Origin of the sequence: Paenibacillus sp. cl123 (assembly GCF_900101595.1) — a bacterium.
Lineage (GTDB): Bacteria > Bacillota > Bacilli > Paenibacillales > NBRC-103111 > Paenibacillus_G.
This window is the reverse complement of record NZ_FMYY01000004.1, coordinates 173,015-230,685: the sequence shown is the minus strand read 5'-3', so window position 1 is coordinate 230,685 and position 57,671 is coordinate 173,015. Positions and strand designations below refer to the sequence as shown.

Below are 57,671 nucleotides of genomic sequence, written 5' to 3'. Positions count from 1 at the left end.
TCAATCTGTTGCTGCTCATCAGGGCCATCCTCCTTGTGAGTTGCGGAATAAGTTCCTGTCAGATTCGCCTCGGTATGGGCATGCCTGCACATCCGGATGTGCGTCAAAGCGCTGTCAATTTGCAGCAGGCGCTCATTGAGCAACTGCTCGGCCTCTGCCAAAACAGGCTTCTCCCGGTGGTGTGCGAACCAATGCTCCAGCTTCCTCCGCTCCTCTGTCAGCGCATCCTTAAGCTGTATCGAAGGCGGCCTTGACCGCTGGCAGCTCATATTCATCATGGACATCAGATTAGCTCCTTTCATCGTGAAAACCGGATAAGGAAGCATCCGTTTGTCGCTGCCTGCTCTGTTCCCGCCTCCGATGCGGATGCTTATGAGCAATATTACCCGGACCGGCAAGAGCCTGACGCAAGCTTTTGCGAGTCGGCACGAAGCCGATGTCCATTGCCGCTGCGCGGGCGGAAGCGGCTTTTCGCCCGAAACGCACGCGGGGCATAGCCAAGGACATGTCTGCCCGCGCTATGCCCCGCGGCGATTCCGCCGGCCGAGTTACTTCTCCTCCAGCGGCACGAAGCCGCCGTCTTGGATCGCGCGGCTGCCTTCACCGCTCTGAAGCCACGCCAGCAGACGCCCGGCCGGTCCGCTTGCAGGCTCATCCTCCCTCGTAACGGCGTACAGGAGAGCCGTATAAGGATATTGCCCGTTTCGGATATTGGCCTGGCTTGGCTCGATGCCGTCAACCGCCACAAACTTTACTTCTTCCCGTCTGTACATGCTGCTGGCGAAATAGTAGAACGAAAAGCCGATGGCCTGCCTGGAGTTGCGGTAATCGGCCACCGCGTCGATTAAGCCGCCCATTCCTCCGGCCTTCCGTTCGGTAGGCGGTTCTGCCAGCGTCAGTCCTTTCATCACCTTGGTCTCCATATAAGTCTGGCTGCCGGAATTGGCTTCGCGCTGGAAGGCGATGATCTGCTGGTCTTCGCCGCCTGCCTGCCGCCAGTTCGTGATCCGGCCGGCATAGATGTCCCGGATCTGCTCGGTGCTCAGCCGGTCGATAGGATTCGATCGGTGTAACAGGAAGATGAACGCATCCTTGCCGATCGGCGTCAGCTTCAGCTTAACTCCCTGCTCCTGGGCCAGCCTTTCTTCCTCCCCCGATGGCCCGGCAACCAGAATCAGATCGGCCTTTTTCCCGATAAGATTCTCATAAGCCTGATGGGTCGTATTGAAACGGATGCCTTCCCTCTCCGCATAGGGCCGGTTCACTCCGGTCAGCCGGGTCAGCATGATCTGGGCAAAAGGGATGGCTGCCGTCGCTCCATCGATCTTCGGGAACTGCTGCAGCGTCATGCTCGCTTGCCGCGGCATCAGCAAGGATAGGATCAGCACGCAAGCGGCTGCGGCGGGAATTGACGCGCAGCCGGCGAACAGCCGCCCGATAGTCAGCCTTGCTCCAAAGCGTTGTACGATCCAGATGCCCAGCCAAGCGCCGCAGGTGGGAACCAGGGAGAGGAGCAGGCCGATGAGCTTGACCGCATTCGTATCCGCGATGTAGCTGCTCAGCAATTCCTTCACCGGCGCCGCCCAATAGATGTAGACCGCGAACGGCAGCCAGGTCAAGCTGTCCAGCTCCGATGTCGACCCGCGAAGGGAGAGATAGAGGGACAGCCAGATCACGCAAGCGATCACGGCAACGGATGAGACGGCGGCAACCCAGACCCATACGGCTCCCCTGTTCCGCCAGGCAAGCAGCATGCCCGCGCCGGTGAACACAAGGCCGGCCATCGACACGTAGAGGAAGGAAGCCGCAATCACGCTGGCATCGCTCCAGGTTGTCTTCAGCAGAAACTCTTCGCGCGGCGAGAGGAACAATACGCCCAGGAAGTTGAACATCACATACAAAATGAGTATAAGAATTCCCCATGCGAAAGCAACCAGGATATTGCCCCGAACAGGCCGTCCCGGAGAAGTTTCTTTTGTATCTTTCACTTGAGCATCGTTCACCTGCTTCGCCCCCGGTGCATATGGTTGATCTGCCGTTATGCCGGCCATAAAGTGCCAGGTTTTGGCAAACTACGGATATTGTATCACGATCCTTCTGTGCGCGAAACCGTCAAACAAGCTTGCTTGCGGCCGAACAGCGATGTGATTCAGAGATCATTCAGCCGTTTAATGGACAACGTACATGCATCATGAACCTGAGGAGTGGACGAGCTTGATTCAAAGCCGATTTTTGCAGGTATGCCTTGGCATCATAGCGGTGCTGCTTATTATTTTCCTTACTTCCAAGATCAGCTTCATATTCAAGCCCTTATTCACGACGGTCAACCTGCTGATCGTTCCGTTTATGCTGTCGGGCTTTTTCTTTTATTTGCTGCGGCCGCTCGTCCTGTTTTTTGAGAAGCAGCGGATGCACAAAGCATTGTCCATTCTTTTAATTTACTTCGTATTGGCCGGCTCGGTCGTCCTCTTCTTCATCCTGATCTGGCCGACGCTGCAAACACAGGTCCAGAACTTCGCCGAGAGCGCGCCGGAGCTGATCGAGGACTTCGGCGTACAGATCGACAACCTTCAGAAAAACCGGCTGATCTCCATGCTTACCCCCGGTCAGAGCGATCTGTCGGCCAAGCTGTCCGAATACTTGAACATGCTGATCACCGCCGCGTCCGATTATGTGACCCGAGTGGTCGGGGTGGTGACCAGCTTCGTCATCGTGGTCGCGACGGTTCCGATCATTTTGTACTACATGCTGAAGGACGGAGAGCATATCCCTTCTTCCATCCTGCATCTCATCCCCCGCCGGTACCGCCGGGACGGCCGCGAGGTGCTGCTGGAGATCGATTCGGCCTTAAGCGGATTCATCATCGGTCGGGTCATTATTACCGGACTGCTCGGCGTCCTGCTGTACATCGGCTACTTGATCATCGGCCTGCCGTACTCTCTGCTGCTGGCGCTTATCGCCACCGTGCTTAATATCATCCCGTACATCGGCCCGCTGCTCGGCGCGATACCGCCGCTGATCGTAGCTTTCACCGTTTCCCCGATGATGGTCTTCTGGGTGCTGGTCGCTACGCTGATCGCGCAGCAGATCGAGGACAATCTGCTCTCTCCGCAAATTTACGGCAAGCGGCTGGATATTCATCCGCTGACGACGGTCATTCTCGTGCTCGTCGCCGGCGGAGTTGCGGGATTGCTTGGCGTTATTCTGGCGATACCCGCTTATATGGTCGTGAAAATTATTTTCGCCCGCATCTATAACCTTTTTCTCGCCGACAAGGTAGAAGAACTGGTCGAATGAGTCACAGGACTTCCTCCGCCCGCGAACGACAAATAAGCTGCGGATCATAATGATCGGCAGCTTATTTGTCGCTCGGTGGAACAGAGGCAAGCAGGTCGGGCCTGCTCCTCCACCATCCCTTCCTTCCCCCCCGTTCAAAGCACTTTGCCTGTGACTTTCAGCTCGACCTTTGCCGTTACCCGGAATTCCAGCTCGGGATACATTTGCAGCCATTTTTCATATTTGGGGCCATCCCCCATGGTCCGGGACACGTAACGTAATCCTAATCCGATCGGGTCAACCTCATGCTCCTTGAGCTTGTTCAACAGAAGCTTCATCCGCTGCTCCACATCTTCCTTCAACAGCTTGTTATAATAGTGGATCGTATCGGGATCGATATCCCGCTTGTCAAAATGCTCTTCCTCCAGTATGCCTTCGATTTTGAGCTCGTAATTCACATAAGGCCTTGCCTGCTGTCCTGTAACAATCCGATAGCTGGCGCTTGACCGCTCCACATTCATAGAGAATACCACCGGTTGGGTTATCGCGAGGTCGGATTTCAGATTTCGTTCTGTCAGCAGCTTAAGCAATCTTGTTTCCGGCGGCGACAGCTTCAGCACTCCCTTGCCCTTGCCGAACAGCATCGACTTGTCGATCACAAGATCATCCCGCTTCGCTTCTACGACAGGCATGATGGGATCAAGCCCCTCCTCGGTCAGACGACGCTCCAGGTCGAATAGATACGTACGGATAATATAGGGAGATTCCGTCCCTTCATGGCCAAGCGCCAGGAACAGCGAATTCGCGGGTATGCGTTCGCCCTTCGGCTTGACCTGCAGCACGGCCTCGGCAGTCGGCGATCCGACTGATACCAGACCTACCTGCTGGATATCTCTTCGGCGGGCCGCCCAATCAATAATCGACGATATGTTTTCTTTCGCCACCTCCTCACCGATCACAATCGCTTTGGTATGGCTGTAGTCCAGCTCCTTGTCCACTTTCGATTTCATCCTGCGCAGCGCTTCAGCGATGCTTTTGGATTCCTGCTCCAACACGGCGAACTGCTGCGTCCCTCCCTTGGGATCGCCTTGGGGCATGGCGATTTTCAATAAAACCTTATAACCGCCTGCTGCGCTTTGGGATTTATCGAAGCCGATAGCTACCGCGAATAAACGTTTGTCGATATCCTTGAAGCCGCAGCCTCCCAGCAGCACAAGGAGAATTAGAGCGATCGCTGCTTTTTGCATAACTGGTTATACCTCCGCACGGCGTATAGAAATATAGCGATATAGAAAAACTCTGCAAGAAACCGGAGCTGCAGAAAGTAAATCCCCGCCTGTTGGAACGAAATTTCGTTAAGCTGCTTCAGCCAAACCGTTGCGGCGGCAAACAAGACGACGATGACGACTCCTGCCCGCTCCGGTCCGAACCTTTTGGACCTTGCATGCGTAAAGCTTTTGAACATCTCCACGCCCACATGCCAGTTAATAATCGCATTCATCAGCGACATCATCAGATACATCAAATAGAAAACGAACAGCACCCTTTCTACTACGAAAAACTCGATATGAATCGAATCGGCCGTGGTGAACCAGGGATAACTATGCTTGGCCACCCCGATCGTACCATGGTAAGCAATAGGGATCAGAAAGGTAGTGAGCAGCACGCCGAAGCTGAAGATCGGGAACATCCACAGATGGCGGAGCGGAAGCGGCTTCAATACCCGGTTCAGCAAGATAATGCTTTCATAACCGGTAAAGATGAATACAGCTCCGCTAACCGACGTAAAATTCGGCCGGTTCCACACATGAGTGAACATGGAAATCACGGCGTCCCAGCCGAATTGCGAGCTGAGCAGCGACTTGATGAAGAAATAAATGACCATCGGCAGGCTGAGCAGCAAAATAGCTTCCAGCGCAAATAACACCGTGCGCGACGAAGTCAGCGCCGCGCCGCAAACCATCACCAGAAAGCCCGTCAAAATCAGATACTGAGGCACATCCGGACTAATAAACCGCTGCGTAATATCAACGAAGGACAGCAGTGTTATAACCCCTCCGGCACACCAAAATGCCATGTTTACGCCGAGCAGCGCATTCTTCAACCAAGCAGGGAACACCCGGGTATACAGCTCGGGCAAGCCCACCCCGGGTATTTTCAGGATAGTGCCCGTTACGACATACAGCATGACCGTTCCTACAACTATTGCCACGAAAATGGACATCAAAGCCCCGCCAAAGCGATGATCGATCAGTGTTCGCGGCACGAAATTGATAATATTGATCAGCCCGTTAAGGACGAACAAATACACGAAATATTTGCTGCTAAGCAAGGGTTTCATCCCCTCTTCGGTTTCCGTGCGGAAGGATGGTGAAGTAAGGCACCCCAAAGCTTCTCAGGCTCGAGAGATACATGATCAGGGCAATGACGCCGAGCACAATCCCGACCAGCCCGAGGAAGCTTGCCAGCAGCACAAAGCCGTATTTGATCACGCGGATGGAGAAGTTCATCATGTTTATCGGAATGATGAAATTGGAGATGGCGACCGCCGATACAAGAATGATCATAATATTGCCCACAAGCCCCGCTTCCGTAGCGGCTTGGCCTAATATCAAGCCCCCTACGGTTGTCGCCGTCGGGCCGATCGTTTTGGGCAGCCGCAAGCTGGCCTCCACGAGAAATTCCATCATGATCAGCATGAACAGCACCTCGACGAAAGACGGATACGGAACGGAAGCGCGGCTGCCGGCAATAAGCAGGGTAATCTGGACCTTCAGAATTTCCGGATTGAAGGACGTGAATGCCACATAAAACGCAGGAATGGTCAAGGCTATCAGCAACCCCATCAAGCGGAGCACCTTCAGGAAAATACCGACCATCGGCAACTGAAATTTATCGTCCATCGCCGCGAAAAAATCATAAAAGATGGAAGGCAGGATAATAGCAAATCCCGACGTATCCAGCAGAAGAGCAATTTTGCCCTCGGCTATGTTTTTGACGGTCCGATCCGGACGCTCTGTGATGAGCATCGTCGGAAACAGGTTGAATTTGGCCGGTGTCAAGTATTGCATCAGCTCACCACTTGATTGGAGCATATCAATATCCAACTCGGCCAGACGCGACTTCAGCTCGGCCAATATTTTCTTGCTTGCTCTGCTGCTATCATAGGCGATGGCAATTTTTGTCCGGCTCGTGGTCCCGATCGTATGCATCTCAAGCTTCAAATCTTCGGACGGATACCGGCGGCGCAGCAAATTTATATTCGTTTCCAAATTTTCGTTAAACGAATCGGATGGACCTTGGACAACGCTCTCCACCTTGGCATCCTTAATGCCGCCGGTCTCTACCTTTTTCGCGTCGAACAGCAGTATATCCGATCCGATGAAAAGCACGACGAATCCGCCCAGAAGCGCCTCGATCGCTTCACTCGGATGCTCCGCGCGCTTGGAACCGGGGAATGAAGTGATGTACATATGAAACCTGCGTTCATTGCTTATCTCGTTCCACGGCTTGATTAAGGATTGCTTGATCGTGATAGAGTCGCACATACTGGCCAGGTAGAGCACATCAATCGAGCAGGACTCGGTCGCTATCGTTCGGCTTTCCAGATCCCCGTTGTCTACCAGCCTCTTCAGTATCCATTCCTTGTCTGATCTTAACGGATGATCGCTCATCGGACACCCACCTCCCTTCCTTATAAGTATTCCCATTCATTGCCTAATCACTCGCTTCGAGAGGAAAAAGAAAGAGGACCCCGCTCCATGAGCAAGGTCCTGCTTTTCGTCTATATCTAAGATTTCGCCGCCTCGGGCAGCCTGAGCGCCTGACCGCAACGCGGACAATAACGCGTGTCCCTCGGACATTGGGTCCCGCATGATTCACAGCTGAGTAGACGTCCACTCTGCTCGTCCCCTTCCTCAGGGGGCGCGGCGGCCGAGCCAAGCGCGGGATTCAGCGAGGTCAGCACGCGAAGCTCTTCCGCCGAGCCGGACCGGATCAGCCTCAGCAGCAAGGCGATGCCTGCGCCGCCCGCAGCCGCCATCCCGGCCAACCGCAGCAGTCCGCTGGCGAAATGATAATCCCACAGCGCATGCAGGAGGACGCTGGCGAGCAGCAGCCCCGCCATGTTCCACAGCCCTGCCGCCCGGCTGACTGCCGCCTGTCCGTTCATGATGCCGCGTCTGGAGCCAAACCATAAGCCAACTGCCGCTATCGCCGTCCAAGTGCCATGGCCGAACGGGGAGAGCAATGCTCTCAGCCATAAGACGGCCAGCATACTCCCTGCGGCTCCGGCTTCCCAGAAGGTCCATCCGTAGACCAGACTTTCGACGGCCGCGAATCCCATCCCAGCTGCGGCACCGAATACGATCGCGTCCATCTTGAAGCGATGCGTCCGCCCTCTGAGGAACAGCCAGCAGATCAGCAGCTTCGATGCTTCTTCGATCAGAGCTACGGTCAGAGGAACATGGAGTTGGGCGAATAGTTGGGGATCATACGCTTCTCCTTCGCCGAACAGCCATCGCCTTTCGAGGAAAAATGCAAGCGGAACGGCGACGGCAGCCGAAGCTGCGAAGGCCCCGATCAGACGGGTCAGGCGAAAGCCAAGCAGTTGCGAGCTTCTGGCATAAGCCACAAAGGTGACCGGACCCGCCAGCGCTCCGGCTGCAAGCGCAGCATACACCCAGAAAGCGCCCTCCAGCCAGATGGCTAGCACGGTCGCCAGCAGGAACAGTCCTCCTGCCGCGAGCAAGACGTCCACCCAGAGCTGCCGGTTCGGCTGCAGCCGTTCGGATAGCGATCGCGACCGGGCAGGCGAAGCAGGCTCATCCTCCTGTTCCGCCTTCCCCCACAATCGCTCTGCCGCTTCCGCAAGCTCCGGTCTGCGTAGGCCCAGCGCCGTAAGGAACTGCCGCTTCACCGGTCCATACTGCATCAGGATGAAGCCAAACTCTTCTTTGCCTATGGACAGCAGCAGCCCATCCTCCAGCGCTCTGACGGTCGCCGTGTGCGAAGAGCCGGTCAGCAGCGCAATCTCGCCTACATAATCCCCTTGTCTAAGCACAGCAATGCGCTTGCCGCCCGAGCACACCTCGAAGCTGCCCGAGCCCACCGTATAGAAGCAGTCCGCCTGCGCTCCCTCATGCACAATGAGCTCTCCCTTGGCCGCCTGAACCAAAATGGTGATCTCGGCAAGACCGCGCAGCTCCGAATCGGGGATGGAAGACCAGATCGACGCCTTGCTCAGCAAGCCGTGAATCGTCCGGATACGAGCGGAATAGGTCAAACTCTCATGAAACATCGGACTGGAGGCCGACAGCTTGCGGAAGGCCTCCCGGTCCAAACGAAGAGCCAGCACCTCGCCCGAGGCCTGGACTGTCGCCGTTCTCCGCTCGGATGAGAGGAGCGCGATCTCGCCGATCAGCGCTCCCGGTCCGAGCGCGGCAAGCTGCACCTGACTGCCGACCAAGGAGCGTGCGGTCACCTTGACCTCTCCGGAGATCAGAAAGAAACAATCGTCTCCGACCGCTCCTTCCCGAATCAGCAGCTCGCCGTCAGCATAGCGCATCCATTCCATCGTTGCGGCGGCCGATGCCAGCTCAAGGTCCGGTACGCCGTGCAGCAGCGTATGCCCCTTCAATATCTCCACAAAATTGTCCATCCTCATGACCTCTCCATACGGAAAAAGGAATTCGCCATGGCAGATTCCGGGACCGTTCTCCTATAATGATACGATTATCGCATATTTCCGATGATACTGCTGCGGCTATCCTGCATTTTTTTGATGAAATTCGTCATCACATCGAATGCTTCGTTGCGCTTGTTCGTCAAGCTCTGCAATCTGAGCATGTCCATCTGCTGCGAGTTTGCTATCGCATCGATCTTGCTCTTCAGAGAAGCTGCCAAGGTGTCAAATTCCGCTGATGTGAAGCTCTGCTTGGCGGCGGCTTCTTGATCAAACTCTTTCAGGCTTTCTTTTATCGGGGCCGGCAGCGCATAAGGCGCTTGGCCCGTTCTCTGCTTGTAGATTTCGGACAATATCATGTTCATCGCTAAAATTTGATTATTGCGCTGCTGGACCGCCGCTAATTGGTCATTGAGCTGGTTTTCCAGAAGCGACGCGCGGTTGCTCTGCACCGTCATAAGCATTGTCTCAATATCCATAGAGGATAAATTATTAAGATTCAAGCCGTTCACGCTGCCGATCGAGTTGTTCGTCGCGCCCTGCCCCAGCGCTTGCTTCACCGAGCTGTGAGCCGCATCGTTCAGCATGATGCCTCCTCCTGCTACGACGCCTATCAGCAGCGCTCCTGCTGCTGTCGCTATTGACCTTCTGTTCATCTCCATACCCCCGGGTAAGATCTTAAAGTTCGCTCCTGTAACTACAGAACTTAGGATACCATACTCCCCTCCGCATTACTGTAGCCTCTGCCACATTTTGCGCAATTGGGTTCGGGATAAGCAGTAAAAGCCATCACATCCGCTCCGGCGCCGCGCTCCGTCACTCCAGCCCTCTCTGCGGGACGAAGAAGGCCTGCTCTACATCGTTTGCAGACAGAGGCTTGCTGAAGTAATACCCCTGAATCTCCTTGCAATCGTTGACCATCAAAATATCCAGCTGCTCCTTCGTTTCGATGCCTTCGGCGATGACCTCCATATCCAGATGCTGGGCCATCGAGATGATCGTGGCCACGATCGCTTTATCATTGTTGTTTCCGGTAATATCCTGAATAAAGGAACGGTCTATCTTCAGCCTATGGATAGGGAACATCTTCAGATAGCTGAGCGAGCTGTAGCCTGTGCCGAAGTCATCCAGGCTGATTCGAATCCCGATACTCGTTAGCTCGTTCAGAATCTGGATAGACACCGACGGGTCCATCATCATGCTCTCCGTAATCTCCAGCTCCAGAAAACGCGGCTCCAGGCCCGTTTCCTCGAGAATCTGACGGATATAATTGACCAAGTTGATCTGATGAAACTGCTGCGAGGATAAATTCACGGATACGGGAATCAGCGGCCCTCCCGCCGCATGCCATTCCCTCATCTGGCGGCACGCCTCGCGCAGCACCCAGGTGCCGATTTCATTGATCAGCCCGGTCTCCTCCGCAATCGGAACGAACATGCCGGGGGAGATCGTCCCCCTGTCGGGATGCTGCCAGCGAACCAATGCTTCCACGCCGACCATGCGGCCGTCCCGGGCCCGAATCTGAGGCTGATATTGCAGGAACAGCTGCCCGCGCTCCAGCGCCTTTCTCAGCTCCGACTCCAGCTCGATCTTCTCCTGCAGCTTTTCATTCAACTCCAGATTGTAGAACTGGTAGCCGTTTTTGCCTTTTTTCTTCACTTCATACATGGCCGTATCAGCGTTTTTCAACAGCTGCTCCGCGCTTTGCCCGTGACCGGGGTAGATGGCGATTCCTATGCTGGCCGTTACGTAAAAATCGCTTTCCTTCAGCCGGTAAGGCTGCTGAAGATCCGCGATCACCCGCTTCGCCAGATTAGCCGCCTCTTCTTCCCGGGCTCCCGCGAAGAGCAAGGTGAACTCGTCCCCGCCCATCCGTGCCAAAATGACATCATGACCGCTAACGCTTCGGCTGATTCTGCCGCTCATCTCGCGCAAAAATATATCTCCGTATGTATGACCGAGGGAATCGTTAATATTTTTGAACCGGTCAAAATCCATCACCATGACGGCGAAGCTTCCTCCATGCTCATGTACGCGCTGCAGCGTCTGCTCCAGCGCTTCATTGAACCTCCGCCTGTTCGGCAGTCCAGTCAATTCATCGTGGAAAGCGAGATGGCGGACCTTCTCCTTGGCTCTCTTCTCTTCGGAGATATCCCGAATGATGATGTAATACCCGACCAGCTTGTCCGCTATCTCCAGCGGCACATTCATCACATGGAGATCGATAAGCTCCCCGGCCGGCGTCTTCAGCTTGGTCTCATAGCTATGCTTCTCGCCGCCTGCCGAGAGGCCGTGCATTTCCCGTACCCGCCCCTGCTCTTCCTCGGGGATGAGATCGATCAAGTCGGTGAAGGGTCTGTGAATATACTTCGTGCCGTCCACGCCGATGATGCGCGATGCGGCCGGATTGATGGCAAGGACGCGATAGTCCAGATCGACCGTGATGATGCCGTCCTTGTTGTTCTCGTACAAAGATTTGTACATGTTCTCGTTCTCGATGATGACCGATTGCTGCCGTTCAAACCGTCTGGACAAATAAATGCCTATCAAAGAAAAACCGAGGGCCACGGAAGTGCCGGTCGCAATGACATAGGCCAGCGATCTCGTATCCAGCAGCATGCCCGAAGCGAGTCCCGACTTGCCTCCCAGGTGAAAGTGGGCTGCAGACATCCCGGTATAGTGCATCCCGGCTATAGCCGCTCCCATGATCAAGCCGCTGCCGAGCTTCATCCAGCGTTCTCCCCGGCCGTTTTCTCTCCGGAAGTAGAATGACAAGGCCAATGCGGCGAGCGATGCCGTCACCGCAATGATAACCGATAGCGTCACAATCCACGGATCGTAGCTGATATCGACTATCATGGCAGCCATGCCTATGTAATGCATAGCGACAATACCGCTGGCAAGGAGCAGGCTGCCCCCGATCCATTGCAGAACAGACACCTGAATTCTGCCTACGATATGCAAGGCGATCCAGGAAGCGGCCACGGCTGCAAGCACTGACAGGACAACCAGCATAATATCGTAAGCGATCGGAGTAGGCAGAGAGAAAGCCAGCATGCCGACGAAGTGCATCGACCAGATGCCGAGACCCATAGCAGCCGCCCCAAAAGAAAGCCACGCCCACCGGTTTCTGCCGCGGACTTGTCCGAGTCTGCCCACCAGATCCAGGACGGTATAGGATGTAAGGACCGCAACTATATACGAAAATAAAATAAGCTCCAAGTCGTAGGAGCCGTGAACATGTTCCATGGCTTTCCCTCTCTTCGTTGTTCTGCTATTCTATCATATTCCATTAGGCCTATAATTCATAGGCCCAATGTCTCCGTTTCTATTATATCGGCTATTTCTGAACCATTTTTGAAACAATGACAAGTGAAAGGAAAAATTATGCCCGGAGCATGATCTGGCTAGGCTCGGATGTCAGGCTTTGTCGAACTTTCGGGACGGCAAGCCCGGATTATCACCCGGTCCTGAGTTGTTGGGAAAGCATAGGATTTTTAATCGAGGGGTAGTTTAATCCGGCAAGTAGGCTGTTGCGAGGTTTGGCTTGTTCATGAAGGCGCGAGGATGATCCTTTGCCGCCTCCGCCTTCATGATGAGCCAATCAATCGTAGGAACAGGCTTGATTTCCGCTTACTTCCTCTTCCTCAAGTAGAGCATGATCCCGACTCCCAGCCCGGCGGCTATCAAGACAACCGCCGCCCGGCTCCAGACAGAGCGGGGAGCTTCCCCATCTATAAGCTGCATAAGCGGCTTCTCCTCGACCGGAGCTTTGACAGGCAGCGGTAGTTCTTTATCCTTCAGAAACTCAAGCTCCTCGGAAGCCTCCGAGGCTTTCTTGGTGGGAGCGCATAGCGGATTTTCCCATTGCCCGTCTTTCTGCCGCAGGAAAAATACGTAATCCTCGCCCGGCTCGCTCGGCCCCCATAACGAACCCCAGGTGATGTCCTCACCGACGATGAGAGTCGCCGAATCGACGCCCTTGAAGCTTTTGTTTACCGTCAGCCGCACCTGATTGCTGTCCTTCTTCAGAGCGACGTTCTCGACATGCGCCAAAATGACGCCGTCATACGACTCGTAGGCGGCGGCGACAGAAGGCAGCTGCGCACATGACAACGCCCAGGATTTCGAGGCCGGAATCAGCAGAGCCGCTATCAACAACAGAAAAAGCCATTGCCTTTTCATGGGGTCACCTTCCTTTTCCCTATACAGACGGCCAGGACGGTGATTTGTTGCGGCTAGAACAAGTCATAGATCAGAAACAGATTAAGCGCAATAACAAACCCGGCGATCAGCCAGCCGAGCATCGTCGTGGCCCGGTGATTGACGAGACCGCCCATGACGGACCTGCTGGACCTTGATTAGCCTCCGCAATTAATCGCTCTTCATCTATAGCGATTCTAACGCTCTCCAAAAGCGCATCCGGATTGCATAGCCCTAGTTTACAACATGCAGCCCGGCCTTTAGTTAAGGCCGGGCTTATAATTTAGCACGAAGAAACCATTGAGAATACAGCAGGTAGCCGTACTGGGAGCCGGCTGTCAGCTTGGTCGCAAAGCTGCCCGGATCGGGCCGGTCCCAGAAAAGGAAGCACGCGTTTCCAGCCTTTCGTTTCTCCGCGCAGCACGGATTCCGCGTCTTGTCGAGTTATGCGAATTCCTCCCGGCATGTATGGCTTTCCGGGTGTTTGGCCAGCTTCAGCAGCGCAAGGAGCTGGGATTGCTTCGGCTTCCTCTTTTCTTTGCGCGCCTTCGCCTCCAGCTTATCCCGTCCGCCCCAGACAATATCGATCAGATGCCCGGCTTCGAACGGCTCCTTCCTGCGCAGGCTGCGGACGAGCGCCGGGAGATGCTCGTCCGCCTCCAGCACCGCCCGTTCCTTCAGCCTGAAGGCATCCGTACAGCTCAGCAAGCAAGCCGTGAGTGTCGGGATCGTTCCCGGTTCGATGCCATAGGTCTTGAGCCATGCCGATGTGAAGTGATCCTGGACGGACTGATGCTCCTGGTCAACCATCGCCATATACTGCCGCACAAGCGGAAAATAGGCCCGGTCAGCCAGCCCAAGACCAAATACCGCGTAGCTGCCCGGCATACAGCTTTTGTCCCCGGCGCCATCGTCGTACCATTCGTATTCCGCCATCGCTACCCGCGCATACGCCGCCAGCTTCGGGTACAGACTCGGGTACTGGAGAGCGTTGGCGAAGAAACTGTGGGTTTGGCTTCTGGCGAGACCTTTGATGGGCAAATAATGCTTGCTCGCCGAACGGAGCTTGATCTGAAAGCTGCGCGGAAAGCCGCCGTTCAGCAAGCGAAGGATAAAATCCAATGCCTTGGCATAGCTTGCCGGAGACTCTTGAACGATCTTAATCGTAATCGTTGAGAACACATCATGCGCCTGACAAATCACCTTTTCGCTATGGAAGCTCACTTCCTCGGCCTTCAAGCTCCCGCTCCCTTCCTTCAGAATCCGGGCAGCCTTGGCGCTGCCCAGCTCCTTGGCGCGGTCCAGATACCCAAGTGCCGTCCCCCTGCTGTATGCAGGCTCATACTTCAGAATGAGGACAGCCGTATACAACAGCAGCTCGACCGCATTCTCGTCCGGCTGTTGTTCTTCACGCTGCTTGAGCTGGTATTCCTTGCGGTACCATTCCTTCGCCTCGATCTCGTAATAGGCCGGCAGGAAGCTGTGCTCCACCCAATGCTTCAACGCCTGGATAAGATACCGCCGATGATGAACCAGCTTCTCTTTATTCGGCTTGTTTAGCTCCATCACGAGGTCGCATATGCGTTTAATTCTCTCGGCATCAAGCTGCGGACATAGCTCCGTGTTCACCAGATGCCTCGCCAGAAAGAACGTATCCAGCTCATCGGTCGGACTTTTCCCGGCCTGGAGCTCTTGCCGGATGTAGGCTTCCATATGCTCCAGCAGCCTTTGTTTTTTCGCCGGCTCCACCGCATGCAGCACCCGGACGCGGCGGGCTGCTCCGTCGCTGGTCCAGAACGTTCCGGCGACGGTAAATTCAAAATCCAGCAGGGGACTCTGCTGCAAGCTGGCCAGCCTACGCCCCAGCTTCGTCCGCAAGCGCGGCAGCAGCTCGCGCTCCAGCAATTCCTCCGTCAGCCGGTTAGACTGCGGCACACCTCTATAATAGACCTCGGGCGACGTAAAGTCGTCATCCGTGGAGAATACGTTTATACTTCCCTGCCTGTACTCGAACCGGATAAAATCATAGACGCCCGCCTGAAGCGATGTTCGCCGCACGATCGCTTCCGCATCTTTCGCGGCTGCGGTCTGTTCAGCCCATTGCAGGACCGCCGCCGCTATATCCTCTACTACGATTTCCCAGTCCCATTCATGCTCCATGTGTAGCCTTCCACCGCCTATGCCTCTTTATCTATGATGCAAGGAAATCAATAATAGATATATTAACGAAAAACGGCAGCGGGAACAAGACCGATGCCGATGGACACGGGGAGGAAATGAAGCTGTCGAAGTCTATCATTCAGGAATAATACAATTTTATCCATTTTTTATTATTTTTATCTTTTCCCCTTCATATTCGTTGTGCCGGCAACTATAATAAGAGCACGACCCGAATAGGCACTCCTGCCTGTCCGAGTCCTCACCTTCTTATTTAAGCTGAGAACGGCCTAGACTGGACTTAAGTCGAGGCTGTCCGCAAGACTTTGATCCAGTCCTTAACACTACCAAAGCGCGTGTTGAATAATGAGATTCTCTCGTATGATAGTTATACATGAATGGAACCTATCGGACCTATGAATCAAATCTTGGGAGGCTGCTTTCCATGTATACCTTTGTTCAGAACAAGTTATTGTTTCTGCAAAAATTTATTCAATCGCCCAAGCAAATCGGAAGCGTGATCCCCAGCTCAAAATTTTTGGCCAACCGCATGATACAGCTGGTGGATACCCGAGCGACCACCAACATAGCCGAGCTCGGTTCGGGCACCGGAGCCATTACCCGCTATTTCCCCCAGATTACAACCCGCCGTTCCCGTGTTTTTTTGTTCGAGAAAGATGCTGAGCTAAGAAACAGTCTGATGAAGAAATACCCTCATTACCATCATTGTGCGGAGGCCACCGAGATGGTCGCTGCGATTCGGGACAAAGGCGTGGAGCAGCTCGACTGTATCATCAGCGGCCTTCCTTATTTTAACTTTTCCCAATCTGTCCGGGATAAGCTGCTGGAGCAGATCGTACTTTCCCTGAAGCCGAACGGACAATTCATCGCCTTTCAATATTCCTTGCAGATGAAAGAGCAATTGTCACAGTATTTCGACATTGAAGCGATTCACTTCGAGCTGATGAATGTGCCTCCGGCTTTTGTATACGCTTGCCGCAAGCGAAGGGATTGACCGACCGATGGACTACAGCCAACTGACGGATTGGATCGAGCATCTGGGCTACGCGGCTTTATTTTTCTCCTTATGGCTTGGGATCGTGGGTATGCCCATTCCGGATGAAGTTATCGTGATGACCGGGGGCGCTGTAACCTCAGCAGGCTTGCTGCATGCGGTGCCGGCATTTCTGCTTACTTATCTGGGGGTTATCTCGGGGTTGTCCCTGGGCTATGTCCTGGGCAGGTATATCGGGGCGCCCGTTCTGGGCAAGCTGCAGCGCAAGAAAAATATGACCAAATATCTCCGGATATCCGAACAATTAATCGAAAAACACGGGAACGCAGCGCTGTCCTTCAGCTACTTCCTTCCCGTTGTCAGGCATGTCGTTCCTTACCTTGTCGGGATCAATAAGATGAGCTTTTGGAGATATGCCGGCTACTCGTATACGACAGGTTTTGTGTGGACCCTGATCTTCTTCGTGCTCGGACGGTTCGTCGGGCAAGATGTCCCCCGCATAGGGATGCTGATCTACCGGTATGGCATCTATGTGATGTGCGCCGTCGTGCTGCTGGCAGCGATCTATGCGGTTACTGTATTCCTGCGAGGTTATTCGCGGGGAAAATCATAGGCATCCCGGCGCCGGACCTATTCATTTTGCGCCGGGGTCCGCCTGTTCCCCCCTCTCCATCCGCTCGTCAACATGGCTACCCACATATCGGCTGCAGCAGCACCGGACTAGGCCAAATGGGGAACAATCGCCGGTCAAGAAACGAAAAAACGATACTGAGTAGTGAATCGTTTCTATAATGGAAGACTTAACGTTTCGAACCTCCGCGTGATCCGGAAGCCTGCTTTCAGATACAGTTGTCCGGCTGCGCTCTGCTCTCCCGTCCATAGAAACCAGGCATGGTGCAGGCCCTGCGACCGCATCAGCCAGAGGCAGTCATAGAGTAATATTTTCCCGATGCCTTTGCCGCGCTGGCTTTCATCAACACCGAACGGTCCGAACCGCTCCCGAATGCCCTCATAGCTCCCATGCAGGCAAAAGCCGATCAATCTTCCGCACTGCCGGGCGACCAGGATCTGAGACAGCTGTAGCTGCTGCATCAGCCCTTCCCGAATGGCCCTACCCCAATCCGGATTAAACGATTCCGCAGCGAACCGGATCAGCTCGACAATATCGCTGTCCTGCGCGGTCCGGAACGTATAGCCCTCCTGCTGCCTCTGCTCCTTCAATCGGCGGACGTCATCCGGTATCTCCAGCTGGACCATCGAGTAATCCATCGCTACGGACGCATGCAGCCGCTCGAAGCCCGTTTTCGCCAGAAACGCGGCGGCTTCGGGGTACGCCTCCCGGTCTATCCCCGGCACAATGTAATTGGGCGCATAGCCCGAGAAGATCAGCCTCTTGCGCTTCTCCTGCCGCAGAAAGCCGGCCGCTTCCGCCAGCAGCCGCGAGCCGACGCCTTGTCTGCGATAAGCCGGATCGACGAAAAAGAACGGACACCAGCCCCGGTCCGTTTCAAGCTCCGTGCCGCTCATCGGCAGCCGCCGCCGGACGGCGTAGAAGCAACCGACAAGCCTGCCTTCGGCTTCGGCAACCCGCAAGCCTTGCTCCTGGAAATTCGGGTCCAGCAAAACAAGCCGGCGGAATCTGGTTTCGGTCACCGGATCGCGGTTCAAACACCGATTCCAGAGGCTGACGATCTCCCCTTCATCACCCGGCTCGTAATAGCGGTATATAATGATACTCAACGTTCCACCTCCAAAATTAATTTGTATGATTTTCCGTAAAACCCTGATCCCCGCGCGAGATAATTATAACCTTTGTACGAATTTTCGCACAGTACATCGCCCTACAGCCGTCTATTCAAGCCTTTTATACGATTCTTCGCATAAATTCAAGCGTGCTCCTGCTTTTACATAACCGGTTATATGTTTTTTCGCACAAAACACCGCTTGGCTCGGAAAATAACCATCCTACAATCCATTTGTTCAGCGGCACCCTCCCATCACCGCAGAAATGAGACAGCTGTGGCGGCACCTCCGGATCACCATGCACATTTACTCACATCATCGCCATCCTATGCACAGATGAACGAGAAGCCGGTGCTGCGGGAAAAGCAAACGGAACTCACAAGCCCTTAGAGCCGCTTTTCTCGGGACTTTGCCATGCTTACGAAACTCAGCACCCCTTAGACGTGCAACAGGGGTAAAATTTAAAATTGGATCTATTCGCATTCTACGAAGCGCTCGGTTCTGTTACAGGTGGCATTCGCTCGATATCCGGACCTGAGGGCCACTGATTTCCGTTGCAGCTCATCGAAGCAACCGCGTTTTCAGCGGAAGTTGCCGGCCAGCCCGAAAGCTTTTCAGGAGGCCGAGGCGGCGCTTCGCCGAACTTAACTTCTAACATCGCAAAAAAAGCCCCTGACCGGGGCTTTTTGGGCCAAACCTTCATTCGTTCATGCAGTCAGGAACCGCCTGCTAAAGCATCAAGCAACTGCCAGCGAACCGAGTCCGTGTTATCGGCCGCCAATCTCTCCGGTTGAGCAAACAAATGTCCTCCGGCTTGAAGAACAGATGTCCCTTCCGGCGGCCTAGGCTGAGCATGCCGATCCTTTATCTACTTGTCCCACTCGGCAGGCGGAGCTATATAACTCAGCTTTTCAGACGAATGTCCTCCGCGATCCGTTCAGCAAGCTCCTTCACCGCAAAGGAGCCGATATCGCCTTCTCCGCGCTTGCGAACCGCTACCGAATCCGACTGCTTCTCCTTCTCGCCCACGACAAGCACATAAGGGACTTTCTCCAGCTGAGCTTCACGGATTTTGTAGCCGAGCTTCTCATTGCGCCCATCCACCTCGACCCGGATTCCCGCTTCCTCAAGCGCACGCTTGACGGACAGCGCATGATCCACGTACTGATCGGATACAGGCAGCAGCTTCGCTTGAACCGGGGCGAGCCATACCGGGAACGCCCCGCCGTAATGCTCGGTTAGAATGCCGATAAACCGGTCGATAGAGCCATAGACAGCACGGTGAATCACAACCGGCCGCTGCTTCTGGCCATTTTCTCCGACATAGGTCAAGTCGAATTTCTCCGGCATCTGGGCATCCAATTGGATCGTACCGCACTGCCAGCTTCTCTTGAGTGCGTCAAGAATATGGAAGTCGATCTTCGGACCGTAGAAGGCGCCGTCTCCTTCATTAAGACTGTATGCGATACCGAGGCGCTCCAGTACGCTGCGCAGGGACGCTTCCGCCTGCTCCCACATCTCCTCCGACCCCATAGAGTCCTCGGGGCGCGTAGACAGCTCGACTCTGTAGGCAAAGCCGAACACGCGATAGATGCGGTCGATCAGCTCCAGCACACGCTCGATTTCCGCGCCGATCTGATCGGGCCTGACAAACAGATGGGCGTCATCCTGGCAAAAGGTGCGCACACGCATCATCCCGTTGAGCGCCCCGGACAGCTCATGACGGTGTACCTGCCCGAACTCGGCAAGCCGGATCGGCAGCTCCCGGTAGGAGTGCAGATTGTTTTTGAAAATCAGCATATGTCCCGGGCAGTTCATCGGCTTAAGCGCAAACTTGGTCTCATCCACATCCGTGAAGTACATATTGTCCTTGTAATGATCCCAGTGGCCGGACTGCTCCCACAGCCTGTTGTTCATCATCAGCGGCGTGCGCACTTCGTCATAATCGCTCTGGCGCTGCAGCTCGCGTGCGAAGCTCTCCAGCTCGTTGCGGATCGTCATGCCCTTCGGCAAATAAAACGGCATGCCCGGCGCCTCCTCCGAGAACATAAACAGCCCGAGCTCCTTGCCCAGCTTGCGGTGGTCGCGCCTGCGCGCCTCCTCCAGCATCAGCAGATGCTCGTCAAGCTGCGCCTTCTTGGGAAACGATGTTCCGTATATGCGCTGCAGCATCTTGTTGCGGGAATCTCCGCGCCAGTACGCGCCGGCAACGCCTGTCAGCTTGAACGCCTTGATCCAGCCCGTCGACGGCAGATGAGGCCCGCGGCACAGATCGGTAAACTCGCCTTGCTCGTATACCGTGAGGACTGCATCCTCGGGCAAATCCCGGATCAGCTCCAGCTTCAGCGGCTCCTCCAGCCGTGCGAACAGCTCTTGCGCTTCGGCGCGGCTGACGACCCGGCGAACGATCGGCAGATTTTCCACGGCAATCTTCGCCATCTCCCGTTCGATAGCGTCCAGATCATCCGTGGACAAGGGCTCCGCAATATCAATGTCATAATAAAAGCCGTCCTGGATGACAGGTCCGATCCCCAGCTTTACAGCCCCGTCGCCGTACAGACGCCGAATAGCCTGAGCCATCAGATGAGCCGTGCTGTGCCGGTAAACCTCCAGCCCTTCCTTGCTCTCCAGCGTCACAATCTCCAGCCGGCTATCCGCCGTCAGCGGAAGATTCAGGTCGGTCGGCTTGCCGTCCACCAGAGCGGCGACAGCCTGCTTGCCCAGACTTGCTCCGAGCGAGGCGGCGATCTGTCCGGCCGTTGTTCCGCGGGGGTACCCCTTGCTAGCGCCATCAGGCAGCTTGACTTGAATGTTCTGAATGCTCATGTCGTTACTTCCTCCATTTCCGAATGATTCTGAGTGTAAAATCGAACGCAAAAAAACGCCTCTATCCCGCCAAGGGACGAGTGCGTTCAGCTCGTGGTTCCACCCTCATTCGACCTGCAGCATCCGAAAGTCCGGCCTATAGCGGGCTTCCTTCTGGTGCAAGGTCCTTATTCGGTATCCGGTATCGGGGATAATCCGGCGACGCTTACTTGCGCAATCGGCTTGTTAACCGATTCCGGGTTCAACGGCGCGGCTGCAAAGGGGTAATCCGGTATCCGGTGCTGAAGAAGCTCGCAGCTTTCGCTTCTCTCTCTGGGCAGTCCGCGATAAGGATCTTGTCTTTGGTCATAGCCTGAATGTTCGTGTTGGATATCATCATAAGCATGCCCGGCGGAAATGTCAAGCCGCCTTTTGGCCCTTCGTTCAGACATCCTATGCTAGAAGACAGGAATCCTTTATAATAAAATTCGTCACCAGAACATGAAGGAGGCCCGGCCCTTATGCTGCATATCAAAGACCTTCGCTCCGGCCTGTCCGTATTCAAGGCGCTGGGCTCGGACATCCGTATCGAAATTGTGGAGCTGCTGGCCAAGCATCAGAGCCTGAACCTCAACGATCTTGCTGCCCTGCTCAAGCTGACCAACGGAGCGGTCACGATGCATATCAAGAAACTGGAAGACAGCGGCCTCATCCGGATCGCCACGGCAGTCGGCAAGCACGGCGTTCAGAAAATCTGCTGCCTGAACGAGGACAAGCTGATCGTCGACCTGCGCAGCCGGGAAGCCGGCAAGCTGTACGAGGTCGAGCTCAAGGTCGGACACTACAGCCACTATCAAGCGGCTCCCACCTGCGGCCTTGCTACGAAGGATCGCATCATCGGCGAGTTTGACGACCCTCGCTACTTCGCCGATCCGCAGCGGATCGACGCCCAGATCCTGTGGCTGACCGAAGGGTTTCTGGAATATCGGATTCCGAATTATATCAAGCCCAACCAATCGTTCCAGGAGCTTCAATTCTCCATGGAGCTCGGCTCCGAAGCTCCGGGGTTCTGCGACAACTATCCTTCGGACATCTACTTTTTGGTCAACGGCATCGAGCTGGGCTACTGGACCAGCCCCGGCGACTTCGGAGATATCCGCGGCACTTTCAACCCGGAATGGTGGCCGCCGAACTTGAACCAATACGGCTTGCTCAAGCTGATCCGCATCAACCGCGACGGCAGCTACATCGACGGCAGCCGGATATCCGACGTCTCCCTGAAGGACCTGAATCTGGATCACAGGAGCGATATTACGCTGCGTATCGAGGTGGGGGAACGATCGAGGAACAAGCGCGGCTTTACGCTGTACGGCAGAAGCTTCGGCAACTACAGCCAGGATATTTTGGCCCGCGTCCTGTATGCGGACCATGATTCCCCGTAAAGGGGCGTGTTTGGAGGTCCGGTGAACAAAAGGCCGGAAAGGCGGCCGGGAGTTGAAGCAACGAACGCAAACGCCGAATCGCCGCAGGCCGCGCGTTGGTCACCGGACTTTTAACGGACAGTCTCGCAGCGGGGCGGAAGAGGGTCGCTCCGCGCTGACAGCGGGTTAGTCGGCAATCGCAGCTCACTCCCCCGCCGCTGGCCGGAAGTCCGGCTCCCGGGCACATCTTCACGCCGTTGCCGGTATTGCATCGCCGGACAGCTTGCGGGCTATTCCTCGCCTTCCTTCCAATGCTCGCTGCAGAAGGCTTGCAGAACGGCCAGCTCGTCATCCTCCAGGTCGAAATCCTGGTAGGTGTCCGTCGTCCGTTCATAGATATCGTATTTCACAATAGCGCCCTGGTCGTCTGCCACCCGGTAGATCACCCGGATGTACAGCCCGTGCTCGGAATAAAGCTCATCATCCTCCGGCACCGCGATATCGATAATAAATTCATACCTTTTTCCTTCCAATATCTGGAAAGGGTCTTTCACAAATTCCACTGTGTATTCCGACACGGTAAACATACAACCTACCATCCTCTCTTGAAGTCCATCCTATCTTACCATAACTGAAATCTATAAATCTAACAGCTTCCTCTGACGTGGCCGAAAAAAACGACCAATCCCAACTGCATCTGCAGAAACCTGAGGTGAATTCGGATGTACACGATGACGAAGCACGAACCGCAAGCTTAAAGAGCCGGAATAGGCAATCTTAAATATAAGGAGGCAATGGAATGACGCCGGACTGGAACGCGCTGCACGCAGCAATTAACGCCTTAACGCCCATACCGGATACGGAGTGGGAAGCCTTCAAGCAGCTTGCCGCTCCCCTAAATTTGGCGAGGCACGAGCATTTTATCCGCGCGGGAGAAACCGGACAGCATATCGCCTTATGCCTGAGCGGGCTTTTGCGGCTTTATTACACAACGCCCGACGGGGATGAGTTTAACAAAAGCTTCTGTGTCCGGCATGAATTTATCGCGTCCTACAGTTCCCTGCTTACGGACGCTCCGTCCTTCTTCTCCATCCAAGCGCTGACGGATAGCGAGCTGCTCCTGATCCGCTTCCGGGATTTTCGGGCGCTGTATGACCGGCATACATGCTGGGAAAGGCTGGGCCGGCTAGTCGCCGAGCAGCTGTTTGTCAAAAAAGAAATCCGTGAGCGCGAGCTGCTGCTGCTGCCGGCTGAAGCCAGATACCTGCTTTTTCTCGAGCGGTACGGCCGGCTTGCCGCTCACATTCCTCTGTACCATGTCGCCTCCTACCTGGGCATTACCCCGGTCGCTTTAAGCCGCATTCGCAGAAAAATAACCCGCAAGGGCAGTCCCGCATCGTAAAAATTTCCCCGCTTTCTTAACCTAGGTTAAGGCGCCGATCCCCTTTCCCGTTCTATCATGAACCTAAGAAGAAAGGGGAGATTGCGTTGAAGCTCACAGATCACACAGTTCTCATCACAGGCGGTTCCTCCGGTATCGGACTGGCGCTGGTCAAAGCCTTCTTGGACCGCAAAAATCAAGTCATTATCGTCGGACGAAACGAACAGAAATTAGCTCGGGCGAAGGCGCTGCACCCCGGTATCACGACTTATGCCTGCGACATCGGGGAACCCGAACAGTTGAACAAGCTGGTTCGGGAAATCAGCTCCCATCATCCCGGTCTCAATCTGTTAATTAATAATGCGGGCACTCAGCAGCTGCATTCGTTTATAGATACCGCTCCTTCGGATGCGGTTCATCGGGAGATCGAACAGGAGATTGCCATAAACCTCACCTCTCCCATTGTCCTCATCTCCAGCCTGCTGCCGCTGCTGAGAAGCCAGAAGCAGGCCGCTATCGTCAATGTGACCTCGGGACTCGGGCTCGTCCCCAAGCAATCCGCGCCTGTCTACTGCGCAACCAAAGCCGGCCTGCATCTGTTCACCAAGGCGCTCCGCTATCAGCTCGAGCATACGTCTATCAAGGTGTATGAGCTCATTCCTCCCGTCGTCGATACGGACATGACCCGCGGGCGAGGCAGCGGCAAAATATCGCCGGAGCAGGTCGCCACGGAGTTTATGGCCTATCTGGAGCGCGACCGGTATGAGATGCCGATCGGCAAGGTCAAGCTGCTCACGGCGCTTAACCGATGGCTGCCCTTCTTTGCCGAACGCATTTTGAAAAACAGCTGATCCAACCCTTAACCATATATTTTCCAAATCGAAAGGAAGAAATCACTATGTCATCTCTTCAATACGGAGTTATCGTTCTGCTGGAATTCTCCCCTTCCTGGCTGTCGCTCTCTCGAGAAAATCGCAGAGAGCTTGCCGGCGGCCTGTACGCCATCATCGGCAAATATGCCGGTCAAGTGCATGTTGAGTATTATGACGCGGACGCCTTCCACGGCTCCTGCTCCGATTATGTGGTCTGCCGAACCGCCGACTTGAAGCATTATCACTACATGTGGGAAGAAATTCGGGATTCTCCGGTATACGCGGGGGGCTATATGAGGATCAAGGATGTGATCACGGGTATCCGCAACGGCTACCAGGCGTATGAGTCCGAAGTGCTGAATATGCCTTGACAACAGCCCATGACCAAGAGGGCGTTACCCGTCTTTACTAGCGGGTGACGCCCTGCTTATTAGGACTATTCGACAATAACTCGCTTGGACGCCAGCCAGAAATAAACCAAGCCGACCCCACACAGCACTGCGATGAATCCGTACCCGCCAAACAAATCCAGGCGGGAGGAGGCATATCCGAAGCCGAGTCCGGCGAGCACCAGCACGGCATTTTCGCCAAGCGATTCGAACGATCCGAGCGTAGCCCGCTGAGCGGAATCGATCCGGTGATGCAGATAGCCGGACGTCAGCGGCGGGATGATCCCCGCAAACAAACCGACCGCCCCCATGGCCCAGCAGACCCGGGAAGCCGGGAAACAGCGCCAGAACGGCAAATCCGGCCGTAAACACCGCAAGCGCCGCCGACAGCACAACTCGGCTGCTGAAGCGCTCCTTGAGCAGATAGGCCAGCATGCTTCCGGGCAGCTCCAGGAGGAACAGCCCCGCCGAGAACAGGCCGAAATAGTAAACCGGAATGTCCAGCCGCTCGAGATAAATTTGCCAAAATTCTTCGATGAAGGTAATCGCCGCACCGGTAACCATCCCGGTTAACAAGACGAGGCAAACATCCGGACGGCGGCGAAAAAAACGGAAGGATACCGTCACATACACCTTCAGCGGGATAGCCTCCTCCCTCCCGCTCCGCCCGGCAACCGCCGGCTCGCGCAATAGAAAGGTGGCGGCCAGCGACACAATCATCGCCACCAGGGAGATCCAGTAATTCAGCTCCAAGCCGAAGCGGCCCGCGAGAAAGCTGCCGCATAATGCGGCAATCATAATCGAGACGATGTCTAGGGCTCGCAGGCGTCCCGTCCATTCTCAAACTCGCTCTCCCGCCCCTCCGCCAGCAAAGAATCGTAGAGCAGAGCTTCCTCCGCTCCGCTGCTGGCCGAGCTGCCGATAGCCGCCAAAAACACGACTAAAGCGAAATGCCAGAATTCCGCAGCGTACAGCAAAATTAGAAATTCGCAGCAGCCCAAGAAGGAGGCTGCGACGATCATTGCCTTGCGGCCCCATTTATCCGCTGCAATGCCTGTAGGCACCTCGGCTGCGACGATGGTCAGCGCGAAGATGATCTCCGCGTAGACGACCGTCTGGATAGTCATCCCCCGGCTTTCCCAAAATAGTCGCTCAATGACATACGCCGGGATCAAATGATAAAAGAAGCGTATTACGGCAAGTTTCCATATATTTGGCACATAGCTCACAGCCGCTATCCCCTTTTCGCTGATTGGTCTGAAGCTCAAAGCCAATCGGGAAGGGGGCGCACGTGAACGACACGCGGCTAAGGATTAGCAGGGAGGTCTTGGTTGCGCCATGATCCCAGCTCCTTCATCGTTAATTTCCATTCAATCACAATTTATCTTATCGTATCATACCTCCTGCTGCAAAACCAACCGGCCGGAGAACGAGATCAGCAGCACCCCGGCAAGCACCAAGGCTATGCCTCCTATATGCGCGTAGTAGGAGAACGGCTCACGCAGGATGCCGTAGGACAGCAGCAGCGCGCTGACCGGTATGCAAGCCGTAAAAACCGCCGCCGTGCTGGCCGGCACGCGGGAGACGCCGCGGAACCACAGCACGTAGGCCAGCGCGGTCACGAAGACACCATAATATACAACAAGGCCGATATCCCCGGATCGCAGCTGCGCGAAATCATAGGCGCGAGCTTCGGAGAAAGAGAAGACCAGAAACATCAGAAAGGCGAACAACGTGACGTACATCGTTCCGAGCAAGGAGGAGACGTTGTCCGACAGCAGCTTGCGCAGCACCGTCAGCGCCGCCTCTCCGAATACGGCCGACAGCACCAGCGCCGCACCGAGCCAGGAGGCGGCGGCCTCGGCGGGTGGCCCCTGGCGCAGCAAATTCGGAAGCTGCAGGACCAGCAGTCCCAGCAGCGAGCAAACGACCCCGCCGGCAAGCCGCGGAGTTGGTCTCTCCTTCAGAACGATGAAGGAAAGCAGCGCCACTACAGCCGGGGTCAGGCTGGTCATAATACCGCTCTCGGCCGCAGATGCGTACTTCAAGCCGTACAGCATCAAGACGCGAAACAGGAACATGCCGAGAAAGGCTTGCAGCAGCAGAATCAGCACATCTTTTCTGCTGATCCGAAGCTTCAGCCTCCGGCGGATCACCGTCAACGGGACAAGCAGCAGCAGGGCGACAGCCAGACTCGCGCTTTGCGACAAGAAGACGGGCAGGCTGCTCGACATTAATTTGCCCGCGACAACCGAACTCCCCACAATCACCGCAGCCAGGCTAAGTTCCATATACACAAACACCGGCGGTTTTTCCATCCACACGACTCCCCTCATCTACCGTTCTTGTTATATACTGTACCTATAACAAGCGGTACCCGGAAGATCCGCTTAGGGCGGGTTTCAATGGTACCATTTCCGGAGGAAGGCTGCTCATGTGGATCCCCATCCAGAAGCACTCGGCTGTGCCCATGCTTCGCCAAGTGTACCAAATTGTACGAGACCGCATCTTGAAAGGGGACCTGCCGGCAGGGTGCAAGCTCCCTTCGACACGCGAGCTTGCGGCCCATCTGCATGTGTCCCGCAATATCATTGTAGAAGCCTATGAGCTGCTGCTGGCCGAAGGCTTTGTAGAAGCGCGATCGGGCTCCGGAACCTACGTCGCCGAAGGCGCCGTGCTCCCCGCCTTTCACACGGCGGCGCTCCCTGCCCCTACAGCTTCGGCTTCGACTGCGGAAACCGCCGTTGCGGCTGGACCTGCGCCTATTTCGTTCCGCACGGGCCTCCCCGCCCTGGACATGTTCCCTCGCAAGCAATGGGCCGACCTGCTTCACCGCGCGTGCAAGTCCGCGCCCGTACAGGCGCTGGGCTATGGCGACCCGGGCGGCGATCCGGGCCTGCGCCGCGAGCTCGCAGGTTATCTTGCCCAGGCTCGCGGAGTTGCCGCGAAGCCGGAGCAGATCGTCATCACGAGCGGAGCCGTTCAGGCCATTCAACTGGCAGCCGCTCTGCTCTTGACTGCCGGCGACGAGGTGCTTCTGGAAGAGCCCGCCAATGCCGACTTGAGCAGCATCTTCGCCTCAAGCGGAGCTGTGCTGCGCGGTATTCCGGTGGATGAGTCGGGTCTGATGACCGAAGCTTTGCCGCGGCAATCGCGGCCCAAGCTGATCTACTTGACCCCTTCTCATCAATTCCCGCTCGGAGGCACCTTGCCGATCCAGCGGAGAATCGAGCTGATCCGATATGCCGCTCATACCGGCAGCTACCTGATTGAGGACGATTACGACAGCGAGTTTCGCTTCGATGGCGCGCCGATCCATTCCCTGCAAAGTCTTTATCCGGATCAGGTACTGTATATCGGCACATTCAGCAAAATATTGTTCCCGTCCCTCCGAATCGGCTACATCGTGCTTCCCGAGGCACTGGTCGAGAAGTTTGTTCGTCTCAAGAAGCTGTCCGACTACCAGACGCCTAGTCTGGAGCAGCTGGCGCTGGCCCGGTTTATCGAGCGCAAACAACTGCATGCGCATATTTACAAAATGAAGAAGCTGTATCGCAAACGACGCGAGGCGCTGGTGAGCAGCTTGGAGGCGCAGTTTGCCGGCCAGTTCCGGATATGCGGCCGGGCTGCCGGGCTGCATCTCGTCGCGGAATTTGGCCGGCCCTTCCCGAAGGACTGGGCTGAGCGCCTGCAAAGGCAGAGAGTTGAAGCCGTGCTGCTGGATGAGTTCCGGCTGCTGCTCGGGTACGGACATTTGAGCGAGAAAGAACTTAGTGAGGGGGTCAGCCGGATTAAACGAGCTATGACGGGAGAGGAAGTGGAGTTGGACGCTTGAGGCGGTTGACTCGGACGGCTGAAGCGGGTGTCGGGGGCTCGCCGGTTTCTTTACGGCATGAAGTGCGGCGTGAGAGGCTGCCGACTCGGGTGGCTGAAGCAGGAGTCGGGGACTCGCCAGTCCCCTTTTCGTTGGAATGTGCGACGCTTGGCGTTGGGCTTGAGTATGGATCGTAACGGCTGTCCTCAGTCCGTTCCTCTCCGCCCGCTTCAGAGCGGGTCCAGTTGAACGGCCGCCTGCTTGCCGCTTACCTGGATGCCGCTTTTCCGCCGTCCGACTGCGCGAAGACTTTGCGTCAATTCCTCCAGCAGCGTCTTGGCTCGCTCGCCATCCGCTTTGCCCTGCAGGTGAACGACAAACAACGCGGAGTCGCCGGACTTCAGCAGCCGTTCGGCTTGCTGCCGCTTCGTATCCAGATCATGGTCCTCGATGCCCGGCGTGAGCCGGATTTCCTTGATCTTGGCGGGACGCTCCAGCTTGCGCGCCTGCTGAGCGCTCTCCCGGGCAGCGGCTGCCCCGATCAACCGGCAAGGCGGAGGACTGCTGAGCAGGGACATGCAGACGAGGTCTACCTTGAGCCGCCTCGCCATAGCCAGCGCCTCAGCTTTGGGCATAATGCCCAGGTCCTCTCCATCCATGCCGGTTAGCTGAACTTCGGAGGCTTTGATCTGCTCATTTTTAATCATTGTGAACCGTCCTCCATGTTCGTTATAATGTAGCTTATTGCTTGTAGATCAAGAAATAAAGATCGAGGAGTTTTCGCCGATGAACCGCAAAGAAATCGAAGAAGAAGTAATCCGCAATTATCAGCGTGACGAACAGATGATGATTCTGGTGTTCGCCCAGTGGTGCGTCAATCACGGTCTGAATCCCGAAGAGCTGTATGCGCGCGCATACCCGGCGCAGGAGGTTAACCCCCTGCTTCAGCAAACGCTCGAGCTTATCGTGCCGAAGGAGGAATCCTCCCCGATCCCGGACGACACGCTGCTTGGCGTCTTGTCCTTGTTCGGCAATGACGATCTGGCCTTCGTCGTGACCGAGGAGATCGCGGCGCGCCGCAAGCCCTCCAGGTAACGGCCTGGTCACGACTCCGGCCTCGCTTGCCCGGGAAACAGCCATAGCCTGACGGGAGCTCCCGCCAGGCTATGGCTGCGTCTGCCGTACCCGGCTCCTCTGTCAGCAGCCGTCCTAAGACTTATGCTTCTTCCAGTCGGAGCTGCTGTTGTTCAGCAAGTACTCGAAATCATTCTCCAGACGTTTCTTCTCCGCCTTGCGGGCTTCTTCTTCCTGCCTGCGCTGTGCCTCCCGGCGCTGCTGTTCATCGGCCTTCATCGAATCCGCCTGAGCCTTCAGCTTCTCCACAACGGCCGGATTCAGCAAATCCTTCAGCGTCGCAGGTTTGTCCGTTGCAGCCGGCGCTTGTGCGGTATGTCTTCCTTTGTTCTTAGCCATCTGTTTCACCTCGGCTTCCTATTCCCAAGCTGCAGCTTACCCGATTATACCATAGGGATCGGCCGCATGCTCCCGCCCGCTCACGGCATGCAGCAGGCTTATTGCTTCAGGTAACCGCGGTAGATGCCTGGGGTCGAATTTTCGATGACAGTCGCTCCGACATGCTTCGCATAAAAATCCTTGGGACCGGCACCGCCGATGACGGCGTATCCGTAGCCCAGACTTCGCATCGCGTGAAGCGAAGCGAGCAGCAGGGCTTTGCCCGCCCCCAGCCCTCTTAGCGACTCATCCACCCCGGTCGGGCCGAAAAAATCTTTGCATGTCGCTTCATAACAAGCAAATCCGGCCAATTGACCGTCTTTGACGGCAAGATAACAGCTTACCGGCTGATTGGCGAAAGCCACCTCGCATTCGCTGGCCCACCCGTTGCCGAAATGCTTGCGCACCCATTCGATCACAACATGCTTCTCGGGAGCGATTGCCCTGCGGATATCGATGCCCGCTTCACGTGCTTGCTTCAGAACCGGCTCCAGGTCCGGGAGATCGTACAATTTCACCAGCATATCCGACATGACAGCATTCCTCCGATTTTCTGAACATGAGATAAGTTCCGGATTCTATTATATGCCAATCCCGGCCTGCCTTCATCTTTTTTCTAAAACTCCTCATCAATCTACCATATTAAGTCATCCTTGTTTCTAGGAACGGACAGTCCGATCCTGTACAATGCAATCATTAATCCATTTCCGCTAGTAACCAACAGTCACACAAGGAGGAACCCGCATCATGATGAAAGAGATGAAAGCCGATTGCATCATCATCGGCGGCGGAACCGGCGGCTTCGCAGCTGCGCTGTCCGCAGCAAGGTTAGGAAAAAAGGTCATCCTGACCGAGGAAACCGAATGGATCGGCGGCCAACTCACCAGCCAGGCCGTTCCCCCGGATGAGCATCCCTGGATCGAATCCTTCGGCTGCACGCGCAGCTACCGGCAGTTCCGTAACGGCATACGCGAATATTACCGCCGCCACTTCCCTTTGACCGCGGCCGCGTATAGAAATCCGCTGCTCAATCCGGGCAATGGCGGCGTCAGCAGGCTATGCCATGAGCCAAGAGCAGCCCTGGCCGTGCTGCAGGAGATGCTGGCTCCGTATGTACACAGCGGGCGCGTCCTGCTGCTGACCCGTCATCGCGTCGAATCTGCGGAGACCGAGAAGGACCGCGTCCGGTCTGTGACCGTTCGCAATTTGCAGACGGGTACACGCGTTGTATTGTCGGGTCCGTATTTCGTCGACGCGACGGAATGCGGCGATTTGCTGCCGCTGACCGGCACCGAATATGTGACCGGCGCCGAATCCAAGGCGCAGACCGGCGAGCCCGATGCGCTGGACGGGCCTCCGGACCCGCTGGATATGCAAGGGTTTACCCATTGCTTCGCCATGGATTATATGCCGGGCGAAAACCACACCATCGACAAGCCGGCCCAGTATGCGTTCTGGCGGGAATACAAAGCCGACTTCTGGCCGGATAAGCTGCTGAGCTGGACCGGCGTTAAACCGCATACGCTCGAGCCTGTCCAATATGAGCTGTTTCCGGGAACTGAACGGTATTCCTTGTTCCACTACCGCCAGATCGCCGAGATGGCGAATTTCGTCCCCGGTACTTACGACAGCTCAATTACGCTGGTCAACTGGCCGCAGAACGATTACTGGCTCGGCCCGATCTTCGAGGTGGACGACGCGGAGCGCGAGCGGCATCTGGAGGGGGCCAAGCAGCTGAGTCTGTCGCTGCTCTACTGGCTGCAAACGGAAGCTCCGCGGCCCGACGGCGGTCTAGGTTATCCGGGCCTTCGTCTGCGTCCCGATGTGGTTGGCACCGAGGACGGACTGGCGATGTACCCGTATATCCGCGAATCCAGACGTATCCGGGCCGAGTTCACGGTCACCCAGCAGCATCTTGCTGCGGACCGGAAGGACGGACGCGCCCAGGTCTATGACGATTCGGTCGGAATCGGCTGCTACCGGATCGACCTACATCCGAGCACTTCCGGGCGCAACTATATCGATGTCTCGTCGCTGCCCTTCCAGATTCCGCTAGGCAGCCTCATCCCCCAGCGGATGGAGAACCTGCTGCCGGCCTGCAAAAATATCGGCGTCACGCATATTACGAACGGCTGCTATCGTCTGCATCCGGTGGAGTGGAATATCGGGGAAGCGGTAGGCTCCCTCGTTTCCTATTGCCTGGATCGCAGCCTTCTGCCCAAGGCGGTGCGCAGCAGCGGACAAGAGCTTGCGGATTTCCAAGCGCTTCTGGTGCAGCAAGGCGTAGAACTGCAGTGGCCTGTGACCCGGGCCGTATAAATGCAACCGGGGCGAGCAAAAGACTACGCCGCATACTTGCATTGAAACGCGTCGAAGTAACTGGTTATTTGAGGCAAGGCTCGGAGCTATAGGGGGTTGGGACTACTGAGAGCCGGGCTCTAGAGCCTCTCTTCGGCTGATCCCTCAAAGCCGTGTAACGGGAGCGCTGCATGCGCTCCCGTTACGGGTCTTGCTCCTGCTTTTGCATTTAATCCTGTTTCTGCTCTTGCTCCTGCTCCTGCTCCTGCTCTTTCCCTCGCTCCTGCCCTTCGCGCTCCTCCTCCTGCTCTCTTGCTCGTGCTTCCTATTCCTGCGCCTGTTAGGAAGGGTTTGTCACTCCTCCGCCCGCACGGCCTCCGCTACCTGCAAACCGCCTTCCGTATTGGCTGACCACGTCTTCCTGCGGCGGCTCTCCCCACTACTGAGCATCATCCCGGTGCCAAGCGCTGTGCACGCGAGCGGCTGGTCAGCCCGGTGCACGGGCACTCCGGTCTCCGCCTGAATCCGCGCATCAAGCCCTTCCAGCAGCGCACCGCCTCCGCACAGCATAATCCCGTGCTCGACGACATCGCCGGCCAGCTCGGGAGGACATCTCTCCAGCGTAGCGCGGATCGCGTCCACCAGCATCCCCAGAAACTCTTCCACGACTGGGTAAATCTCGGTCGAGGTCAGCGTAATCGAGCGAGGCAGCCCCTGCAGCACATCGCGTCCGCGAATATCCAGCTTCTTCGGCTCCGCCGTACGGTTCGCCGTGCCGATCGTCTTCTTGATATGCTCGGCTGTCCGTTCGCCGATCTCCAGGTTATACTGCCGCTTTACATATTCCATAATATCCCGGTCGATGGACATGCCGGCGCGCGGCACCGTATGGCTGGCCACGATGCCTCCGAGCGACAGCACGGCTACCTGGCAGGTGCCGCCGCCGATATCCAGCACGAGGTAGCCGGCCGGCTCCTCGATCGGCAATCCCGCTCCAAGCGCGGCAGCCAACGGCTCTTCGACCGTCACGGCCTTCCTGGCCCCTTTATGTACGACCGTCTCCTCGACGGCCCGCTTCTGGACGCTCGTGATCCCGCAAGGGACGGATATATATACTTGCGCTCCGCGCAATAGAGATCTGCGTCCCTGCACTCTGCGAATAAACTGCTGCAGCATCCGACTGGTCATGTCAAAATTGGCGATGACGCCGTGGCGCAGCGGATAAGTAAGCTCGACATGCGCCGGGGCCCGCCCGATCATCGCTTCAGCTTCTTTGCCTACGGCCAGCAGCTCGCCGGAGTTTTGATTCATGGCGACGACGGACGGCTCGTCGAGCACGATCCCTTTGCCTCGCTGATAAATAACGGTATTGGAAGTTCCCAGATCAATCCCATAAACATGCTCAAATCGCTTGAACAAGTTGTTCTCCTCCTTCGTATAAGTCAGATTAGGGCCGGATGGGAGGCGAATCCAACGATAGACCTTCATACTATTCTGCCGAAACTTCGGATTTGAGGGGGATGGCGGGAAAATTCGCGCGATTGGCATAAAACGTCTCCAGGGTAGACGCCTTACGGACATCTTTAGAAGCCCTGTGTTTACCAAGAAATCGAACGAAACCCGAGCTAATGCTTTCTGAGATTTTAAGAAAACTTCTAACGGTGTTCTTGCGCACAGACAACTAAGAGTCGCTGAGTTCCGTTGCCACTCCGTTCCGCTGCGCGCACAAAACCCGGTCCTCTGAGGAGAACCGGGCCTGGGTGCCGCCATGCTTATTTTTTGCTTGCCTTGTACCAGTCGTTAGCCGCTTTGATCATGTCATTGCCGCCCTCAGACTTCCATTGGGCCACGAATTTGTCATAATTGTCCAAGGACTCCGCACCGGTGATGTACTTGATGAACGTATCCTCGGCCAGCTTTTGCAGCTTCTGCAGATTTTTCGAGACATCCGGGATCGGAGGCGCCAGCATCAGAGCATCCGAATACATGATCCCCTTCGCATTCTCCTGATACAACTCGTACGCTTTCTGAACAAACTCGTTTTTGCGCACGCGGGCCTGCCAATAAATCGGGTAATTTTTCTCGTCTGTCCCGGTCAGGTAGTCGCTTCCGAAGTTCCATTCATCGTTGAACTTAGGCAGGATCGGGTAATATTTGCCGTCCTTCACTTCGTGATGAACGCCTTCCTGGCCGATCGCATTGCCTTTGAAGATATCCTTCTCCATCTTCAGATCCAAATATTTCATCGCTTCCTCTTTGTTAGGCGCCCACTTCGGAATCGCAATGAACCAAGTAATTCCCCCCGTGCCGACCTGGGACGGCTTGCCGTCGTTGCCCTTCAAGTAGGGCAGAACGCCTACCTTGCCGTTAGGGAAGTTTTTCGTCAGCGCGGAGTTGACATTGGCCGCGTCAAACCAGCCCGACCGGTACATAAACGCTTTGCCGCTCGTGAACTTCTCCAGAAGCTTGTTGGACTGGTTGATCGCCCATTCGGCGTCGATCAAGCCTTCCGTATACAGCTTTTTCATAAATGCCAAATATTCCTTCGTGGTCGGATCGTCCACATAATGCATAATCTGGCCGTCCGCTTCCTTCCAATATGTCGTAGGGCCGTATTTCCAGCCGAAGGTGGAGGCGATTTCCGCCTGGAACGGATCTTTGCCGCCCGTAAGCGGGGTCACGTTCTTTTTCTCCTTCACCGTTTTGAGCACGGTGTACAGCTCATCGCGCGTTGTCGGCGGCTTCAGTCCGAGCTCATCCAGCCAATCCTGGCGGTAAATAAGCGCTGTCCCTGTGGAGACGCCTGCACCGCCCTCGGGAATCGCGTATATTTTTCCGTTAAGCTTGGCCCCGTTCCAGGAGGCTTCCGTAATGGCTTCCTTCAGGTTGACGCCGTACTTGGCGAGCAGATCGTCAAGCGGCTCCAGCGCGCCGGCTGTGGACAGCTTGGAGAACTGGTTGGCGCTCAGCTTCATGAAATCATAAGGCTCTTTGTTGGCCATCAGCAAATTCAGCTTTTCTTCGGCGTTTTCAACCGGCAGCATATCGTATTTGACTTCATAGCCGGTTTTCTCTTTCAAATACTTGCCCACGATGTCCGTGTTCGGATCGAAGCGGTTGTACTGCATCAATTGCCGCAGCTGCGGCTTCGGCTTATTCGGATCGGCTGCCTTGGTCTCCGCCGGCTTATTGGCGGCATCTCCCGCGCTTGGGGCTGGAGCAGGGCTTCCGCCGCATGCCGTCACCGAGGTTGCAATGGCAACCGTAGTCATTACTGTCCACATTTTTTTATGCTTCATAGGTGGAGCCTCCCTTTTGATTGTTGTACCTACCCCATACGGATGAAACCGGCTTGATTTTGCCTCTTGTACGCGCTCCAAGCTGCCAGAGCAACCTGAGCGGGCCTTTCAAACCACCTCCCGAGCGGAATAATCTCCATGCCGATCAGCGGGACCTGCCCTATTCCTTTACGGAGCCGACCAGTACGCCCTTAACGAAATATTTCTGCAGGAACGGATACACGAGTATAATCGGCAGCGTCGCCAAAATGATCGAAGCCGCCTGAATAGCTTGCGGAGCGGTGTTCATCGCCGCCTCGAACTGATTGCCCGCTTGCAGAAACGCATCGCTTGAGGTCACGAACAGCTCCTTCAAATACAGCTGAAGCGGCTTGCGCTCCGGCGTATTGATATAGATCAAGGAAGCGAAGTAATCGTTCCAGAAAGCTACCGCATAAAACAGCGCGATCGTCGCCAGCACCGGCAGCGACAGCGGCAGCGTAATCCGCCACAGGATGGACAAATTGCTGGCCCCGTCGATTTTGGCCGATTCCTCCAGACTGTCCGGCAGGCTTTCGAAATAGCTTTTGATAATCAGCATGTTGTACACGCTGATCATCGCCGGCAGAAACAGCACCGGCAGCTTGTCGATCAGATGCAGGCTTTGCATCAGCAGATAAGTCGGGATCAAGCCTCCGGAGAACAACATCGTGAAAATATACATCAGGATAAAGAACTTGCGTCCGCGCAGCCGCGTTTTGGATAACGGATAAGCGGCCAGCGTCGTCATTGTCAAAGCGAGAAGCGTCCCCAGCACAGTGACAGTCAGCGACACCCTCAGAGAGCTGAGGAACGTGCCCTGCGTCAATACGTAGCTGTACGTGCCGAACTGAATATCGACGGGAAGCAGATTGACCATACCCGAGATGACGGCGGCCTCGCTACTCAGCGACTTGGCGATCAGATTGAGAAACGGCACGATTGTCGTCAAGCCGAGCAGAACGAAAAAGGCGACATTCACTACATGAAAGATTTGTTCCGGAACCGAGGCGCGTATACCGGAGCGCCTTCTGGGAGCGGCAGCCGATTCGCCTGGTTGCATGTGAGCGGTTTTCATGTTCACGATTCAGCTCCCTCCTACCAAATGCCGCGCTTCAAATATTTGCGGCTCAAATAGTTGCCCGAAATAATAAGGATAAAAGCGATCACCGATTCGAACAGGCCGACGGCCGTCGAGAAGCTGTAGTCCTGCTCGCCAAGGCCGATGCGGTATACGTAGGTGCCGATAATATCGGCCACATTGTACACGCTGGGGTTGTACATCACGAGCACCTGCTCCGTACCCGCCTCGAGCACCGAGCCCAGCCGGAGAATAAACATCAGCATAATGATCGGGACCAATCCGGGCAATGTAATATGCAGCGTCTGCTTCCATTTGCCTGCGCCGTCCATCTTGGCCGCTTCATACAGCTGCGGATCGATGCCTGTCAGTGCGGCTAGGTACACGATCGTGCTCCAGCCCACTTCCTTCCATCCCGCGGAGGCGACGAGCACAGACCGGAACACATCGCTGTCCAGAAAAAATTTCACCGGCTCCCCGCCCAGGGCAACAATCCACTTGTTTACCATCCCTCCGTTCACCGACAGCAGATCGATGAACAATCCGCTGACGATAACCCAGGACAAGAAGTGGGGCAAATACACGATCGTCTGGATCGTCCGCTTGAAGATCATGTTCTTCAGCTCGTTCATCAGAATGGCTACGATAATCGGCAGCGGGAATAAAAATACAATCTTGTAAACGGAGATCAACAGCGTATTGCGGAAAACTTGCAGAAAGCTTTCGGAAGTGAACAGCTTCTCGAAATGCTTGAAGCCCACCCAAGGGCTGGCGGCCATTCCGTCGAAAATATTAAAATCCTTGAAAGCTATCACAATGCCGTACATGGGCGTGTACTTGAACAATAGCAGGAATGCTATCCCCGGCAGCAGCGCCAGATATAAATCCCAATCCTTGCGGATGTCCGAAGCCAGCCGCTTGGTCCGGCCCGGTTTGGGTCCAGCTCCTGCGCCAGCGTCGAGGCCCGGGCCCGGCTCCTGTCTTGAGGCTGCTTGTAAGCTCATGCCGTTTCCCTCCCTTATGCGTGTCTAAGCAAGCGATGTTGCTGATTTGATCTTAGTGTAATTCGCGAGCAGGCTCAGCGCTAGAAGACGACGATTACCTTTTTCGGTACTTTCATGTACTCTTGAGCCGCCTCCTCCGAGCGCCCGGCGGAAGTTGTCATCAGGTTACCGGCGATGGTCATGATATTACCAAGCGGCGGTTTATATCGTTGGAGGGACAAGATACTACTTGTACGTAAAATGTGCGATTTTTCTATATCATTCGTCCTAGCAATGCTAGAATTCCGGCATAAGATAAACTATTCAAGAGCAAGGAGGTGAATCGGTATGGCGATCTTGCTGCCCATTGAAAACTACAATCTCAACCCGAATGTGAGCAAATCCTATTACGAAGACCTGCGTGGAGGCACTAACGCTTCCGTAACGGTCAACAACGACGGTTTTAATCCTGTAAGCCTGATAATCGTACGCGTCAACCAGCCAGTTATCATCTACGAAATCCCTGCTTTCAACAGCCTCACGCTGTCCGTCAATCTGCTGCTGCTGGCAGGCCTCGTGACGGGTGCTGGAGGCACGTTCGGCACGATTCAAGTGGTTCTGGAGAATCTCTAAGCCGCTCTGCATGACGAAAGGCCCGCTTGACCGGAATTTCAGGTCAGAGCGGGCCTTTCTTGACGATGGATCATTTCATTTCCCTTGGGGTTACGCCCCAATATTTACGGAACACCTTGGTAAAGTAGCTGACGTCCCGGTAGCCGACGAGATTGGCCGCGTCGTATACCTTCGCTCCCTTTTGCAGAGCGGCCTTGGCCTTCTCCATCTTGCGCTCCAGCACATAGGTCGAGAAGGTTTTACCCGTTTCCTGCTTGAACAGCCGGCTCAAATAAGAGGAGTTGACATAAAGCCGGTCCGCCACCGTATGCAAGGTAATCTCCTTGTCGATCTCCTCCTCGACCATGTTCAGAATCCACTTGACCGTATGATGGCTGACCGCCTTGCGCTGTTCCGTGACATATGCGGCGATCCGCTCCACGGACCGGTACAGCCAGCTTTGAATCTGTTCTTTGGTAGCGAGCAGCTGCGAATTCTGAAACAGCACATAGTCCTCCCCTGTCACTTCCTTCACCCGCCAGCCCTGCTTCTGAATAATCCGGATCAGGATGCCGCCCAGATACAGTACATGCTCATGCACCTCATCAAGCTGCCCGGCCTTCCCCAGCCCCAGCTCCCAGAGCTCGTCGGCAACCGCCCGCGCCTTCTCCGCATCGCCTGTCTCCAGTGCAATCTCCAGCGATTTCTCCAGCCCCGGCTGCACCTCCAAACCCTCATATTCGGCCTGCTGCTCCTCCGTATACGGAATGGCGATGCCGCGTCCGTACAGCTTGCGGTTCTGCAGTGCTTTGCCCGCCTGGGCGTACAGCTTGCTGACATCCTCCCAGCCGCCCGTGCTGCCGCTGATCCCTGCGCTTGCAGACACCTTCAAAAATTCCTTCACCTTCGCAAGCAGCCGATCCACTGTTGTGTTGACGGACAGCAGATGCTGATTCGGCTCTTCTTCGGCTCCTGTGTAAAACAGCACAACCGTATGCTCGTTCGCATCTGTACATACCCACGCGGATGCCTGCTGCAGCAGCTCGGCTACAATACTGTTCAACGAGAACAGCAGCAGCGGACGGTCCTTCCCGCTGAATCGCGTCTCTCCCTCCGGCAGCGGGTCCATATCCAGGACGACAAGCGCATACTGGCGATCCGGCTGCAGGTCGATCTGTACATCATGGCTGTACTGCCACACCTCCCACAGATCGTACTTGCCGCTGATCCACTGCTGCATATAGACGTTGCGCAAATAAGGCAGATGCTGCTCCCATCGCACCTCCAGCTGCATCTGATGATTGAGCCGCTCCAGCTCCCCGCGCAGCTGTCCGGCCGCCTGCAGCACGGCCTGGACGATTTCCTCTTCGCCGGCAGGCTTGAGCAAATATTTGACCACGCCGAGCTCCAGCGCCCGCTGCGCAAATTCGAAATTATCATGCCCGCTCAAAATGATCAGCTTCACGAGCGGATCTCGCTGCTGCAGCTCGCGGGCAAGCGTGATGCCGTCCATCTCCGGCATCTGAATATCCATCAGCACAATATCCGGCTTCTTGCGCTCGAACAGCTGCAAGGCCTGCACGCCGTTCTCCGCCATGCCGACGATGTCGATATCATGCTCCTCCCACGGAATGTTATGAGCCAAGCTGTTGCGCAGCCGGGCCTCGTCCTCTACGATCAGTACATTCATGCTTCCTTCACCTCAGGCAGTTTGGTTAATGCCGGCGACTGCGGTCTGAATTCATCCTTGCAGCGGTCAAGCGGCAGACGGATGGTGGCGGTCGTCCCCGCCCCTTCCTCGCTCTCGATCGTCAGCTCGGCGTCAGCGCCATACCAGATTTTAATTCTCGACTTCACGTTGCGCAGCCCGTACAAATCCTTCGCCCCATGCTCCAGATAAGAGAGCGGCCCCGTCTCGGCCGCGGACAACTGTCCCAGCTCGCTGCGAATATAGGAAAGCCGCTCCGGGGGGATGCCCTTGCCGTTGTCCCGGACGGCGATGACGAGCTGCCCTTCCTCCACCCTGCCCGAGACGAGCAGCTCGCCGTCCTCGCGCGAGTCGAGCCCATGCAGGATGGCGTTCTCCACCAGCGGCTGCAGCACCAGCTTAAGCAGCGGCACCTTCTTCGCCTCGTCCTCCAGCTCATAGCGGACCTTGAACGAATCGAGGAAACGAAGCTGCTGGACGCGGATGTAATAGTGCAGATGAGTGATCGTCTCCTCCAGCGTGAAGGTCTCCCTCCCTTTCCCCAGGCTGAGCCTGAAGAAGCTGGACAGATTCAGCACCATCTCACTGATTTCGTCGGCGTCGTAATTTTTGGCGGTCCAGTAGATCGAATCGAGCGTGTTGTACAGGAAGTGCGGATTGATCTGCGACTGCAAAAATTTCAGCTCCGTATGCGCGAGCCGCAGCTGCTGCTCATACACATTTTCGATCAGATCACGCTGTTCCTCGACCATCTTATTGAAGGAGCGGGTCAAATACCCGAACTCGTCCATCCGCTCATTCTCCAGCCTGACGCTGAAGTTGCCCCCGCCGACCCGCTTCATCCCTTTCATCAGCCGCTGTACGGGGGAGGCGATTCCGCTGTACACCGCCCAGGAGATCAGCAAAGCGAGAATGACGCTGACCGCGATGATTACATACGTATACAGGCGCGAGACATTCGTCTCCCGGTACAGCTCCGCCTTCGGCTGGACCAGGAGGAGCGACCATTTGTAGTATTTGGAGTCCACGCGCACTGTAAATTCTTTGGCAGACGACGCCGGGGCCCGGAGCAGCGCCTGTCCCCGTTCCCCCGTTCCCGTGACCAGCTTCCCTTCATCCGAATACAAATAAATTTCGGCATTCGGCGAAGGCAGCAGAGAACGGATCAAATCCAGCAGCTTCTCCTTGTTCAGACTGATTATCAGCAGATTGGGCTCCCGGTCCGGATTGTTCAGATCCATCGTCCGCACCAGGGAGATGCTGGTCGTTCCCGTCACGGAACCGAAGGTCTGGTCCTCGGGAAACGGCGTATCCGGCATCATATAGACGATACCGGTCCCTTTCGTTTCCGCGATCGTCTGCAGCTCCAGCAGATGCAGCGGCCTCTCGATCCGCTTGCCGCCCTGGGTCGTGGACAGCAGCATGCGGGAGGGCGAATGAAAGAGCGCCACATGGGAAATCAGATGATTGATCGACGTTAAGCTGGACAGCTGCTTGACGATCTCGGCAAAATTCACATAGGACTGCGCCGTAAGCGTCGGCCCCACCTGATGAAGCAGGCGCAGCATGTTGGTGTCCGTCGCAACAAGGGTGGAAAACTCCTCGACATTTTGCAGAGACAAGTCGATATAATCCATGGACGAGGTAAGCGCCCCTCTCGTCCGCTCCTCGGCCTGCTTAAGGAGAACCGCTTGCGAACGAAAGTTCACATACAGACTTACGATGACGAGCGGCAGCAGCAGCAGCAGGAAATAAAACGTGAGGCGCAGCTGGATTTTTTGTGTAGATTGGTTATAGATCCAAGCAAACATCTCCTCACCTCTCCCCTTTCTTCGTCATTCGGTACCATTCATTGACTTCCCGGGTGATCTCTTGTCCGCCTTCCTGCTCCCACCACTTCGCGTAGGCCTCGAACTGATCCAGCGGGGTAACGCCCGCGATCATCCGGATGAAGGCATCCTGCAGCGCAGATAGCTTCTGATTGTATTTGCCCATTGCCGGGGTCGGCAGCCCGTTGAACCGGTTCGGAATCAGATGGGATTCGATCCGCTGCAGATTGTCGTACAGATTGAAATGCTTGCCCAGCGAATCAAGCCTTTTCTTCGTAATCTCAGGTTCGGGAATTTCGACCAGCGAGGAATAGATACCACGGTAAATCTGCCGCAGATGCTCATCGAAGTTTGTCTCCATTTCATCGCCAGAGGCGCGCCACACTTCGTTTTCGAACCCCAGCTTCAGCGTATGATGCCCCTCTCCCGCGATGAAATTCAGGAAGCGGACAGCCTCCGCCCCGCGGGCGCTCTGCGCGGGAATGACATTGTATTCGCGCACCAAGGGACTCGCATAAGTCCCGCTTTTGCCCTCCGGGCCAACCGGGTATTCGAGCGGTATCCAGCGGGCGGCCGGATCGTTTTTCCGATGAAGATCCAGCGGGCCCCTCGTATCATACCAGGCCGCCGAGAACATCCCCACTTTGCCGGAGACGATCTTTTGCTCCAGATTTTTATTTTTGTTAATGGGAAATTCCGGGTCGATCAGCCGTTCGGCATACAGCTTGTGCAGGTAAGCGAGCGCCTGCTTCATCTCGGGCTGGACGTCCGCATACACCAGCTGTCCGTCCCGCTCCATCCACTGGCCGAGCTGCACGCCGAATGCGCCGAAGAACGGACCGGTCCGTCCCAGATTCTCCGTCGTCAGAAGTCCGATCGTATCGTCCTTTCCGTTGCCGTCCGGGTCGCCGTACGTAAATGCCCGAAGCACGTCTTCATACTCCTGAAGGGTTCGCGGAGGCTTCAGCCCGAGGCGATCCAGCCAGTCCTGGCGCGCATATATCAGCTCGACGCCACGCGCTTCGTTCAAGCTGGGAATCGCGTAGATCCGGCCGTTATAAGTCACTTTGTCCCAAGCTTCCTGGGGGATGCGGGCGCGCAAGGCCGGACCGTACTTGTCGATCAGGTCATCCAGCGGCATCAGCGCCCCCTGCTTGACATAATTGGCCACCCACACGTCGGAATGCACGTTCAGCAGATCCGGACGATTGGCTGAAGCCATCGTCACATTCAGCTTCTCGTCGTACCCTTCCGTCGGCGGCATGAGTATGCGCAGCCTGAGATTCGTCCCCTTCTCGATATAATCCAGGTAAGGGTTATCGTTTTCATGCAGCCCTTCCGGGAAAGCGAGTCCCAGACTGTCCAATACGATGGAGACCGTCGGCCTCCCCGCCTCCTTCTGTGCTTGTTCCGTGCCGGGGGGCTTGTTAGGGCGCTGCGTGCTCGCTTGAACGGTAAGAATGCCAATGCCGGCCAAGCCGGCGGTTATCAGAAGCAGCTGTTTTACCGATCGCTTCATCTCGGATGTCTCTCCTTTGCCTGTTAAGCCTGCTGCTAGTCTTTTTCGCGGCCTTAGGGGCAATCTCCTCTTTTGCGAAGCGGAAGTCGGAGGTTCTGAGCGTCACGTCCGAGGATAAGACTGCAGGAGAGAATCGCCGGGCTTAGTAAATATCCGGAGAGTCGGGAGCCGATGAAGGACAGGAAGGGGTTGAAGGGGGTGATGGAACAAGGGATATTGCTGTGCCTGTCGGCATGGAGGTGTTGGAGAAGGCGGCAGCAGACGGACATCGCCCCGGAGCTGCCGCCGGCCTATTTCTGCGAATCGGCAGCCCCTCGCCGGCCGCCTACAAGGCGGACCCGCGCAGCTCGGCATAGTCCGGCTGATGCTCGCAATCCGCCGTTACGGGGATCGACTGTACGGACAGCAGCCTTCCTTCCCGGAACAAGCAGCGATGATCGTAACAGGCGTCGTCCTGGAGGAGCAGGGGAAGAAACGCCGGCAGATTGGTTGCGACGCCGGTATTGTCCGGATGAAGAATCCATTCCGTCTTTTTCCAGTCCAAAATTCCTTCGTCGGTTTTCACAGGCGTCGGATATGGATAAGCCGGATCAAGCTCAGCCGTGTACAAATACATGCCTCCGAGCGCTCCGGCCTCGCTCTCCCAGGTGACCAGACCTTTGAAGCGGATGTCCGCTTCCCGGAGCACAATCCCGGTCTCTTCCTCGATTTCCCTCCGTACGGAAGCCCGGGGAGCCTCGCCCGGATCGAGCTTGCCGCCGACGCCGTTCCAGGAGCCCATCCACGAGGAACGCTCGCGGTTAAGCAGCAGCAGCTCGCCGGCTCGCCGGATAAAGCAGATGTTATATGCCAGCAAACGCTTTCCCTCCTGTCATCGAGCCTACTTGATGTTATTCTCGTCTTCCCAGGCATGGTTAATCAAGGTCATATGGATATGATCCTCCCATTTCCCGTTGATCTTCAGATACTGCTTGGCCAGCCCTTCCGGCACAAAGCCGAGCTTCTCCACCACTTGTAGCGAAGCCTGATTGCGCGGCATGACGTTCGCTTCGATCCGGTGCAGCTTCAGCTCCTCGAACGCTATCTGGATGACCTTGCGGAGCGCTTCCGTCATATAGCCCCGGTTGAGCTCATCCTGATCCATCTTATATCCGAGATGGCAGGAGTGAAAGCATCCCCGCACAATGTTGCTCAGCGAGACAGAGCCGATGAGACGCCCTTCCGGCTCGTCCAGCTTGCTTATCCACAGCTTGAACAGCAAGCCCGCCGCCATCCCCGCGTCTTCCTCCCGGAGCAGACGGGCCTGCTGCTCCATCGTATAATAGTGCTCCGCTCTGCTGGGCTCCCAAGGCGTCAGAAATTCACGGTTTCTCTGGACAAAGTCCAGCACCCGGCCGGAATCTCCCTCATCCAAGCCTTCCAGCGCCAAACGAGCGGTCCGATACGTGACCTTCGTACTCATCATTGTTCTTCATCCTCGTCATAAGACGAATGAAACATCCGTCACTTATTTGGGGATTCCGCCCTCCACAACAAGCGGACGTGCTCCCCCGTTTGTCTGACGCAGCTTTTGCGTCAATTGTTGCACACCGGTACGCCACATTCTGATACGCCTCCTTTATGACTAAGTGAAGCCTGGCTCAGTTCTCCCGGGCGTAGAGGATGTAATCGACAGAAGCCGGCTCCAGATTGCCCAAGCGAAGCAGATGGTTAATTTGCCCGCGGTGATACATGCCATGCAGCGCCGTATGCAGTAAAATATCGGCAAGAACGGTGCGGTATTGCGTTCCCGCCGAGTTGCGGTATACGATCTCCTCGGCCAGCTGCCGCTCGTCCGCCTGCTCCAGCACGTCGCGGAAGCCTTGCGCGTTGATTTCCATCAGACTTTCGCATGCTGCCATATCCAGCTCCGGCCAGATGGCAAGCGCCGAGGAGTCCTCGCCCCGGATTCGGGTCAGCCATACCCTCTCCGCTCCAAGCGTATGGGCAAACAGCTTCAATGCCTGCGCCTGCTCCTCTCCGCCCGCGCGCAGCGCTTTTGCAATTTTGGCATTCGCCCATTCCAAATGCGCAAACATCTGAGTATAAGACTTCATCGGCTACCCTCCCGGAAATTTGGTTCACGTATTACGCATTGAACAGATCCATCAATATGATCATGGCGAGCAGGCCGAATATGAAGGAAAAAGTCGCCACCCGCTCATTGCCGTCTCCATGACTTTCAGGAATCAGCTCCTTGTAGACAATAAACATCATCGCGCCAGCGGCGAACGCCAGTCCATAGGGCACCAGCCCTTCCACATAGCGGGTCAAGCCATAGCCCAGCAGAGCCGCGAATATTTCCACAACCCCGGTCATCGTCGCGATAAAAAATGCTTTCCACCGGTTCATCGCCTGATAGGAGAGGAACAAGGCGACAAGCAGCCCTTCAGGCATATTCTGCAAGCCAATCCCGATGGCGACGGCAGCGCCCAGATCGGAATTCACATGAGCATAACTTACGCCGACGGACAGACCTTCCGGAATATTATGCAGAAATAAGGCGGCCACAATCAAAAATGCCTTCTCGGAGCCAACCTTCTGCTGCCGCTCCAGATCGATATGCGGAATCATTTTCTCCATCAAGCTCAACACGGTTACCCCGAGAATGACTCCGATCGACACGACGACGGTATCCGATACCGCCAGCGCCTGTGGGATCAAGCCGAACATCGACGCCGACACCATAACGCCGGCCGTGAAGGCAAGCAGCAGATCCCGCCAGCGATGCGTCAGCTTCTTGAAGAACAGGACCGGTACAGCGCCCAAGCCTGTCGACATCGCCGATAAAATACTTCCCAGCAGCAAGCCTTCCATGGAATTCCTCCACTCTATTCAGAACTGCTCGATGCTTGCAGCGAGCCGGGTGCAGCAGGCCGCACGCATGGGCGAAGCGGCTAAGACCGCGTCACGGCTGAAGCTGTATACACCAGATTGCCGAAGGCGCGAATATCCTCCAGGTACGAATAGCCGGTTGGATTCGGGATTGTCTGGTTATACATGCGAACGGCGACCGTCCGCTGTTCCGGGATAACCAGCACCGCGCAGCCGGTAATGCCCAGGATCCGGAACGAGCCTGCAGGCAGCTTGTCGCCCAGCTCCGCGCGCTCGCATGGCTGACTAGTCTGCACCTGCCAGAAAAATCCGTTGCGCGGCCACGCGTCATCCAGCCCGGCAGGCGTCGCCGCCGCTGTCGCCAGACGCACAACATCAGCGGGCACAAGCGGCAGTCCCCGAAAGACGCCGCCTTCCGCATGCAGCATTCCCCATAAGGCAAGCTCACGAGCATTGACGAACAGGTTCGCCGAGCGGCCTTCCCGGTCGGGATAGCTTTCATCCAGCCCTATCAATTCCTCCGACTTCTCCGTCTCCCAACCGGTTGCCGTGAAGCCCCCCGGTCCGAATAACCGCTCCTTCAATATATGTACGAAAGGCTTGCGATACAACCTGCCAGTCAGCTCGATCAGCAGATTCACGCCTTGATTGTTGTAGGCCCATGACGAGCCGGAAGCAAATGCTCTGCCCTGACGGTCCAAGCCGTGCGTATGCGTTAGCAGATGGCGGATCGTAGTGTCTTGCAGGATGTCCGCGTCATACGGCAATGGCATGTATCGGATGAGGGGATCGTCGACACTGCCGAGCAAGCCGTCATGCAGCGCCCAGGCGACAACTAAGCCCAGGTACGACTTGCGGACCGAACCTACGTTGAACCGGGAACGGGCATCCGTCGGCCTGCCGTCCGGATGAGTGCCGGCATACCGTTCATAGGCGATCCGGCCATCCTGCATGACGATCACCGCAGCGGCCGAAGCGCCAATCGCCTGCCGGACGGACTCCACATGGTTCCAGAGCTGGATAAACCGGTCCGCCGCGTTAGCCGATTGTTCCGCGGCAACGCTCTCCTGCCGTTTATGTTCCTCCACACAGGACGGACAGACGCAAGATTTGCCGCGCCTGGAATCGGGAATCCGCTGCAGCAGCTCACTGGGGATCGAGGCTCGGAAGCACCAGCACGCTTCGATCCGCTCTCCGCTGAGCAAGGCGCATTCATTCGCTTGTCCGCATAGCGGACAGCGGCTGGCGTCCGCCTTGCGTTCCGTCTCTTGCTTCGGTTCGCTCATTTTTACTTGGCAGCCCCCTTCGCTTCGTTTGCTTATTTGGACCGGTCCCGGAACGCCTTGACCGCGAACACCGGCAGCGCCAGCTGTCTTCTCCAGCGGGACGGCTGCGCCAGCAGCCGGTACAGCCATTCCAGATTCAGCCGCTGCCAGATGACGGGCGCGCGCTTCACCTTGCCCGCGATCACATCGAGGCTGCCTCCGACGCCAAATGCCACCTTTGCTTTCAGCTCCGGCTTATGCTTGTAGATCCATCGCTCCGCTCCGGGCGCGCCGAGCGCGACGATCAGGAAATCCGGCTCCGCCGCCTGCACCTCCGCTACGATCCGCTGCTCATCCTCCGGAGAGAAGAACCCGTTATGCCGTCCTGCGATCCGCACATTCGGATATTTGCTGCGGATCGTGCTTACTGCCTTCTCGTTCGTCGCCTCATCCGCCCCCAGAAAGTAGAAGGACCAGCCCTTCGCATCGCCAAGCTCCAGCAGCTTCAGCAGCAGCTCATAGCCGGTCACGCGCTCTGGCAGCGGCGCTCCCTTCCAGCGCGACGCCATAATAATGCCGATGCCGTCCGGCGTGATCATATCGGCATCGTTGACAATCTGCCGCAAGGAAGCGTCATCCTGCGCCTTCATGACAATTTCGGGATTCGCCGTGATCAAGTGAAACGGCTTGCTGCGCCGCTCTCCGACGGCCAGCTTAAGCTCTTCAATCGTTTCATTCATCGTTCTGGTAGAGAAAGGTACGCCCAATATATGCAATGTTTTGCTCATGCTTCATCACCTGTCGCGTAATATTCCAAGCCGGCCGGATTGGCGGCTCTTGTCCGTAAACATCATAACACGGAACTCGGACACTTCCAATGCCCGAACGGAGAGAGCGGAACGCTGCCGGACCCTGGTGTTCATGACCTCGCTACGCGACATGCCGTTATTCTTCGCTTGTTTTTGGCTCCGGCTTTCCCTCGTGACGCAGGGCAATCTGCTGCCGGGCCGATGCGACATATCCGCTTTCATACTGGAACTGCTCCTCCAGTTCTTGCAAGAACCCGTCATAGCTATCCAGCGGCCGTTGACCGTATACGAATCTCCACAGCTCCTGCTCGATATACCGCTTGGCGTCATCGAGCCGAAACCCGTCCGGAGGCTGGATCAAGCCGTCATAAATAGGAATGAACGGCTGCCTCGCCGCCATCGTGAAATCCGCTTCACGCTCCGGGAATTTCGTTCTCAGATACCCCATCTCGTCCCGTCCCGTCAGCTGATACGCGTACCCCAGCGTTTCCTTCAATATTTCGTGCACAGCGACCGTCCCGTTCGTCTCGGTATAGTGCTTCCCCGCAAGTCCGTACATCACCAGCTTATTCCCCTCCGGGGAGGAGACGTAATTCAGAAGCTGAATGATTTTGTTCAGTTTCACTTTATCATTGCCAACGGATCTGGGTATCACAAGAATGCTCTCCGAAACATTCTTCCCATACGCATACCTGTCCCCGTTCGGCCCCTGCGGAGGGTCAATCGGAATCCAGCGCGCGTCCGCGTTTACACTCAGATACTCTTCCTGGTACCAGTTCGGCCAATTAAAATAAAACAGGCCCAGCTGCCCCTGCAGCGCCTTCTCTTTATGCTGCAGGTTCGTATTCGAGACAATGCCGGGATCCACCCCCTTCGTCTCGAAGATCGACCGGATGTAGGAGAGCGCCTTGGGCGTCGCCGGATCATACAATGAATTGATCAGTTCGTTGTCTTTCATATAAAAGGAGCCCGGATACGTCGTGCCAAAAGCACCGAACAGCGGCCCAAGCGCTTGATTCGGTCTTCCGCTGAAGCCGTACGTGTCCCTCCGCCCGTTTCCGTCGGGGTCCCGCTCAGCCATCGCCTTGACTACCGTGAGGAACTCGTCTGTCGTCCGGGGAACGTTCAGCTTCAGCTTCTCCAGCCAGTCCTGCCGGATCCAGTAGCTGTATTGATATGCGGTAACCGTTCTGGGCAAGCCGTAAACACCGCCTCCTACCTCCGCCAGCTGCAGTCTCTCCTTCCCGATCAGCTGTAAGGTCGGCTCGAGCAAATCCAAATACGGCGACAAGTCGAGGAGCAATTGTTGTTTGCTGTAGTGAACAAATTCCTGACGGCTGCCGATATACAACAGATCGGCATTGGAGTCTGTCGCCATTCCCATCTTCACCTGATTCGCATAATCCTCGGGGAAAAACGTGCGTATGGCCAAATCGATGCCCAGCTTCTTGTCAAGCTCTTGCTTGATCGGATCCTCCTTCGGATCGGGAAGGGGTGTACCGCCAATCATATGGACCGTAATCTTTACCCGTTCCTGCATCGGCTTCGGCTCGGCTTCTTTGCTGCAGGATACAGTCATAAAGGAAGCGGCCAAAAGCAATGCGATCGAACTGCTCATTCTGCGGGTCAATGCTCGCTCCAATAGGCTCGTCCCCTTCTGCCGTCGATATCTCGTTCGTTATGCTTCTAGTGTACAACGAACGAATAAGAAGTTTAACAATATCACGATCTTTTTTATAAAAATCCCCCGTACTTTTAATCGTGGCCGCGGTCAACTCTGATACAATGAGGATACTTGAGCCGCTTGTAAGGAGGATGAAGGATGCATCGGCTGCGATATGACATGAATTGGAAGCTCTCGACCAAAACCTTCTTGCTCACCTTCCTGCTGACGGAAGTGATCATTCTGCTGCTCGGTTATTCGTACTACAACTATTCTTCCAATATTCTCATCTCCGCCCAAACCAAATATGCGATCGATATGAACGCCAAAACGAATCATTACTTGGAAACCCAGCTCCGGTCGATCCGTAACTTCGCCGCATCAATCGTCGGGGACAGCCGTCTGCTTGAGGACAGTCCCGCCGAAATCAACCGCTGGTTTCACGATAATCTGATGTATTTGCTTCCTACAATCAATAATATTCACTACATCCAGGAAGGCCGCGTGACGGCCAGCACCTCCAGCGTCGGCTGGATGCTGATGAACAACGAAACCTTCAAGTGGAATCGCGTCCGCGTGCTGGAGGCAAACAAGCTGTATTGGACCGAGCCTTACTGGTCGGAAGCGTCCCAGTATACGGTTACTTTTTTTATGCTCGTGCCGGGCAAGGAAAATTCACGCATGATGCTGGCGCTTGATATCGGCTTCGAGAAGCTGTATGAAGCGATGCTGCCGGATGCGCCCGACCTTCTGCACGGAGAGCTGATTCTGCTTGACGCGGCGAACCGCCCGATCTATGGTAAGGGCTCGCATACCCGCTATAACGTGTACACCAATCAGGTGGAATGGACGGACTTCCCGGAATCGATTCTGGAGACCCCGTGGAACGAGTATTCCTTGACGCTGCCGGAGGCGGAGACGCGGACCGACTATTTTCTAACCCGCAGCAGCAATAATGTGATGAATTGGCAGGTCATGTGGATGATGGACAAGACGGAGCTGCTCAGGCCGCTGATGGCTACAGTTCGATTCACCATGGCGCTGGCCGTCGCCTCGCTGATTTTGGCTCTGGTGATTGCCTGGATTATGTCCAAAATGATCGGCCAGCCGATCAGGCAGTTTGCCCTGTCGCTCGATGAGATCAGCTCCGGCAACTTGAATGCCAAGATTCCCGTCAACCGCCGGGATGAGCTCGGCAATTTGGCCCGCCATTTCAACCGGATGACGAAGCAGATCGGTCTGCTGATCGAGGACCTGAAGACGACGGAGGCGAAGAAGAAGGCTTTCGAAATCCGCATGCTGCAGGCGCAGATCAAGCCGCATTTTCTGTTCAACACGCTGAATGCGATTAGCATGAAATCCAGAGAGGGCGATCTGTCGAAGGTGGATCTGCTGATTTCCTCCCTCACCCGGCAGCTCGACTACAGTCTGACGCAGACGATGGAGGATGTCAGCCTGAAGGATGAATTGAATGCGGTGGAGCATTACATCCAGCTGATGCAGGTCCGCTATGAAGGCCGCTTCGCCTATGAAACCGATATCGACCCGGCCACACTCGGTTACAAGCTCCCCAAGTTCACGCTTCAGCCGATTGTGGAGAACTGCATCTTCCACGGCTTATCGCCCATGCAAGGCTCCGGGACGCTGTTCATCGGCTCCACACGCGACGGCGGCGACTGGGAGCTGCTTATCGAGGACAACGGCATCGGCATTCCGGCGCCCGTGCTCGGAAAGCTGCGAGCGGTTCTGCAGCGCGATTCCGTCGATGAAGCGGACGAGGAGGAAGGCATCGGCTTCACGAACGTGCATTACCGACTGCGGACGCTCTATGGTCCCGCTTATTCCATGAGTATAGCTTCCTCAGCGGACTTCGGCACGCGGATCCTGATTCGAATGCCCGCAGCTAACCAACCCTAAGGAGGTACGCATCTTGAAACGAATTCTGCTGGTCGATGACGAGCCGCTCGCGCTGAAGCACATCCGCCATACCTACCCTTGGAAGGAATGGGGGTATGAAATCGCAGGTGAAGCCGGGAACGGAGAGGAGGCGCTGGGTATGATCGCCGAGCTGCAGCCTCATATCATTCTGGTCGACATTACCATGCCGGTTATGGACGGGCTCAGCATGCTCAAGGAAATGAAGGTGCGCTATCCGGGGGTAAGATGCATCATGCTTACGGCGCACCGGGATTTCGATTATGCGCAGCAGGCCCTCCAGAGCGGGGCGATGGGATACATCCTCAAATCGCCGATCGACATGGAAGCCGCCCGTTCCGCTTTGGACCGGGCCTCAGCCGAGCTGGACAAGGAGCTGGATCTGGAGAACAACAAGCGCGTCCGCCGCAAAATCGTTCAGAGCTATCAGTACTCCCTCCGCAAAGATTTCTTTGACAAAATCATCTCGGGCGTGCTGGCCGAGCGGCAGGAAATGGTTAGAGTAGGAGCCGAGCTCGACATCGAGCTTGAGATGCCGCCCTTCCGTCTCATCGTATGCCGAGTGGACGATTTGACGCGGTATGCCGCCCGCTACTCGGAGAAGGATAAGCCGCTGCTTGAATTCTCCATGCTGGAGATCGTCAGGGAGACGCTGTCGGAGAAGCTGCCGGCCGGCTTCGAGCTTTTCCCGAACCGGTTCGGGCAGTTTACTCTTCTTATTCACGCCTCGAAGTCAGCCTTAAGCGACGAGCTTCTCCGGGAGCGGCTGATCCAGCTGGAGAAGCCGCTGCAGCAGTTCATGTCGGTGCGCCTCTGCATGTCGGTCAGTCCCTCTTTCGAGGCGCTGCATGTGCTGAGAAGGATGTATGCACGAGCGGAGCAGCACCTGCTCTACCGGTATTACCAGGGGAATCCGTACCCGATATTCGCGGAAAAGGAGATCCCCTTCCAGCCCGTGCCCCGGGGCCATTTCGATCAGCTGTCGGCAGCTTTCCCGAAGGAGGCGCTGTCGGAGAACGAAAATCCGCAGGCCTTCCAGACCTGGGTGCAGCAGCTGGAGCGGATATTCGGCGAATACCGGCCGGAGCCGGCAGCGGCGAAGAGCTTCCTGAAAGAGATGCTTCAGCGCCTTCCGGACCGGATGGCTCAGCCGTACGAGGCCGCTTTGGAGGAGCCTTCCTTTCCGCTTACCGCAGCAAGCCTATGCCGGATATGCGAGGAGCAGCATCGGAGGCGCCAGCAAAAACGGCTGCGGCCTGAGGTCGCGCTTGCGAAGCAGTACATCGACCGGCATCTGGGGGACGACCTTTCCTTGGAGGATATTGCAAGGGAAATCCAGTTCAGCCCCTCCCATCTCGGACATATGTTCAAGAAGGAAGTCGGCATGACGGTATTCGACTACATCCTGTCCAGGCGAATCGAGATGGCCAAGAAATATCTCCTTGACGGACAGTACCGGAACTACGAGCTGGTAGACCGCATCGGCTTCAATAGCTACTCTTACTTCTGCACGATGTTCAAAAAGCATACCGGCATGACGCCCAACGAATTCAAGAATGCGGCCAGGGGCGAGAAGTAGTTCATAGCGAACAAGGAGCAGCGTTTAGGCTGCTCCTTGTTTATTGAATCGTCAGCCTGTAGCATCGGTCCGGCTCGATTGCAGCCCGAAGCGCGCCGGTTACGCGGGATAGGCGGAAGCCACCTTCCAGCTCCTTCCATCCCTCCATGGCAGGATTCCTTCGGCCTTCACGGTCATGGAGTCACCTCATCGGCAGGCCGCAGCACGGCGATATAGCCCCCATGGGGCGGCATCTGAATTTGCAAGCGAAGCTGGCTGCTGCTATAAACGGCCTCTTCCCGCGTGAACGCCGCACAGCCCGCATCCGATAACATGACCGTCCGGCAGCTCTTGCCCGCGGTCAAGAACGGGAGCTCCTCCAATTCAAGCGCGACCGCTTCAGCGGTACCGTTCAGCACCGCCACATACCAGACATCGCCCTTTCTTCTCGCCATGGCGGCCAGCTCGCCGATCCGGCTCTCTTTCAGCACGACCGTCTCGTCCCAAACCGTGGGCAGCTCCTTGATGATGTCCAGCGCAGGACGGCAGGACGGCTCCTGAAGCAAATACTCGGGATGCTCGGCAATGACCTGCAGCGGGGAGGTAAACAGAATCCCTGTCGCCAACTGATGAGCGAAGGTCGTGTCGCCCGGGTTGGAGAAGCCCATCGGCGTGTAATCTCCATGCCCCGCCAGAAAACGGGTGAACGGCAGCGCCGCATTGTGCCAGGCCGGAATCGGGCCTTCCTTCATCTTGTTCAGCTCCAGTCCCCGGATGCCTTCCCGGCTGATCTCGTTCGGATAGGTGCGGGATTCTCCCGTCGGCTTCGAAATGCCGTGGAAGTTCACCATCAGCCTGCGCTCTGCGGCAATTCGGAGGGCTGCCGTTTCGAAGGCAATGGAGACCAGGTCCTCGCAATCGATAAAATCAATCTTCAGCCCCACCGCGCCGGCCTCCTTTACATGGTCCATAAATTCGCGCATTGCCCGGTACCGCTCCGCCGGATCGTTCATCTCCTTCGACCGCTTCCAGACGAACACGCCGACGCCCTTTGAAGAAGCGTAGCCGGTCAGCTCCTTCAATGCGGCCCACTTGTTCTCCCACAGCTCCCAGCCTTCATCGACCGTCGTATATTCATAGCCTAACGCTTCGGCATGATCGATCATCGCTTTTTCTTCCTCGAAACTGCCTGTCCCCCGGCTCCACCAGCGCCAGACGGAGCGTCCGGGGCGAATATAGCTTTGATCCTCGAAAAGCGCCGCATCCGGCTCCGGGTTGAGGTTCGTGAGCAGGTCGCTGTTCACCAGCCCGTTCAGGTCGGGGCTGAGCAGAGTGACTCTCCAAGGTGTCACGACCTCCCCCGAAAGCCGGAAGCCTTCGGTCCCTTCGGTGAAATCGGCTTTTACGATGCCATCGCCCATTGCCGCCAGCCGCATGCCGCTGTAATTGTACAGCGCCGCTTCACAGATAACCGCGTAACCTCGGTCCCCCGGCAGCTCGACAACAAGCGGAGTCCCTTGAACGGGCCCTTGGGAGGATACGGTGTGCAGCTTCTCGGCCCCGGTGCGGACCCATTCCCCGGCATAGCTTTTAAGCTTCCAGCCGTTATTCCTCTCGAAGAACCATATGTTCGCCTGGGCGGGAAGCTTCCAAGAGGAGGCTTCTCCCCGGATCGTAACCATGCCCCGGTCCGGGAGGACATAACGGACTGCAAAGCCGTCCTCGTACGCACGCGCTTCGATCGTATACGGGATGCCCGAGCCTTTATGAGTAACGGCTATCCGCATCTCGCGACAGCGATTAACGGCCATCGTGTGCACACCCCGGGCCGGATACGTTTCGTCTACGTCGGAATACACAGGCGCCTCTGCCTCTACTCCGTCGCCGAGGTGATGCGCGTCTACAAGGATCCCGAGATCCGACAAGTCCACGACTACCGTTCCCCGAAATTTTACTTCATATTGAAGCTGCCCCTTTGCGCTGACGATAAGGTCTCCGCTTACGGCTCCCTTCGGACTTTGCAGCTGATAGCGCGATAACGGAACCGATGGATTGATCATTTGACATTCATCTCCTATAAAAAGTGGGTGAAGATGGTCAGCTCCTCACCCATGGCATATTTACTTGCTGGTTTCCATTTTCTTGATATATCGTTCATTTCCTTAACAAAATCCTCGCCTCCGGCTTTATACCAGCCTGCCAGCAGCTCGTCGAAATTGGATACCGGCTGCTCGTTCATGATGATCTTCATGACCGTCTGGCTCCACACCTTCTGATAATCCATATAGTTTGGCTTCTTGGCCGTTTCGGGGACATAATCCAGATGCTTCGAATTAACTACCGAGGTGAAGGAGAGATCCATCCACGGTTTAATCAGATCGCGAATTTCTTTCTTCGTTCCGGCTGTAATGAAAAACTCCGGGTCATTGTTGCGGCGCATCGAGTTGCGGCGAATCGGGCTTTTCGGAGCGTCCATGATTGGCACGATTTCTCCGTTAACCTTGTTATAATCCATGCCCTCGAAGCCTTCGACAACCGTTTTCCAAATATCGTCTGCCAGCCAAGCATCCAGGACCTCGACCGCCTTTTGCGGATTTTTGCTCGTCTTGGTAATGCCCCAGAAGCCCCACAGACCGGTTCCGTAGCCGATACCGCTTACCTTGCCGTCCTCGTTTTTCACAAACACGTACGTCAGGTCCACGTTCGGGTTCAGCTTCCGCATTTCTTCCGTATGCCAGGTGTAGTGTCCCGCGAAGCCGGGATATACCCCCGCGATGCCGCGCCAGAAGCGCTCTCTTGCCTTTACTCCGTCATTCGTCGCCGAATCCGGATCGAGGAGCTTTTCTTTCTGCAGGTTAGCCGTGTACGTAAGCGCCTTCTTAAATGCCGTGCCCGAAGGATCGTATGTTGCATCCATATACTCATACTTGCTGCCGGCCGGCGCTTTCTGCCATTGGAAAAGCCCGAACTGGCTGGTCAGGATGGGCTGCAGCACCTTATTGCCGTCTACGAAGCCCGCATAGCCGTAGGTATCGTTCTTGCCGTTTTTGTCCGGGTCATTCAGGGTGAACTTGCGCAGGATGTCCGTAAATTGATCGATAGTCACTTGGCTGTCTGCAGGGATGGTGATGCCCACATTATTGAGCCAGTCCTTGCGTACCCAGAAAGCGTCGTTGCGTGTTACCGAGGTGCGGGGTATTCCGTAAATTTTACCGTCCTGGTTCACCTTCAGCGCGTCCCAAGAGGCTTGATACGAATATTTGGTCAGGTTTTTGGCCGAGCTGAGGTAATCGTTGACCGGGATCACGATGCCGTCCTTCACCGCATTGATGAAAGCCTGCTCGCTTGTAGCCGGAAAAAATACGATGTCCGGATACTCGCCGGAGGCCAGCATCAGCTGCAGCCTTTCCTTATATCCTGTAGTCGGCGGGATTTCGAATTCCAGCTTGGTGTTGGTCTTCTTCTCCAGCATCTCAACAAATTTCTTGTCCGTTTCAGACAGGTTGGCCTGTTCGTGGTTCGCCATCATCTTCAGCTTGACCGGCTCCTTGGATGCGGTTGAGTTGCCGTCCGTTGCCGGCGCTTTCTCCGGCTCCGTCCCTCCCCCTCCGCATGCGGATGTGAATAGCAAAGCCGCAGCGACCGATACGGTCCAGACCCCTCTGAACTTGTTTCTCATTTTCATTCCTCCAATGATGTTAGGATGATATGGATAAAGCATCGGCCCCCTTACAGGTTACCCCTTCACGGAGCCGAGCATCAAGCCCTTGACGAAGTATTTTTGCAGGAACGGATACACGCACAGGATCGGCAGCATAACGATCATCAGCGTTGCATACTTCAGCGTTTCTGTAGGCACCGTGCCCGCCCCAAGCTCGGCGGCGTTCCCTGCGGTGGAAATTTCCATCATCTTGGAGCCTTCGATAATCTCCCGGAGAAAGAGCATCAG

50 protein-coding genes and 2 pseudogenes (3 of these 52 only partly in view) are annotated in these 57,671 nt (G+C 56.0%); 13 read left to right on the top strand and 39 right to left on the bottom strand.

All coding sequences use genetic code 11. The annotated features are described in order from the left end of the window. Positions 1–19: the 5' end (the start) of a TraR/DksA C4-type zinc finger protein gene (locus tag BLR08_RS10180; RefSeq protein ID WP_072329086.1), read on the bottom strand. It extends 587 nt beyond the left edge of the window; 19 of the gene's 606 nt are visible here — the first part of the coding sequence; the start codon lies at positions 17–19; its stop codon lies beyond the left edge, outside the window. Further along, positions 1–284, bottom strand: the 5' portion of a protein-coding gene (locus BLR08_RS10175; protein WP_143151536.1) for a hypothetical protein. 37 nt of this gene lie to the left of the window's left edge; 284 of the gene's 321 nt are visible here — the first part of the coding sequence; the start codon lies at positions 282–284; its stop codon lies off the left edge, out of view. The genes BLR08_RS10180 and BLR08_RS10175 overlap by 56 nt, the downstream gene beginning before the upstream one ends. A gap of 264 nt (positions 285–548) precedes the next feature. Beyond that, a complete protein-coding gene (locus BLR08_RS10170) occupies positions 549–2,003 on the bottom strand; it encodes a PstS family phosphate ABC transporter substrate-binding protein (RefSeq protein ID WP_176835472.1) in 1,455 nt (484 codons plus the stop codon). A 211-nt stretch (positions 2,004–2,214) separates the two neighbouring features. Between BLR08_RS10170 and BLR08_RS10165 the strand changes: the two genes are divergently transcribed. Beyond that, positions 2,215–3,297: an AI-2E family transporter gene (locus tag BLR08_RS10165; protein ID WP_256257489.1), complete on the top strand. Its 1,083-nt coding sequence runs from the start codon at positions 2,215–2,217 to the stop codon at positions 3,295–3,297. Positions 3,298–3,431: 134 nt separating this feature from the next. On the opposite strand, the gene BLR08_RS10160 is transcribed toward BLR08_RS10165, so the two are convergent. From BLR08_RS10160 to BLR08_RS10125, 9 genes and pseudogenes are all read right to left on the bottom strand, one after another. After that, positions 3,432–4,523: a Ger(x)C family spore germination protein gene (locus tag BLR08_RS10160; protein ID WP_072329083.1), complete on the bottom strand. Its 1,092-nt coding sequence runs from the start codon at positions 4,521–4,523 to the stop codon at positions 3,432–3,434. Then, positions 4,499–5,608: a hypothetical protein gene (locus BLR08_RS10155; protein ID WP_083536835.1), complete on the bottom strand. Its 1,110-nt coding sequence runs from the start codon at positions 5,606–5,608 to the stop codon at positions 4,499–4,501. Before BLR08_RS10155 ends, BLR08_RS10160 begins: the two co-directional genes overlap by 25 nt. Further along, positions 5,601–6,950, bottom strand: a complete 1,350-nt coding sequence (locus BLR08_RS10150) for a spore germination protein (RefSeq protein ID WP_072329081.1) — start codon at positions 6,948–6,950, stop codon at positions 5,601–5,603. Before BLR08_RS10150 ends, BLR08_RS10155 begins: the two co-directional genes overlap by 8 nt. A gap of 116 nt (positions 6,951–7,066) precedes the next feature. Next, positions 7,067–8,935 carry a cyclic nucleotide-binding domain-containing protein gene (locus BLR08_RS10145; RefSeq protein ID WP_256257487.1) on the bottom strand — a complete coding sequence of 623 codons (1,869 nt, stop codon included), beginning with the start codon at positions 8,933–8,935 and terminating at the stop codon, positions 7,067–7,069. A gap of 74 nt (positions 8,936–9,009) precedes the next feature. Beyond that, positions 9,010–9,615 carry a hypothetical protein gene (locus BLR08_RS10140; protein ID WP_072329232.1) on the bottom strand — a complete coding sequence of 202 codons (606 nt, stop codon included), beginning with the start codon at positions 9,613–9,615 and terminating at the stop codon, positions 9,010–9,012. Between the two features lie 160 nt (positions 9,616–9,775). Then, positions 9,776–12,208 carry an EAL domain-containing protein gene (locus BLR08_RS10135; protein WP_072329079.1) on the bottom strand — a complete coding sequence of 811 codons (2,433 nt, stop codon included), beginning with the start codon at positions 12,206–12,208 and terminating at the stop codon, positions 9,776–9,778. Between the two features lie 384 nt (positions 12,209–12,592). Continuing rightward, positions 12,593–13,144, bottom strand: coding sequence for a hypothetical protein (locus BLR08_RS10130; RefSeq protein WP_072329078.1), 552 nt, complete (start codon positions 13,142–13,144; stop codon positions 12,593–12,595). 327 nt (positions 13,145–13,471) lie between these two features. Next, positions 13,472–13,628: pseudogene (locus BLR08_RS30610) on the bottom strand (divalent metal cation transporter); the annotation flags it as partial. Continuing rightward, complete coding sequence (locus tag BLR08_RS10125) at positions 13,607–15,322, bottom strand: DUF6138 family protein (protein ID WP_072329077.1); 1,716 nt, start codon at positions 15,320–15,322, stop codon at positions 13,607–13,609. The pseudogene BLR08_RS30610 and the gene BLR08_RS10125, both read right to left, overlap by 22 nt. 442 nt (positions 15,323–15,764) lie before the next feature. Here BLR08_RS10125 and BLR08_RS10120 point away from each other — a divergent pair, with 442 nt between their 5' ends. Together BLR08_RS10120 and BLR08_RS10115 are read left to right on the top strand one after the other, a co-directional pair. Then, positions 15,765–16,334, top strand: a complete 570-nt coding sequence (locus BLR08_RS10120; protein WP_072329076.1) for a class I SAM-dependent methyltransferase — start codon at positions 15,765–15,767, stop codon at positions 16,332–16,334. Between the two features lie 7 nt (positions 16,335–16,341). Next, positions 16,342–16,947, top strand: a complete 606-nt coding sequence (locus BLR08_RS10115) for a DedA family protein (RefSeq protein WP_072329075.1) — start codon at positions 16,342–16,344, stop codon at positions 16,945–16,947. A 173-nt stretch (positions 16,948–17,120) separates the two neighbouring features. On the opposite strand, the gene BLR08_RS10110 is transcribed toward BLR08_RS10115, so the two are convergent. Together BLR08_RS10110 and thrS are read right to left on the bottom strand one after the other, a co-directional pair. Beyond that, a complete protein-coding gene (locus tag BLR08_RS10110) occupies positions 17,121–18,074 on the bottom strand; it encodes a GNAT family N-acetyltransferase (protein WP_083536834.1) in 954 nt (317 codons plus the stop codon). A 906-nt stretch (positions 18,075–18,980) separates the two neighbouring features. Further along, a complete protein-coding gene (gene thrS, locus BLR08_RS10105; RefSeq protein WP_072329074.1) occupies positions 18,981–20,903 on the bottom strand; it encodes a threonine--tRNA ligase in 1,923 nt (640 codons plus the stop codon). Between the two features lie 500 nt (positions 20,904–21,403). On the opposite strand from thrS, the gene BLR08_RS10100 reads away from it, so the two are divergent. Further along, positions 21,404–22,324, top strand: coding sequence for an ArsR/SmtB family transcription factor (locus BLR08_RS10100; protein WP_072329073.1), 921 nt, complete (start codon positions 21,404–21,406; stop codon positions 22,322–22,324). 269 nt (positions 22,325–22,593) lie between these two features. Here BLR08_RS10100 and BLR08_RS10095 read toward each other — a convergent pair whose 3' ends face one another. Further along, entirely contained in the window at positions 22,594–22,890 is a 297-nt protein-coding gene (locus BLR08_RS10095) for a DUF6509 family protein (protein WP_072329072.1), read from the bottom strand. A 212-nt stretch (positions 22,891–23,102) separates the two neighbouring features. Here BLR08_RS10095 and BLR08_RS10090 point away from each other — a divergent pair, with 212 nt between their 5' ends. The 3 genes from BLR08_RS10090 (at position 23,103) to BLR08_RS10080 (ending at position 24,927) form a co-directional block, all read left to right on the top strand. Next, entirely contained in the window at positions 23,103–23,705 is a 603-nt protein-coding gene (locus BLR08_RS10090) for a Crp/Fnr family transcriptional regulator (RefSeq protein WP_072329071.1), read from the top strand. 86 nt (positions 23,706–23,791) lie between these two features. After that, a complete protein-coding gene (locus tag BLR08_RS10085; RefSeq protein WP_072329070.1) occupies positions 23,792–24,535 on the top strand; it encodes an SDR family oxidoreductase in 744 nt (247 codons plus the stop codon). Between the two features lie 47 nt (positions 24,536–24,582). Beyond that, a complete protein-coding gene (locus BLR08_RS10080; RefSeq protein ID WP_072329069.1) occupies positions 24,583–24,927 on the top strand; it encodes a darcynin family protein in 345 nt (114 codons plus the stop codon). Between the two features lie 65 nt (positions 24,928–24,992). On the opposite strand, the gene BLR08_RS31635 is transcribed toward BLR08_RS10080, so the two are convergent. The 4 genes and pseudogenes from BLR08_RS31635 to BLR08_RS10060 form a co-directional block, all read right to left on the bottom strand. Further along, positions 24,993–25,241 (bottom strand): hypothetical protein, encoded by a 249-nt coding sequence (locus BLR08_RS31635; RefSeq protein WP_083536831.1) that lies wholly within the window; start codon positions 25,239–25,241, stop codon positions 24,993–24,995. Between the two features lie 91 nt (positions 25,242–25,332). After that, positions 25,333–25,743, bottom strand: a pseudogene (locus tag BLR08_RS31630) (MFS transporter); the annotation flags it as partial. Between the two features lie 14 nt (positions 25,744–25,757). Then, positions 25,758–26,072 carry an MFS transporter gene (locus tag BLR08_RS31625; RefSeq protein ID WP_256257485.1) on the bottom strand — a complete coding sequence of 105 codons (315 nt, stop codon included), beginning with the start codon at positions 26,070–26,072 and terminating at the stop codon, positions 25,758–25,760. Between the two features lie 267 nt (positions 26,073–26,339). Then, complete coding sequence (locus BLR08_RS10060; protein WP_072329068.1) at positions 26,340–27,263, bottom strand: DMT family transporter; 924 nt, start codon at positions 27,261–27,263, stop codon at positions 26,340–26,342. A 116-nt stretch (positions 27,264–27,379) separates the two neighbouring features. Between BLR08_RS10060 and BLR08_RS10055 the strand changes: the two genes are divergently transcribed. Further along, a complete protein-coding gene (locus tag BLR08_RS10055; RefSeq protein WP_072329067.1) occupies positions 27,380–28,780 on the top strand; it encodes a MocR-like pyridoxine biosynthesis transcription factor PdxR in 1,401 nt (466 codons plus the stop codon). 209 nt (positions 28,781–28,989) lie between these two features. Here the strand turns inward: BLR08_RS10055 and infC are convergent, their stop codons facing one another. Beyond that, entirely contained in the window at positions 28,990–29,466 is a 477-nt protein-coding gene (gene infC, locus BLR08_RS10050; RefSeq protein ID WP_072329066.1) for a translation initiation factor IF-3, read from the bottom strand. Positions 29,467–29,545: 79 nt separating this feature from the next. Here infC and BLR08_RS10045 point away from each other — a divergent pair, with 79 nt between their 5' ends. After that, positions 29,546–29,854: a hypothetical protein gene (locus BLR08_RS10045; protein WP_072329065.1), complete on the top strand. Its 309-nt coding sequence runs from the start codon at positions 29,546–29,548 to the stop codon at positions 29,852–29,854. 114 nt (positions 29,855–29,968) lie between these two features. Here BLR08_RS10045 and BLR08_RS10040 read toward each other — a convergent pair whose 3' ends face one another. Further along, complete coding sequence (locus tag BLR08_RS10040) at positions 29,969–30,232, bottom strand: YqkE family protein (RefSeq protein WP_072329064.1); 264 nt, start codon at positions 30,230–30,232, stop codon at positions 29,969–29,971. A gap of 98 nt (positions 30,233–30,330) precedes the next feature. Beyond that, entirely contained in the window at positions 30,331–30,804 is a 474-nt protein-coding gene (locus tag BLR08_RS10035) for a GNAT family N-acetyltransferase (protein ID WP_072329063.1), read from the bottom strand. 214 nt (positions 30,805–31,018) lie between these two features. Here BLR08_RS10035 and BLR08_RS10030 point away from each other — a divergent pair, with 214 nt between their 5' ends. Next, positions 31,019–32,590 (top strand): FAD-dependent oxidoreductase, encoded by a 1,572-nt coding sequence (locus tag BLR08_RS10030; RefSeq protein WP_072329062.1) that lies wholly within the window; start codon positions 31,019–31,021, stop codon positions 32,588–32,590. Positions 32,591–32,923: 333 nt separating this feature from the next. Here BLR08_RS10030 and BLR08_RS10025 read toward each other — a convergent pair whose 3' ends face one another. From BLR08_RS10025 to BLR08_RS10010, 4 genes are all read right to left on the bottom strand, one after another. Next, positions 32,924–33,988, bottom strand: a complete 1,065-nt coding sequence (locus BLR08_RS10025; RefSeq protein WP_072329061.1) for a rod shape-determining protein — start codon at positions 33,986–33,988, stop codon at positions 32,924–32,926. A 353-nt stretch (positions 33,989–34,341) separates the two neighbouring features. Then, on the bottom strand, positions 34,342–35,868 hold the full coding sequence (locus BLR08_RS10020) for an extracellular solute-binding protein (RefSeq protein WP_072329060.1): 1,527 nt from the start codon (positions 35,866–35,868) through the stop codon (positions 34,342–34,344). Between the two features lie 160 nt (positions 35,869–36,028). Further along, entirely contained in the window at positions 36,029–36,964 is a 936-nt protein-coding gene (locus BLR08_RS10015) for a carbohydrate ABC transporter permease (protein ID WP_072329230.1), read from the bottom strand. A gap of 20 nt (positions 36,965–36,984) precedes the next feature. Continuing rightward, complete coding sequence (locus tag BLR08_RS10010) at positions 36,985–37,971, bottom strand: ABC transporter permease (protein ID WP_083536824.1); 987 nt, start codon at positions 37,969–37,971, stop codon at positions 36,985–36,987. Positions 37,972–38,298: 327 nt separating this feature from the next. Here BLR08_RS10010 and BLR08_RS10005 point away from each other — a divergent pair, with 327 nt between their 5' ends. Further along, on the top strand, positions 38,299–38,583 hold the full coding sequence (locus BLR08_RS10005; protein ID WP_072329059.1) for a hypothetical protein: 285 nt from the start codon (positions 38,299–38,301) through the stop codon (positions 38,581–38,583). A 70-nt stretch (positions 38,584–38,653) separates the two neighbouring features. Here BLR08_RS10005 and BLR08_RS10000 read toward each other — a convergent pair whose 3' ends face one another. The 10 genes from BLR08_RS10000 to BLR08_RS09955 all read right to left on the bottom strand — a co-directional run bounded on the left by BLR08_RS10000 (position 38,654) and on the right by BLR08_RS09955 (position 50,208). Next, complete coding sequence (locus BLR08_RS10000; protein ID WP_072329058.1) at positions 38,654–40,252, bottom strand: response regulator transcription factor; 1,599 nt, start codon at positions 40,250–40,252, stop codon at positions 38,654–38,656. Further along, on the bottom strand, positions 40,249–42,081 hold the full coding sequence (locus tag BLR08_RS09995; protein WP_072329057.1) for a cache domain-containing sensor histidine kinase: 1,833 nt from the start codon (positions 42,079–42,081) through the stop codon (positions 40,249–40,251). The genes BLR08_RS10000 and BLR08_RS09995 overlap by 4 nt, the downstream gene beginning before the upstream one ends. A 4-nt stretch (positions 42,082–42,085) precedes the next feature. After that, a complete protein-coding gene (locus BLR08_RS09990; protein ID WP_083536822.1) occupies positions 42,086–43,618 on the bottom strand; it encodes an extracellular solute-binding protein in 1,533 nt (510 codons plus the stop codon). Between the two features lie 325 nt (positions 43,619–43,943). Next, positions 43,944–44,474, bottom strand: a complete 531-nt coding sequence (locus BLR08_RS09985) for an NUDIX hydrolase (protein WP_072329056.1) — start codon at positions 44,472–44,474, stop codon at positions 43,944–43,946. Between the two features lie 24 nt (positions 44,475–44,498). After that, positions 44,499–45,083 (bottom strand): GNAT family N-acetyltransferase, encoded by a 585-nt coding sequence (locus tag BLR08_RS09980; protein ID WP_256257482.1) that lies wholly within the window; start codon positions 45,081–45,083, stop codon positions 44,499–44,501. A 175-nt stretch (positions 45,084–45,258) separates the two neighbouring features. Continuing rightward, positions 45,259–45,714: a DinB family protein gene (locus tag BLR08_RS09975; RefSeq protein ID WP_072329055.1), complete on the bottom strand. Its 456-nt coding sequence runs from the start codon at positions 45,712–45,714 to the stop codon at positions 45,259–45,261. A 31-nt stretch (positions 45,715–45,745) separates the two neighbouring features. Next, a complete protein-coding gene (locus BLR08_RS09970) occupies positions 45,746–46,474 on the bottom strand; it encodes a ZIP family metal transporter (protein ID WP_072329054.1) in 729 nt (242 codons plus the stop codon). A gap of 80 nt (positions 46,475–46,554) precedes the next feature. Beyond that, positions 46,555–47,778 carry a cysteine-rich CWC family protein gene (locus BLR08_RS09965; protein ID WP_256257481.1) on the bottom strand — a complete coding sequence of 408 codons (1,224 nt, stop codon included), beginning with the start codon at positions 47,776–47,778 and terminating at the stop codon, positions 46,555–46,557. 32 nt (positions 47,779–47,810) lie between these two features. Next, positions 47,811–48,545, bottom strand: coding sequence for a WecB/TagA/CpsF family glycosyltransferase (locus BLR08_RS09960; protein ID WP_072329053.1), 735 nt, complete (start codon positions 48,543–48,545; stop codon positions 47,811–47,813). 157 nt (positions 48,546–48,702) lie between these two features. Continuing rightward, a complete protein-coding gene (locus tag BLR08_RS09955; protein WP_143014352.1) occupies positions 48,703–50,208 on the bottom strand; it encodes an extracellular solute-binding protein in 1,506 nt (501 codons plus the stop codon). A 180-nt stretch (positions 50,209–50,388) separates the two neighbouring features. Here BLR08_RS09955 and BLR08_RS09950 point away from each other — a divergent pair, with 180 nt between their 5' ends. Together BLR08_RS09950 and BLR08_RS09945 are read left to right on the top strand one after the other, a co-directional pair. Further along, the gene (locus tag BLR08_RS09950) at positions 50,389–52,146 is read left to right on the top strand and encodes a sensor histidine kinase (protein ID WP_072329051.1); all 1,758 of its coding nucleotides are present in this window, start codon (positions 50,389–50,391) and stop codon (positions 52,144–52,146) included. A gap of 13 nt (positions 52,147–52,159) precedes the next feature. Beyond that, positions 52,160–53,743 (top strand): response regulator transcription factor, encoded by a 1,584-nt coding sequence (locus tag BLR08_RS09945; protein ID WP_072329050.1) that lies wholly within the window; start codon positions 52,160–52,162, stop codon positions 53,741–53,743. A gap of 173 nt (positions 53,744–53,916) precedes the next feature. Here the strand turns inward: BLR08_RS09945 and BLR08_RS09940 are convergent, their stop codons facing one another. The 3 genes in view from BLR08_RS09940 to BLR08_RS09930 are tightly spaced (at most 57 nt apart) and all read right to left on the bottom strand, a layout consistent with a single transcriptional unit that may run on beyond the window. Then, a complete protein-coding gene (locus tag BLR08_RS09940; protein ID WP_072329049.1) occupies positions 53,917–55,782 on the bottom strand; it encodes a glycoside hydrolase family 97 protein in 1,866 nt (621 codons plus the stop codon). A gap of 14 nt (positions 55,783–55,796) precedes the next feature. Next, positions 55,797–57,401, bottom strand: coding sequence for an extracellular solute-binding protein (locus BLR08_RS09935; protein ID WP_072329048.1), 1,605 nt, complete (start codon positions 57,399–57,401; stop codon positions 55,797–55,799). Positions 57,402–57,458: 57 nt separating this feature from the next. Next, positions 57,459–57,671: the 3' end of a carbohydrate ABC transporter permease gene (locus BLR08_RS09930; RefSeq protein WP_072329047.1), read on the bottom strand. The gene runs 666 nt beyond the window's last position; the window shows 213 of its 879 coding nt (coding positions 667–879); its start codon lies beyond the right edge, outside the window — the gene reads right to left on this strand; it ends in the stop codon at positions 57,459–57,461.

Coding starts and splice junctions, on each gene's coding strand:
- BLR08_RS10160 (WP_072329083.1), bottom strand. CDS start 4,523: ATGCAAAAAGCAGCGATCGCTCTAATTCTCCTTGTGCTGCTGGGAGGC.
- BLR08_RS10150 (WP_072329081.1), bottom strand. CDS start 6,950: ATGAGCGATCATCCGTTAAGATCAGACAAGGAATGGATACTGAAGAGG.
- BLR08_RS10145 (WP_256257487.1), bottom strand. CDS start 8,935: ATGGACAATTTTGTGGAGATATTGAAGGGGCATACGCTGCTGCACGGC.
- BLR08_RS10140 (WP_072329232.1), bottom strand. CDS start 9,615: ATGAACAGAAGGTCAATAGCGACAGCAGCAGGAGCGCTGCTGATAGGC.
- BLR08_RS10135 (WP_072329079.1), bottom strand. CDS start 12,208: ATGGAACATGTTCACGGCTCCTACGACTTGGAGCTTATTTTATTTTCG.
- BLR08_RS10130 (WP_072329078.1), bottom strand. CDS start 13,144: ATGAAAAGGCAATGGCTTTTTCTGTTGTTGATAGCGGCTCTGCTGATT.
- BLR08_RS10125 (WP_072329077.1), bottom strand. CDS start 15,322: ATGGAGCATGAATGGGACTGGGAAATCGTAGTAGAGGATATAGCGGCG.
- BLR08_RS10120 (WP_072329076.1), top strand. CDS start 15,765: ATGTATACCTTTGTTCAGAACAAGTTATTGTTTCTGCAAAAATTTATT.
- BLR08_RS10115 (WP_072329075.1), top strand. CDS start 16,342: ATGGACTACAGCCAACTGACGGATTGGATCGAGCATCTGGGCTACGCG.
- thrS (WP_072329074.1), bottom strand. CDS start 20,903: ATGAGCATTCAGAACATTCAAGTCAAGCTGCCTGATGGCGCTAGCAAG.
- BLR08_RS10100 (WP_072329073.1), top strand. CDS start 21,404: ATGCTGCATATCAAAGACCTTCGCTCCGGCCTGTCCGTATTCAAGGCG.
- BLR08_RS10095 (WP_072329072.1), bottom strand. CDS start 22,890: ATGTTTACCGTGTCGGAATACACAGTGGAATTTGTGAAAGACCCTTTC.
- BLR08_RS10090 (WP_072329071.1), top strand. CDS start 23,103: ATGACGCCGGACTGGAACGCGCTGCACGCAGCAATTAACGCCTTAACG.
- BLR08_RS10080 (WP_072329069.1), top strand. CDS start 24,583: ATGTCATCTCTTCAATACGGAGTTATCGTTCTGCTGGAATTCTCCCCT.
- BLR08_RS31625 (WP_256257485.1), bottom strand. CDS start 26,072: ATGACTATCCAGACGGTCGTCTACGCGGAGATCATCTTCGCGCTGACC.
- BLR08_RS10060 (WP_072329068.1), bottom strand. CDS start 27,263: ATGGAAAAACCGCCGGTGTTTGTGTATATGGAACTTAGCCTGGCTGCG.
- BLR08_RS10055 (WP_072329067.1), top strand. CDS start 27,380: ATGTGGATCCCCATCCAGAAGCACTCGGCTGTGCCCATGCTTCGCCAA.
- infC (WP_072329066.1), bottom strand. CDS start 29,466: ATGATTAAAAATGAGCAGATCAAAGCCTCCGAAGTTCAGCTAACCGGC.
- BLR08_RS10045 (WP_072329065.1), top strand. CDS start 29,546: ATGAACCGCAAAGAAATCGAAGAAGAAGTAATCCGCAATTATCAGCGT.
- BLR08_RS10040 (WP_072329064.1), bottom strand. CDS start 30,232: ATGGCTAAGAACAAAGGAAGACATACCGCACAAGCGCCGGCTGCAACG.
- BLR08_RS10035 (WP_072329063.1), bottom strand. CDS start 30,804: ATGTCGGATATGCTGGTGAAATTGTACGATCTCCCGGACCTGGAGCCG.
- BLR08_RS10030 (WP_072329062.1), top strand. CDS start 31,019: ATGATGAAAGAGATGAAAGCCGATTGCATCATCATCGGCGGCGGAACC.
- BLR08_RS10020 (WP_072329060.1), bottom strand. CDS start 35,868: ATGAAGCATAAAAAAATGTGGACAGTAATGACTACGGTTGCCATTGCA.
- BLR08_RS10015 (WP_072329230.1), bottom strand. CDS start 36,964: ATGAAAACCGCTCACATGCAACCAGGCGAATCGGCTGCCGCTCCCAGA.
- BLR08_RS10010 (WP_083536824.1), bottom strand. CDS start 37,971: ATGAGCTTACAAGCAGCCTCAAGACAGGAGCCGGGCCCGGGCCTCGAC.
- BLR08_RS10005 (WP_072329059.1), top strand. CDS start 38,299: ATGGCGATCTTGCTGCCCATTGAAAACTACAATCTCAACCCGAATGTG.
- BLR08_RS10000 (WP_072329058.1), bottom strand. CDS start 40,252: ATGAATGTACTGATCGTAGAGGACGAGGCCCGGCTGCGCAACAGCTTG.
- BLR08_RS09995 (WP_072329057.1), bottom strand. CDS start 42,081: ATGTTTGCTTGGATCTATAACCAATCTACACAAAAAATCCAGCTGCGC.
- BLR08_RS09990 (WP_083536822.1), bottom strand. CDS start 43,618: ATGAAGCGATCGGTAAAACAGCTGCTTCTGATAACCGCCGGCTTGGCC.
- BLR08_RS09980 (WP_256257482.1), bottom strand. CDS start 45,083: ATGATGAGTACGAAGGTCACGTATCGGACCGCTCGTTTGGCGCTGGAA.
- BLR08_RS09975 (WP_072329055.1), bottom strand. CDS start 45,714: ATGAAGTCTTATACTCAGATGTTTGCGCATTTGGAATGGGCGAATGCC.
- BLR08_RS09970 (WP_072329054.1), bottom strand. CDS start 46,474: ATGGAAGGCTTGCTGCTGGGAAGTATTTTATCGGCGATGTCGACAGGC.
- BLR08_RS09965 (WP_256257481.1), bottom strand. CDS start 47,778: ATGAGCGAACCGAAGCAAGAGACGGAACGCAAGGCGGACGCCAGCCGC.
- BLR08_RS09960 (WP_072329053.1), bottom strand. CDS start 48,545: ATGAGCAAAACATTGCATATATTGGGCGTACCTTTCTCTACCAGAACG.
- BLR08_RS09950 (WP_072329051.1), top strand. CDS start 50,389: ATGCATCGGCTGCGATATGACATGAATTGGAAGCTCTCGACCAAAACC.
- BLR08_RS09940 (WP_072329049.1), bottom strand. CDS start 55,782: ATGATCAATCCATCGGTTCCGTTATCGCGCTATCAGCTGCAAAGTCCG.
- BLR08_RS09935 (WP_072329048.1), bottom strand. CDS start 57,401: ATGAGAAACAAGTTCAGAGGGGTCTGGACCGTATCGGTCGCTGCGGCT.